This window comes from Ruegeria sp. HKCCD7628, from assembly GCF_057221005.1.
In genome coordinates this window covers 1-51,337 of record NZ_JBWVBA010000016.1, presented here as the reverse complement: position 1 = coordinate 51,337, position 51,337 = coordinate 1, and the positions used below count along the sequence as shown (strand labels likewise).

39 protein-coding genes and 1 pseudogene are annotated in these 51,337 nt (G+C 56.5%); 22 read left to right on the top strand and 18 right to left on the bottom strand.

The window, feature by feature from the left end; translation table 11 throughout:
• From AC2TAD_RS20880 to AC2TAD_RS20855, 6 genes are all read right to left on the bottom strand, one after another.
• The coding region (locus AC2TAD_RS20880) for a hypothetical protein (protein ID WP_480870219.1) at positions 1-249 on the bottom strand (249 nt) is incomplete at its 3' end.
• Between the two features lie 100 nt (positions 250-349).
• Positions 350-556, bottom strand: a complete 207-nt coding sequence (locus tag AC2TAD_RS20875) for a hypothetical protein (RefSeq protein ID WP_480870216.1) — start codon at positions 554-556, stop codon at positions 350-352.
• A 225-nt stretch (positions 557-781) separates the two neighbouring features.
• Positions 782-2,716, bottom strand: coding sequence for an acyl-CoA synthetase (locus tag AC2TAD_RS20870; protein WP_480870213.1), 1,935 nt, complete (start codon positions 2,714-2,716; stop codon positions 782-784).
• Positions 2,717-2,764: 48 nt separating this feature from the next.
• On the bottom strand, positions 2,765-4,225 hold the full coding sequence (locus AC2TAD_RS20865; protein WP_480870210.1) for a coniferyl aldehyde dehydrogenase: 1,461 nt from the start codon (positions 4,223-4,225) through the stop codon (positions 2,765-2,767).
• A 36-nt stretch (positions 4,226-4,261) separates the two neighbouring features.
• A complete protein-coding gene (locus AC2TAD_RS20860; RefSeq protein ID WP_480870207.1) occupies positions 4,262-4,681 on the bottom strand; it encodes a hypothetical protein in 420 nt (139 codons plus the stop codon).
• A gap of 11 nt (positions 4,682-4,692) precedes the next feature.
• A complete protein-coding gene (locus AC2TAD_RS20855) occupies positions 4,693-5,073 on the bottom strand; it encodes a hypothetical protein (protein WP_480870204.1) in 381 nt (126 codons plus the stop codon).
• 163 nt (positions 5,074-5,236) lie between these two features.
• On the opposite strand from AC2TAD_RS20855, the gene AC2TAD_RS20850 reads away from it, so the two are divergent.
• Positions 5,237-6,253 carry an AraC family transcriptional regulator gene (locus tag AC2TAD_RS20850; protein WP_480870202.1) on the top strand — a complete coding sequence of 339 codons (1,017 nt, stop codon included), beginning with the start codon at positions 5,237-5,239 and terminating at the stop codon, positions 6,251-6,253.
• Between the two features lie 7 nt (positions 6,254-6,260).
• On the opposite strand, the gene AC2TAD_RS20845 is transcribed toward AC2TAD_RS20850, so the two are convergent.
• Positions 6,261-7,133 carry a LysR family transcriptional regulator gene (locus AC2TAD_RS20845; protein ID WP_480870199.1) on the bottom strand — a complete coding sequence of 291 codons (873 nt, stop codon included), beginning with the start codon at positions 7,131-7,133 and terminating at the stop codon, positions 6,261-6,263.
• A gap of 329 nt (positions 7,134-7,462) precedes the next feature.
• Between AC2TAD_RS20845 and AC2TAD_RS20840 the strand changes: the two genes are divergently transcribed.
• The 13 genes and pseudogenes from AC2TAD_RS20840 to AC2TAD_RS20780 all read left to right on the top strand — a co-directional run.
• Positions 7,463-9,565, top strand: a complete 2,103-nt coding sequence (locus AC2TAD_RS20840) for an FAD-dependent oxidoreductase (protein WP_480870196.1) — start codon at positions 7,463-7,465, stop codon at positions 9,563-9,565.
• Between the two features lie 3 nt (positions 9,566-9,568).
• A complete protein-coding gene (locus AC2TAD_RS20835; RefSeq protein ID WP_480870193.1) occupies positions 9,569-10,747 on the top strand; it encodes an acetyl-CoA C-acyltransferase in 1,179 nt (392 codons plus the stop codon).
• Between the two features lie 13 nt (positions 10,748-10,760).
• On the top strand, positions 10,761-11,957 hold the full coding sequence (locus tag AC2TAD_RS20830) for an acyl-CoA dehydrogenase family protein (protein WP_480870190.1): 1,197 nt from the start codon (positions 10,761-10,763) through the stop codon (positions 11,955-11,957).
• A 13-nt stretch (positions 11,958-11,970) separates the two neighbouring features.
• Positions 11,971-13,113, top strand: a complete 1,143-nt coding sequence (locus AC2TAD_RS20825) for an acyl-CoA dehydrogenase family protein (protein ID WP_480870188.1) — start codon at positions 11,971-11,973, stop codon at positions 13,111-13,113.
• Entirely contained in the window at positions 13,095-13,520 is a 426-nt protein-coding gene (locus tag AC2TAD_RS20820; protein WP_480870185.1) for a PaaI family thioesterase, read from the top strand. Before AC2TAD_RS20825 ends, AC2TAD_RS20820 begins: the two co-directional genes overlap by 19 nt.
• Positions 13,517-14,305: an oxepin-CoA hydrolase, alternative type gene (locus AC2TAD_RS20815; RefSeq protein ID WP_480870182.1), complete on the top strand. Its 789-nt coding sequence runs from the start codon at positions 13,517-13,519 to the stop codon at positions 14,303-14,305. Before AC2TAD_RS20820 ends, AC2TAD_RS20815 begins: the two co-directional genes overlap by 4 nt.
• Before the next feature lie 2 nt (positions 14,306-14,307).
• Positions 14,308-15,312, top strand: coding sequence for an NAD(P)H-dependent flavin oxidoreductase (locus AC2TAD_RS20810; protein WP_480870179.1), 1,005 nt, complete (start codon positions 14,308-14,310; stop codon positions 15,310-15,312).
• Between the two features lie 117 nt (positions 15,313-15,429).
• Entirely contained in the window at positions 15,430-16,131 is a 702-nt protein-coding gene (locus AC2TAD_RS20805) for an SDR family NAD(P)-dependent oxidoreductase (protein ID WP_480870176.1), read from the top strand.
• A complete protein-coding gene (locus tag AC2TAD_RS20800) occupies positions 16,128-16,376 on the top strand; it encodes a CoA transferase (RefSeq protein WP_480870174.1) in 249 nt (82 codons plus the stop codon). The genes AC2TAD_RS20805 and AC2TAD_RS20800 overlap by 4 nt, the downstream gene beginning before the upstream one ends.
• Positions 16,345-16,590, top strand: coding sequence for a CoA transferase (locus AC2TAD_RS20795; RefSeq protein WP_480870171.1), 246 nt, complete (start codon positions 16,345-16,347; stop codon positions 16,588-16,590). The genes AC2TAD_RS20800 and AC2TAD_RS20795 overlap by 32 nt, the downstream gene beginning before the upstream one ends.
• Positions 16,565-17,119, top strand: a complete 555-nt coding sequence (locus tag AC2TAD_RS20790; RefSeq protein WP_480870168.1) for a CoA transferase — start codon at positions 16,565-16,567, stop codon at positions 17,117-17,119. The genes AC2TAD_RS20795 and AC2TAD_RS20790 overlap by 26 nt, the downstream gene beginning before the upstream one ends.
• A gap of 35 nt (positions 17,120-17,154) precedes the next feature.
• Positions 17,155-18,633 carry a class I adenylate-forming enzyme family protein gene (locus AC2TAD_RS20785; RefSeq protein ID WP_480870165.1) on the top strand — a complete coding sequence of 493 codons (1,479 nt, stop codon included), beginning with the start codon at positions 17,155-17,157 and terminating at the stop codon, positions 18,631-18,633.
• Positions 18,634-18,666: 33 nt separating this feature from the next.
• A pseudogene (locus AC2TAD_RS20780) lies at positions 18,667-18,962 on the top strand (DDE-type integrase/transposase/recombinase); the annotation flags it as partial.
• Positions 18,963-19,033: 71 nt separating this feature from the next.
• On the opposite strand, the gene AC2TAD_RS20775 reads toward AC2TAD_RS20780, so the two are convergent.
• Positions 19,034-20,869, bottom strand: coding sequence for a sigma 54-interacting transcriptional regulator (locus AC2TAD_RS20775; RefSeq protein WP_480870163.1), 1,836 nt, complete (start codon positions 20,867-20,869; stop codon positions 19,034-19,036).
• A 214-nt stretch (positions 20,870-21,083) separates the two neighbouring features.
• Here AC2TAD_RS20775 and AC2TAD_RS20770 point away from each other — a divergent pair, with 214 nt between their 5' ends.
• The 4 genes from AC2TAD_RS20770 to cynS are packed head-to-tail and all read left to right on the top strand — an operon-like array spanning position 21,084 to position 24,734.
• A complete protein-coding gene (locus AC2TAD_RS20770) occupies positions 21,084-22,475 on the top strand; it encodes a CmpA/NrtA family ABC transporter substrate-binding protein (protein WP_480870160.1) in 1,392 nt (463 codons plus the stop codon).
• Complete coding sequence (gene ntrB / locus AC2TAD_RS20765) at positions 22,476-23,312, top strand: nitrate ABC transporter permease (protein WP_480870157.1); 837 nt, start codon at positions 22,476-22,478, stop codon at positions 23,310-23,312. It abuts the gene before it with no gap.
• Between the two features lie 12 nt (positions 23,313-23,324).
• Positions 23,325-24,224 (top strand): ABC transporter ATP-binding protein, encoded by a 900-nt coding sequence (locus AC2TAD_RS20760; RefSeq protein ID WP_480870155.1) that lies wholly within the window; start codon positions 23,325-23,327, stop codon positions 24,222-24,224.
• A gap of 39 nt (positions 24,225-24,263) precedes the next feature.
• Positions 24,264-24,734, top strand: a complete 471-nt coding sequence (gene cynS, locus AC2TAD_RS20755; protein ID WP_234899485.1) for a cyanase — start codon at positions 24,264-24,266, stop codon at positions 24,732-24,734.
• A gap of 400 nt (positions 24,735-25,134) precedes the next feature.
• On the opposite strand, the gene AC2TAD_RS20750 is transcribed toward cynS, so the two are convergent.
• The 4 genes from AC2TAD_RS20750 to AC2TAD_RS20735 all read right to left on the bottom strand — a co-directional run bounded on the left by AC2TAD_RS20750 (position 25,135) and on the right by AC2TAD_RS20735 (position 33,585).
• Positions 25,135-26,034, bottom strand: coding sequence for a LysR family transcriptional regulator (locus tag AC2TAD_RS20750; RefSeq protein WP_480870151.1), 900 nt, complete (start codon positions 26,032-26,034; stop codon positions 25,135-25,137).
• Between the two features lie 49 nt (positions 26,035-26,083).
• Positions 26,084-27,382 carry an HlyD family type I secretion periplasmic adaptor subunit gene (locus tag AC2TAD_RS20745; RefSeq protein ID WP_480870148.1) on the bottom strand — a complete coding sequence of 433 codons (1,299 nt, stop codon included), beginning with the start codon at positions 27,380-27,382 and terminating at the stop codon, positions 26,084-26,086.
• Positions 27,375-29,126: a type I secretion system permease/ATPase gene (locus AC2TAD_RS20740; RefSeq protein ID WP_480870145.1), complete on the bottom strand. Its 1,752-nt coding sequence runs from the start codon at positions 29,124-29,126 to the stop codon at positions 27,375-27,377. The genes AC2TAD_RS20745 and AC2TAD_RS20740 overlap by 8 nt, the downstream gene beginning before the upstream one ends.
• 67 nt (positions 29,127-29,193) lie before the next feature.
• The gene (locus AC2TAD_RS20735; RefSeq protein ID WP_480870143.1) at positions 29,194-33,585 is read right to left on the bottom strand and encodes a CHRD domain-containing protein; all 4,392 of its coding nucleotides are present in this window, start codon (positions 33,583-33,585) and stop codon (positions 29,194-29,196) included.
• 248 nt (positions 33,586-33,833) lie between these two features.
• Between AC2TAD_RS20735 and AC2TAD_RS20730 the strand changes: the two genes are divergently transcribed.
• Positions 33,834-34,763 carry a LysR family transcriptional regulator gene (locus AC2TAD_RS20730; RefSeq protein WP_480870140.1) on the top strand — a complete coding sequence of 310 codons (930 nt, stop codon included), beginning with the start codon at positions 33,834-33,836 and terminating at the stop codon, positions 34,761-34,763.
• Between the two features lie 161 nt (positions 34,764-34,924).
• Positions 34,925-35,620, top strand: a complete 696-nt coding sequence (locus AC2TAD_RS20725; protein WP_480482311.1) for a superoxide dismutase — start codon at positions 34,925-34,927, stop codon at positions 35,618-35,620.
• Between the two features lie 84 nt (positions 35,621-35,704).
• Here AC2TAD_RS20725 and AC2TAD_RS20720 read toward each other — a convergent pair whose 3' ends face one another.
• The 3 genes from AC2TAD_RS20720 to AC2TAD_RS20710 all read right to left on the bottom strand — a co-directional run bounded on the left by AC2TAD_RS20720 (position 35,705) and on the right by AC2TAD_RS20710 (position 43,674).
• Entirely contained in the window at positions 35,705-39,484 is a 3,780-nt protein-coding gene (locus tag AC2TAD_RS20720; RefSeq protein WP_480870137.1) for a hypothetical protein, read from the bottom strand.
• Between the two features lie 14 nt (positions 39,485-39,498).
• Complete coding sequence (locus AC2TAD_RS20715) at positions 39,499-41,934, bottom strand: hypothetical protein (RefSeq protein WP_480870134.1); 2,436 nt, start codon at positions 41,932-41,934, stop codon at positions 39,499-39,501.
• A 255-nt stretch (positions 41,935-42,189) separates the two neighbouring features.
• The gene (locus tag AC2TAD_RS20710; protein ID WP_480870131.1) at positions 42,190-43,674 is read right to left on the bottom strand and encodes a hypothetical protein; all 1,485 of its coding nucleotides are present in this window, start codon (positions 43,672-43,674) and stop codon (positions 42,190-42,192) included.
• Between the two features lie 492 nt (positions 43,675-44,166).
• Between AC2TAD_RS20710 and AC2TAD_RS20705 the strand changes: the two genes are divergently transcribed.
• Positions 44,167-44,535, top strand: a complete 369-nt coding sequence (locus tag AC2TAD_RS20705; RefSeq protein WP_170355278.1) for a response regulator — start codon at positions 44,167-44,169, stop codon at positions 44,533-44,535.
• Positions 44,536-44,546: 11 nt separating this feature from the next.
• On the opposite strand, the gene AC2TAD_RS20700 is transcribed toward AC2TAD_RS20705, so the two are convergent.
• The 3 genes from AC2TAD_RS20700 to AC2TAD_RS20690 form a co-directional block, all read right to left on the bottom strand.
• Positions 44,547-46,160 carry an adenylate/guanylate cyclase domain-containing protein gene (locus AC2TAD_RS20700; RefSeq protein WP_480870128.1) on the bottom strand — a complete coding sequence of 538 codons (1,614 nt, stop codon included), beginning with the start codon at positions 46,158-46,160 and terminating at the stop codon, positions 44,547-44,549.
• A complete protein-coding gene (locus AC2TAD_RS20695) occupies positions 46,157-49,237 on the bottom strand; it encodes a response regulator (protein WP_480870125.1) in 3,081 nt (1,026 codons plus the stop codon). Before AC2TAD_RS20695 ends, AC2TAD_RS20700 begins: the two co-directional genes overlap by 4 nt.
• A 205-nt stretch (positions 49,238-49,442) precedes the next feature.
• Positions 49,443-50,213 (bottom strand): IclR family transcriptional regulator, encoded by a 771-nt coding sequence (locus AC2TAD_RS20690; protein ID WP_480870123.1) that lies wholly within the window; start codon positions 50,211-50,213, stop codon positions 49,443-49,445.
• Positions 50,214-50,489: 276 nt separating this feature from the next.
• Here AC2TAD_RS20690 and AC2TAD_RS20685 point away from each other — a divergent pair, with 276 nt between their 5' ends.
• Positions 50,490-51,239 carry an SDR family oxidoreductase gene (locus AC2TAD_RS20685; RefSeq protein ID WP_480870120.1) on the top strand — a complete coding sequence of 250 codons (750 nt, stop codon included), beginning with the start codon at positions 50,490-50,492 and terminating at the stop codon, positions 51,237-51,239.
• The last annotated feature ends 98 nt before the right edge of the window (positions 51,240-51,337 follow it).

Below are 51,337 nucleotides of genomic sequence, written 5' to 3'. Positions count from 1 at the left end.
TGTATCCAGTAAGTCGCTGACTTTGGCCTTTCCAAATGTTTGCGACACATCCGTCGTAAACTTCTTTGAGGACCAACGTCGGCGACATGATTTGCAACAAATCTCCAGAAACGCATAGCTTTGCAGAGCCCACACCACATTGCCTTCGGCATCATAGGTGATAGGAAGCTTAGTGGCGCCGATGAACCCGTCGGAAACGTCCTCGAAAGAATGACGATTGCTGATCCAGCAGTTCATAGGCGGCAGCATTGGCAGCTTTGGTATGAGTGCTGGCCAGACTCGCATCCGCCTTCCATGCGGTCACGACAATGTGGGCTAACGTTGAGTGCAATGTTTCATCAAGGCCGCTTTACTTGGCGGTCTGCGCGATTGGGCTCAGACCCAACGTGTCGATACGGCGGAACAGGATGACGGCCGGCCGGGCGATCGGATGCATGGTCAGCGACACCGCCAGCGCCAGTTCCTCGCGGGCCAGTTCCGAGATGACGCGCGAGCTGACCCGCCCGGGCGAATTGCCAGCAGCATGGTCCCTGCGGCCAGTATGGGTGCAGGTCAAAGGTCAGCGCGACATAAAAAGCCCTGATGTACTGCCCGGTGACTTAACAGAACACGCTGGTCATTAGCGTTCTGCCGCCCCGAAACACACGGGCAAAATCGACGATTGTAAGACTCAGGCCCAATCAAAACATGATAAAGGCCCGCGCTAGCGACAAGATCATCTCAATCGCTAGTTACGTTTTTCCCTCCCGATGGTGCCTGTTGTTCCGGGCCTCCCCGACCGTCAGGCTTTGAATTCGACCGCGAATGCGTAATTGTCCAGCCTACGGGCCAGGTTATCCTGACCGGTGCCCGCTTTCAGCCGCGCGACGATCCCGCGCTGGCTGTCGGGTGTGACTTCAAGGCTGTCGATCGTGGCCTCCACCGCCTCGGCCTCGGCGCGGATGGTGCGCTCGATCTCGAGCGTGTTGAGCGTGGGTTTGTGGATTTTTCCGATGGCCGTCAGCGGCAGTTCATCCAGTCGGATGAACGCCTTGGGCAACGCGGCGCGTTCCGGGATATGGTCCTGCGCGTATGCGGCCAGATCCTGTGGAGGCACATCGCGGCCCGTTGTGGATTGGTAATACAGCACGGGCAGCTCGCCGGCCTTTTCGTCGGGTCGGCCGATGGCAGTGGCCAGAACGATATCGGGATGGGCGTGCATCGCCTCTTCGATCATCTTGGGGTCGATGTTGTGGCCGCCGCGAATGATCAGCTCTTTCTTGCGGCCGGTCATCCAGAAATAGCCATCCGCATCCTGCCGCGCCAGATCACCCGAGTTGAACCAGCGTTCGCCGTCGATATCGAAAAAGATGCCCCGGTTCTGACTGTCGATCATGTAGCCTTCGAACACGTTGCGCCCCGAGATCATGATCACGCCGACCTCGTTCGTATCAGCCCAGCGATCAAATTCGTCATTGGCGTTCAGCACGGCGCAGCGCATCTTTTGATAGGGCAGGCGCAGGCCGATGGACCGGATCCGGGTGCCACCATCGGGGTCGCGGGGGTTCAGAGAAGAGGCCACCGCGCCTTCGGTCATGCCATACCCTTCGACAATGGGAATGCCGGTGGTGCTGACGAAGCGGTTGAACAGCTCAACGGGCATCGGCGCGGCACCGCAGGCGGCGAATTTGATCGAGGACAGATCGGCCCCGTCAATCGGCACATCCAGCAATGCGGAATAGACCGTGGGGACACCCGAGAAAGTCACGATTTTGTAGCGTTCGGCGATCTTCCAGAAATTTGGGATGACCCCATCCCCACGATAGCCCTGCGGGATGGCCAGAACGATATGGCCGCCTTTCAGCAGAACCAGCAGGCCGGTCACCAGAATGGCGTTGGAATGAAACAGCGGCAGCCCACACAGCGCGGCAGAACCCGGTTCGAACGTGTTTGGGTTGAACTGGCTGATGGACCAGACGTCAAACGCCTCGGAGGCGTGACTGCGCCGCGCGATCTTGGGCAGGCCGGTGGTGCCGCCGGTACACAGCATGGTCGAAATATCCGACGGTTTGGGCGGATCGAACTCCAGCGCATCGGCCCGCGCGCCCCGGATCATGGTGGCAAACCGCGTCACCGGAAGGGTGCGCCCGCCGACATTCAGCGACGATTTGCGGGTTTTGCTGACCAGCCGCAACGCCGTACCCACCGCGCCATCCATCCAGTCAAAGACGGAGCAGGTCACGATCCGGCGCAGGCTGGGCACCGATGCCGCCGCCGCCTGACATTTTTGCCAGATGTCCGTCTTTGGCGTTTTCTCAAGCGTCACCAGGATTTTGGCATTTGCCGCACGCAGCAGGTCGGCGATCTGGTCGGCCTCAAGCAGCGGGTTGATGGCCAGAACCTGCCCCGCTGCCGATCCCCCCCAGATGGTGAAATGGGTCTCGGGCAGGTTGGGCAGCACATAGGCCACCACATCCTCGCGCCCGATCCCCAGCCGTCGCAGCGCGTTGGCGGTCTGGGTCACCTTGGCAGACAGCTCACGATGGCTGAGCGTGCGGGGCCGGTCATAGGCATTCCCCGTCACGAAAAAGCTGAGCGCAGGGTAATCGGGGTTGAGCGACGTTCCCTGCAGCAGCGCCTCGTAGGTTGTGCCCGGGATATCCCGGTTGTCAAGCGGAATGGCCTCGAACGCTTGGATATCCGTGTGGGCGGTGAAACCGTCTTTGAGGTGGGTCATTACGTTCATCTGGTGTGGTGATCCTGGGAAAGGGCGAAGTGTGGCGGCTCAGTCGATCTTGCGCCTGCGGAACCGCCAGGACTGCATCTTCATCAGGACCCGGAAGTTCGGGTTGCCCCAGGGCGGCCCCACCAATGAGGTGGAGTTGAACTTGCCCTTGCGCACGATGCCCTTGGCTTTGGAAAAGGTTCTGAACCCTTCCTCTCCGTGATAGTGCCCCATGCCCGATGGCCCGATGCCGCCAAAGGAAATGTCATCGACCCCCACATGCGAGACCGTGTCATTGATACAGGCGCCGCCCGAATGGGTGCGGTCCAGAACCTGATCGGCGCGGGCCGTGTCCCAGTCAAAGTAATACAGCGCCAGCGGGCGTGGGCGGGCGTTGACATAGGCGATTGCGTTGTCAAGCCGGTCATAGGGGATGACGGGCAGGATCGGGCCAAAGATCTCCTCCTGCATCACCAGCATGTAATCCGAGGCGTTCAGAACCAGCGTCACCGGCATCTTGCGTGTGTCGTCAAAGCTCTCTCCTTTGGGGTTGATCTCGATGATCTCGGCCCCTTTGTCGGCGGCGTCCTTCAGATATCCCTCAAGCCGGGCCTTCTGCCGGTCCGAAATGATGGCGGTATAGTCCTTGTTGTCGCGCAGCTTTGGATAGGCTTTGGTCATCGCGTCGGAAAAGGCGCTGGCAAAGGCGTTGACCTTGTCACGCGGACACAGGGCATAGTCGGGCGAGACGCAGATTTGCCCCGCATTGAACCCTTTGCCGAACCCGATCCGCCGCGCGGCTTCATCGATTGGAAAATCCTGATGGATGATGGCCGGGGACTTGCCCCCCAGCTCCAGCGTGACCGGGGTCAGGTTTTCGGCTGCCGCGCGCATGACGATCTTGCCGACCTGGGTTGATCCGGTGAACACCAGATGATCGAACGGCAACTGAGTAAAGGCGGTGGCGACCTGGGCATCGCCGGTGATCACGGTGACTTCGGTTGCGTCAAATGTCTCGGCTATTATCTCGCGCAGCAGATCGCCCGAGGCCGGGGCAAATTCAGACGCTTTGATCATCGCCCGGTTGCCCGCCGCCAGCGCCCCGATCAACGGTGAGACCCCAAGGAAAAACGGAAAGTTCCAGGGCACCACGATGCCAACAACACCAACGGGCTGGTAGCGTACCTCGACCCGTCCGGGCCGGATGGTCATGGGCGCATGCCGCTTTTGCGGGCGCATCAGCTTGCGCAGTCGTTTGCGGTAATAGGCGATCCCGTCCAGCAAGGGCATGATCTCGGCCAGTTGCGTTTCCGCCGCCGCCCGGTTCGAGAAATCCTTGTTCGCCGCTGCGATGATCCGCGCGCGGTTGTCCAGCAAGGCGTTGTGCAGCTTGTCCAGCCACCGGATACGTGTGGCGCGGTCCGGCAACGGATCTGCCAGCGCGGCCTGTTTTTGCGCCAGCAGCAGGCTCTCAAGATCCGGGGCTTCGGCACGAAAGGGGGTCAGATGAGGTGCGGACATTTTGTGTATCCTTTCGGTCAAATGGGGGGCAGGGCGTCAGGCGGCGTCAGTTATGCCCATGGCGGCATGGATGGCTTTCTTGCGTTCCAGCCAGTCGCCTTCTTCGCCGGGGGCAGGCATGGTCATGGCACCTTCGACAACCCAATTGAATTCCACCCCGATCAGCTTGACCAGCACGGTTTCTGGGTCCAGCTTGGCAACCTGCGCGACCTGCGTGTGCAGATTTCGGTTCAATTGTTCATAGAGATCATCGCCGCGATTTCCGCCAATCCGTACATTGCCGTTCAGGCCCAGAAACGCCCCCCGGCGCATGCGGTAGCCTGTCATGAAGATGACGTTCACAAATTCCGGGGGTGCGCCGGTCAGCCCGCAATGCACATCGGTGATGGTCTGGGCGATGTCAAAGCGCATCTGTTCGGGCAAAGGCTTGCGGGTCGCGATGGTATACAGCGGCATGAGTGCGCTCCTTACTGGTTGAAACGGGTGATCAGCACCCCGTTGCGCCGTTTCGAGCGCATCAGCCGAAAGGTCATCCTGGTCAGAAACAGAAACCGTCCCAAGGGCGAGAGCCTTTCAAGATTGCCGCTCAGCACTTCTTGGAACCGCGTCTCGTCAAACGCCACGAACGAGGTCTGATCCGGGTGCTGCCCGGTGATCGCGCGCCAGTTCCGATCCAGTTCAAGCAAAAAGGGTTCGCGCTTATCATTCGAAAATCCGTCGGGCACCGCAACGGAACAGGATGATGATCGTGACCATTTCCGATCCGTGATCGTGTGCTGGGCATCGGCCACGTTCCAGATCACGGTCAGCTTGTGGGCGCCAACATGTTGCCGGTAGAGATCCCGCAACGACGCCTCAAGCTGTTTATCTGCTCAAGCGATATTTGACCGTCCTGAATGGCGATAAGTGATTTCATGATGTGCTCCCACCCTAAAACGACCAGTGGGCGGGGGATATGTCGATGTCACGTCCTGCCAGTTTTTTGACATTTTCCGCCAAACGCAGTAGCCAATGAGGATGATTAAACCTGACCAGACACGATTGCCGGGCAGTATCCGTATTTTGTGTGAGGCCGCGCCCGGGTTCGGCGTTTGTGCCGAAAATTGCCTGGAGGAAACGGGTCTGACCCTGTTCGAATTGTACGATTCCGCGACAAAGGTGACGATCGGGCAGGAATTGACGGCGATCCGGAATTTCCTGCGTCACAAACCCTACGAGCCCGGTCTTGGCATCGGAATTGGCCGCCGCATCCGACTCGAAACACTGGGGATCTGGGGTTATGCCCTGTTGTCCAGCCCGACCTTCCGTGCCAGCCTCGCCACTGCGATGGACTATGCGCGCCTGTCATTCATGATCGCACGGATGGACCTGGTCGAGCAGGGCGACGAGGCGCTGATCACCTTCGATACATCGCCGTTGCCGCAAAACCTGCGAAAATTCCTACTGGAGCGGCACCTGACCGTTCTGTTCAACTTTGCCTCTGTCTTATTGCCTGAAAGTCTTGCGGCGGCGACGACGTTTCGCACCATGGAATATGACGCAGGTTTTGCCACCGTATTGAACCGGGAACTTGGGCTGGTTGTCGAATGCAGCAACCGAATGAATGCGGTGGTGATCCCTCGGTCGCTGCTGGATTTGCCCCTGCCGCAACATGACCCCGAGAAGCTGGCCATGTGCCTCAAGCAATGCGAGGCGCTTCAGGGCAGCGGCACGCAGAACACCTGGACGGCGCAGGTTCAGGATGCGATTCTGTCGGATATCTCGAACGCGCCGACGATCAAATCGGTGGCTCAGACCCTAAAGACCAGCGACCGGACGCTCGCCAGGCGGCTGGCCGAGGAAGGGTCAAGTTTTCGTACCATTCTTGTCCGGGTCCGGCTGGCTATCGCGCATGAGTTGCTGACGACCACCAACCTGAGCGTATCCAAGGTCGCTTGGCGCGCGGGCTATGCCGAACCGTCAAGTTTCGTGCGCGCGTTCACAAAGGAGTACGGATACACGCCGGGCAAAGCAGGGCGGAATATTTGAGTGGGTGTCAGCTGAACTGTGCCTTCTGGTTGGCGAAGCACAGTGCCAGATAGTCATACACTGCGCGAATACTGGGGTTTTCGTGCAATTCGGGGTGCGCGGTCGGCCAGATCTCCATTTCGATCAGAGGTTCTTTCTCTAGAACGTGCACAAGGACATGATGGCGCGCGGCGTGAAGGCTGTAGATCGGGCCAATGCCCAAATGGGCGCGAACGGCCCGCATCACCCCCAGAACATTGCGCAGACGCAGCGCCGTATTGCCATGGCGGGTGACGGCATCGACTTCGGAAGCGAACCTGCGCGACCCTTCGATGGCGATGGTGCGATGATCGGACAGATCGGCAATGGTCTGTGGGGCACCGAACTTTTCGACATAGGTCACCGACGCGTAATAGCCGACTTTCTTGGCTATCAGTTCTTTCTGGGTCGGGCGTACAAGCCGGATCGCCACATCCGAATTCCGGTTGAGAAGGTCGGTCAAACGATTGTCAGTGACCATTTCAATGGAAATTTCGGGGTAGGCTGTAACAAACTCGGGCAGTTGATCGATAAGCCATGCATTTGTGACGGCCTCGGTTGCGGAAATCCGCACGGTGCCCCCCAGAGTGTCTTTGCCTTCCCAGGCGTTGCTTTCGATTTTCTTGGAGGTCAACTGCATCTGCTGAGCGATAGCCTGCAGGCGCTTGCCCGCCTCGGTCACTTTGAAATGCCGCGGGCCGCGCACCAGAAGCTGTGCGCCCAGCTGTTCTTCCAGCGTTGCGATGCGGCGACTGAGCGTAGGCTGACTGATCCGCAGACCGATTGCGGCCTGTGTCAGACTGCCGACCTCGACAGTTGCCAGAAAATCGCGGACGCCGTTCCAGTCCAGCGGTTCATTCATCGGTGCTCCCATCGCTATTGTGCCCGTTTGAAACTGCAAAAAAACACTGCAAGATGTCAGAGAGTGCAGGGGCGCAACAGCTCAATACACTATTCATTTTTGAATGAATGCTATACTTAAGCGGCAATTTCCCGTCAAAAAAGAATATGCATCATGGTGTAGATGATCCGTCAGCGGGTTGAGCAACCATAGGTGGAAAGAGGAGGACCACCAATGGTGTTGCGGATGCAGCGGACACCCGACGCTACACAGGCCGGGTTGTGGCAGGCGACCAATTCCTCCCAAATGATCGCGCAAGCGAAACGAGCATAGCAAGGAATCGTGACAGTATGACACGCCCCATCAGCCTGGAATACAACGGCGAGGTTGCCGTCATTCAATCCGACAATCCGCCCATGAATCCTTTGTCGCATGCGGTTCGGTCCGGGCTGCAGGACGCCTTTTTACAAGTGATGTCAGAGGGTAAGGCACGGGCGATTGTTCTGATCTGCGAGGGCCGCAGTTTCTTTGCCGGCGCCGACATCCGGGAATTCGGCGGCCCGATGCTAGAGCCGGTTTTGCCAGATCTGATCAATCAGATCGAATCCTGTCCGATCCCTGTTGTGTCGGCGATTCACGGCACAGCGCTGGGTGGCGGCCTCGAAGTGGCGATGGGCACGCATTACCGCGTGGCGGCTGACTCGGCCCGGTTGGGTTTGCCCGAAGTTAGTTTGGGGGTTTTACCCGGCGCAGGCGGCACGCAACGCCTGCCGCGTTTGGTGCCGATGGATGAGGCGGTTGGCATGATTACTGGTGGTCACCCGATCAAGGCGCAAAAGGCGATTGAGATCGGGCTAGTCGACAAGGTGGTGCCCCTGGCCGATTTGCGGGCTGAGGCGCTGGCTTTTGCGCAGGCTTTGATCCGCGACGGGAAATGTCCCCGACCCACCAGCGTAAATGACTGCGATCAGATGAATGAGAACCGGTTTGCGGCTCTGTGCGGCAAGGTGCGAAAATCGGCGCGCGGAGCGGTTGCGCCATTAAAATGCCTTGAGGCGCTTGAGGCCGCCATGCTGTTGCCCTTCGATGAAGGTCTGGCGAAAGAACGGGCGCTGTTTTTGGATCTTGTGCAAAGCGATCAGCGCGCGGCCTTGACCCATGCATTCTTTTCCGAACGGCAGGTGGGCAAGCTTCCGGAAATCAAAGGGGTCAGCCCCAGGGACATTGTCACTGTCGGGGTTGTTGGTGGCGGCACGATGGGGGCGGGCATCACTGTATGCTCTCTTTTGTCCGGCCTTGACGTGACACTGATCGAACGCGACGCCGAGTTCGTTGATCGGGCAACCTCGACCGTTTCAAAGCTGCTGATGGGAGCCGTGAAGCGTGGCAAGCTCAGCCAGCAGGCCTGTGACTCGATCCTGTCCGGCAGCTTCCGCACCTCGACCGACTATACGGATCTGGCGCAGGCTGATCTGGTGATCGAAGCCGTGTTTGAAAGCATGGAGGTCAAGAAAGAGATTTTTGGCACGCTGGATCAGGTCTGCCGTCCGGGCGCGATTTTGGCATCGAACACCTCATATCTGGATCTGAACGCGATTGCGCAGATGACAGGCCGGCCTGCTGATGTGATCGGGTTGCATTTCTTCTCACCCGCCCATGTGATGCGACTGCTCGAAGTTGTGGTGGGTGATGCCACGGCCCCGGATGTGACGGCGACGGGCTTTGCGCTGGCCAAAAAGCTGGGCAAGATCGCGGTGCGCGCGGGGGTCTGCGACGGGTTCATCGGCAACCGCATTCTGTCGCAGTATCAAAAGGCGAACAACGCGACGGTTCTGGCCGGGGCCAGCCCGTTTGACGTCGACGCGGCGCTGACCGGGTTTGGTCTGGCGATGGGGCCTTTTGCCGTGGGCGATTTGGCCGGGCTGGATATCGGCTGGGCCAACCGCAAACGTCTGGCCCCCACGCGCAACCCCGGAGAGGTCTATCCCGAATTCGCCGACCGCCTGTGCGAGATGGGCTGCTTTGGTCGCAAGACGAGCCGGGGGTTTTACATCTATGACGATGCAGCGCCCAATGGCCGCCCCGACCCCGAGGTTGAAGAGATCATCGCCGAAGAGCGCGCGGAAAAGGGCATTGCTCCACGTGCGATCGACGCGTCAGAGATCGTGGACCGCTATATGGCAGCGATGGTGAATGAGGCCGCGCGGATTGTCGAAGAAGGCATCGCGCTGCGGCCGCTGGACGTGGATGTGACCTTGCTAAACGGCTACGGCTTTCCACGCTGGCGCGGTGGGCCAATGCAGTATGCCGACACCGTTGGTATTTCCAAAATCCTGTCTGATATTAACCGCTTTGCCGATGACGACCCGCATTTCTGGCAGGCGGCCCCATTACTAGAACGTCTGGCGCAAGAGGATCGTTCCTTCGCTAGCCTGAACACCCAAGGAGAGTAGCCGATGAAACACGCTGTCATCGTATCCACCGCCCGCACTGGGCTTGCCAAGTCTTATCGCGGGGCGTTCAACGAAACGCACGGCGCGACCATGGGCGGCCATGTCATCGAACATGCGGTCAAACGCGCCGGTATCGACGGGGCCATGGTCGAAGACGTATTCATGGGCTGTGGCTATCCCGAAGGCTGGACCGGGGCCAATATCGGGCGCCAGTCCGTGCTGCGCGCAGGGTTGCCAGTGACGACCTCGGCCAGCACCGTGAACAGGTTCTGTTCCTCGGGCCTGCAAACGGTCGCCATGGCCGCTCATGCCATCGTGATGGAGGGGGCCCCGGCCGCGATTGGTGCCGGTGTTGAAAGCATCAGCCAGATGCCTCCGACCCGCCCGCCGCAATCGCGCGAGGCGTGGCTGGAGGCGCATAAGCCCGACGTCTACATGGCGATGATCGAAACGGCGGATGTGGTCGCCAAACGCTATGGTATCAGCCGCGAGGCGCAGGACGAACTGGCGCTGGAAAGTCAGCAACGCACGGCTGCGGCGCAGGCCGCCGGCAAGCTGGATGACGAGATCGTTCCGATCACCGTCACGCAGGCGTACAAGGACAAGGAAACCGGCAAGGTGACCCGCAAAGATGTGACTTTTGCGATGGATGACTGCAACCGCCCCAACACCACGCTTGAGGGCCTGTCCAGCTTGGCCCCGGTGCGCGGCGACGGGCAGTTTGTCACCGCAGGCAATGCAAGCCAGCTGTCGGATGGGGCGGCGGCACTGGTCCTGATGGACAGCGATGTTGCAGCCCGCGAAGGGGTGGAGCCTCTGGGCGCGTTCAAGGGGTTTGTGGTTGCGGGATGTGAGCCAGACGAGATGGGGATCGGCCCGGTCTTTGCGGTACCGCGCCTGCTGGAGCGTCATGGGCTCAAGGTCTCGGATATCGACCTTTGGGAGTTGAACGAAGCCTTCGCCAGCCAGGCACTGTATTGCCGGGACCGGTTGGAGATTGATCCGGCGATCTGCAACGTCAATGGTGGTTCGATCTCGATCGGGCACCCCTTTGGCATGACCGGGGCGCGCATGACGGGCCACCTGCTGATCGAGGGCAAGCGCCGTGGCGCAAAGCTGGGCATTGTGACCATGTGCATCGGCGGCGGCATGGGTGCCGCGGGCCTGTTCGAGATCTTCTAACAAAGGCGCTGCAATGGATCTGACTTACAGCACCAAAGACGAGGCTTTTCGCGCCGAAATCCGCGCCTGGCTGAAAGATACCCTGCCCAAAGACCTGTCCGAAAAGGTACGTCTGGGCAAACGCCTTAGCAAAGCTGACATTGAACTGTGGCACAGCTTGTTGAACGCGCGGGGGTGGCTGGCGCCAAACTGGCCACGTGCCTATGGCGGATGTGAATGGAACGCCGTGCAGCGGCATATCTTTGAAGAGGAATGTTGTCTGGCCCATGCGCCGCGCAACCTGCCTTTTGGTCTGAGTATGCTGGCCCCGGTGCTGCTGGCCTTTGGGTCCGAGGCGCAGCGTCAGCGTTTCTTGCCGCGTATTCTGGATGGTCAGGATTGGTGGTGCCAGGGCTATTCCGAACCGGGAGCGGGGTCGGATCTGGCGGCGGTCAAGACACGGGCTGTGCGGGAGGACGATCACTATGTGGTCAACGGACAAAAGACCTGGACCACGCTGGGCCAGCACGCCAACTGGATTTTCTGTCTGGTGCGCACCGACCCCGAGGCCATAAAGCAAGAAGGGATTTCCTTTCTGCTGATCGACATGAACACGCCGGGCGTCACTGTCCGTCCGATTGTTCTGATCGACGGCGAGGCCGAGGTGAATGAGGTGTTCTTCGACGATGTCCGCGTGCCCGTCGAGAACCTTGTGGGCGAGGAAAACAAGGGCTGGACCTATGCCAAATACCTGCTGACCCATGAACGCACCAATATCGCAGGCGTCGGGTTTTCGAATGCCGCGCTGGCGACGTTGAAAAAAGTGGCCGGTCAGGTGCAGTCAGGCGGGCGGCCGCTGGCCGAGACGCCGTTGTTCGCGGCGCGTATGGCGCAGGTTGAAATCGACCTGATGGCGATGGCCATGACCAATCTGCGGATGGTGTCAGAGGCGGCCAGCGGCAAGGCACCGGGGGCCGAAAGCTCGATGCTCAAGATCAAGGGGACGGTGATCCGGCAAGAGCTGACCTCGTTGCTGCGCCGCGCCATCGGACCTGACGCGCAGCCATTTCAGAGCGATTTCCTGAACGGCGGCCACAACGCCGAAGAACTTGGCCCGGAACACGCCGCCGGGGCGGGGCCGAACTATCTGAACATGCGCAAATTGTCGATCTTTGGTGGCTCGAACGAGGTGCAGCGCACGATCATCACCAAGTCGATTCTGGAACTGTAACGGAGCCCGTCAGATGGATTTCAATCATACCGAAGAACGGGTCATGCTGCGCGACACGCTGCAGCGGTTTCTGGGGGACAGCTATACGCACGACCATCGTCGCGCGGTGATCGCCTTGGAGCGGGCCTATGATGAAACGGTTTTCAGCGCACTGGCCGAACTGGGCGTTCTGGGGGCCTTGTTCACTGAAGAGCAGGGCGGTTTTGGGGGCCACGGGTTTGACCTGTCCGTGGTGTTCGAGGAACTGGGCCGCGCAGGTGTGATCGAGCCGATGCTGTCCGCCCTTCTGTCGGGCAGCATATTGGCGGGGATGGGCCGTGACGACCTGGTGGCAGAGATCATCACGGGCGAGCAGATCATCGCTCTGGCCCATGGTGAGACGGACGCGCGCTATGACCTGAACCATGTCGCGACCACCGCGCAGGCGCAGGGCGACGAACGGGTGCTGACCGGGACCAAGACCAATGTGCTGTTTGGCGCGCAGGCCGGACATCTGATCGTCAGCGCCCGCGAAAGCGGCGATGTCCGGGACGAGGCCGGGATATCCCTGTTTCTGGTCCCGATTGACGCTGAGCGTCTGACAGTGGTCGATCACCCTAATCTGGACGGCACCTTGGGCGCGACCGTGACGCTGCAGCAGGTGCGTCTGGACTCCGCCGCGCGCCTGGGGCAGGCAGGTGCAGGTATTGAGGTTATCGAGGCTGCGGTGGCCCGCGCCCTGACCGCGCTGAGCGCCGAGGCGCTTGGTGCAATGGAGGCTGCCCGCGATCTGACGGTTGCCTATCTGAAAGAGCGCAAGCAATTCGGTGTTCCGATTGGCAAGTTTCAGGCCCTCCAGCGCCGAATGGCCGATATGCTGATCGAGATCGAGCAGGTCCGCTCGGGCGTCATTCTGGCTGCCGGTCATCTGGACGGGCCCCGCCCCGAGCGGGAACGCCATGTCAGCGCCTCCAAGAACCTGGTGGGACGGGTGGCAGCCCTGGTCGCGGAAGAGTGCATTCAGATGCATGGCGGGATCGGGATGACGGACGAATATGCTCTGTCACACTATGCGCGTCGGCTGACCATGATCGACCATCAGTTCGGCGACGTGGACCATCACCTGATGCGGTTCACCGCGTTCGGAGCGGAACAATCATGGCGGATACCGAATTGAAACGCTGGCCGCTGAAACTGGCGCAAACGCTGGGGTATTCAGTAGGGTTTAGCCGCGAAACCCAACAGGCCTTTTGCGTGTTGGAGATGGGTGATCTGCACCGGAACCCACGCGGGTCCATTCATGGGGGCATAACGGCAACGATGCTGGACACGGTTGGAGGGTTAACGGCCAGCCTGTCGGAAAACCCAGACTCGGTGATGCCTGCTCTGACCATGACGCTGACGATCAACTACGTGTCCGCAGTGGCCTCGGGGCGGTTGCGCGCTGTGGGGCGGGTGACGGGTGGCGGCCGTAAGACCAAGTTCGTCGATTGCGAATTGCGCGACGAGGCGGACGCGCTGATTGCGACTTCGACCGGTGTGTTCAAACTATTGCCCGACCAGCGGGCCGGAGGAGGCAAATGACTGATAATGTCAAAACCGAGCGGCGGGGCCATGCGCTGATCATCTGGAACTGCAACGCCGCTATGCGCAACGCGCTGACGCCTGACTATTATGACGGGGTGATTTCCGGGGTGCAGGAGGCCGCCGCTGATGATGGCGTCGCGGCAATCGTTCTGGCCGGTGAGGGTGATTTCTTTTGCGCCGGGGGTGACCTGAACGCGCTGCAGGAACGTCGCGCCCTGACCTATGAACAACGGCAGGACAAGATCGACAAGCTAGGCGATGTTATTCGCAGCCTGCGCACCAGTCCAAAGCCCGTTGTCGCCGCGGTTGAAGGCGGCGCAGCGGGGGCGGGTGTTTCCATTGCAATGGCCTGCGACATGATCGTGGCGGCCGAGCAGGCGAAGTTCACACTGGCTTATGTTCGCGCCGGGCTGGTGCCCGACGGGGCCGTCACCTATGCGCTCAGCCGGGCTCTGCCCCGTGCCACGCTGGCGCGTATGGCGATGATGGCCGAGCCGCTCGGGGCCAGCCGACTGCTGGATCTGGGCGTGATCACCGAAACCACCCCCGCGGGCGAAGCGCTGGCGCGCGCCTGCGCGCTGGCCGATCGCTTGTATCAGTTTCCCCCGCAGGCACTGGCCGAGATCAAGCAGTTGCTGAATGCCGCCGAGTCCTCGGATTTCGAAAGCCACCTGACACGCGAGCGGGACGCCATGGCGCAGGCTCTTGGCGGGGATGAGGCCCTGACCGGCATCACCGCGTTTCTGAACAAAAAAGCCCCGATTTTCCGCGAAGGAGATTGAAATTGGCCCAGACTGCCACCCGACCAAAAATGTTTGATACCCCAGTGACCCGCACCTACGGCACCAGACTGCCCGTGGTCGCCGGTGGCCTGCAATGGCTGGCCAATGCCGACTATGTCTCTGCGGCGGGCAAGGCGGGGATCCTCTCGTTCATCACAGCCGCCTCGTTCCCCGAGACCGGCGATCTGCGCTCGGAGATCCGCCGATGCCGCGACATGTGCGAAGGCGTGCCGTTTGGGGTCAACGTTTCGATGATCCCGAAGCTGGTGCCAGGTGAAAAGACCGAAGACATCTTTCGCCTGATCGCCGACGAAGGCGTGCGGTTTGTCGAAACATCCGGGCGCAGCCCCGAGGCATTCATGCCGATCCTCAAGGATGCGGGGATTGTCACCCTGCACAAGGTGCCGTCGCTGCGCTATGCGGTTAAGGCGGAACAGGTGGGCGTCGACATGGTCTCGATCGTGGGGGCGGAATGCGGCGGGCATCCGGGCCTGGATATGGTCGGCAGCATGGTCAATGCCGGTCTGGCGGGCGAACGCCTGACGATCCCGTGGCTGGTGGGCGGTGGGTTCGGCCACGGCAAACAGGTAACTGCGGCGCTGGCGATGGGCGCCTCGGGTGTGGTCATGGGCACGCGTTTTCTGGTGGCCGAAGAGTTGCAGGCCCATCCCGGTTACAAGCAGGCGCTGATCGACGCGTCCGAACTGGATACGGCCCTGACCATGCAATCGGTGCGCAACACCGTGCGCAGTCTGCGTAACGAAACCACCGCCATCGTGTCGCAGCTGGAGCGTGACAATCCCGACATCGGTATCGGCGGCCTGATGGAACATGTCGCGGGCAAGATCGGTCGGAAGGCCTATGAAACGGGGGACGTGTCGCGTGGGATTTTGTCGGCGGGCCATGCGTTGGGATTTGTCGACCGGGTCGAGCCTTTTGCAGCCATCGTTGACCGGCTTGAGGCCGAAGCCCTTGGCGCGTTGTCGCATCTGGGTGCGGTTGCCTGAGCACGCGCATCCAGCATTCACATGTGAATAGTAAGAATATGAATTTGGGCGTTACTACCTGATTTTGAATTTAACTATAGTCAAGTTCAAGACAGGACTGACGGAGGGAGGAAGGCGATGCCTTCAGCGGAAAATCAAAAGCCGGTCGCCTTGGCAATCGGGGCGGGGGACGGGATCGGGGCGGCGTTTGCGCGCCGGTTTGCCCGGGCCGGGTATCGCGTGGTCATCGCGCGACGGGATGCAGAGAAATCCGCCGCGCTGGTGGCCGAGCTGGCCGCCGAAGGGCATGAGTTGCACGCCTTTTCGCTGGATGCGCGAGACGAAGATCAGGTTGTGGGCTTTTTCGACAAGGTCGAGGCCGAGATGGGCCCGATCGAGGTGGCACTTTACAATGCCGGATCGAACTCGCCCTTTCCGTTTCTGGAAACCAAATCCACCATGTTCCGCAAAATTTGGGAACTGGCCTGTTTCGGCGGTTTCCTGACCATGCGCGAGGCCGCCTCTCGCAGGGTGCCGCGCGGCAAGGGGACGATCCGCCGCCATCAGGATCGGCACGAGATCTACGGTCAGGCCCCGGTCGCAGTCGATGTGGCGCGCGCATATTTCCTGCGGATGGCGCAGAAAGCCGCGCGACAGGTCATGACCGGCGCGCCTTATCTGCTGGGTGAGACATTCACTCTGGCCGATATCTTGCTTGTCACCTGCCTGCGGTTTGCCGATCGCATGGGGGTCAAGCGTCCGGCCGAATTCGACGACTATTTCCAAAGACTGACAGGCAGACCCGCCTTTCAGGCAGCTATGAAAGCGAACCACACATGACCGATGAGATGCAGAAGACCGGCCCCTTTGCCGGTATCAAGATTGTCGACGTGACCGCTGTGATCTCGGGGCCGTGTTCAACCGGTATCCTTGGCGATCAGGGGGCGGATGTGATCAAGGGGGAACCCCCCACAGGCGACATCATGCGCGCCCGGGGCAAGGTGGCGGGGTTCACCCCGGCCTTTGTATCGTGCAATCGGGGTAAGCGGTCGGTTGCGCTGGGACTACAAAAAGCGGGTCTATGATCCGGTGGTGCAGGCCCTGTCGGGGCTGGCCGATATGCAATCTGATCCTTTGACCGGTCGGCCCAAGATGATCCGTTCAGTCGTGGTGGACAAGATCACCGCCGTCTATGCCGCTCAGGCTGTTTCGGCCGCGCTTTACAGCCGGTCGGTGACGGGGCAGGGGCAGCATGTGGAAGTCTCGATGCTGGATGCGACACGAATTTCAACTGGTTGACGGCATGGCGCCCGTGGCCGTTGTCGGCAAGGAAGAGGATGCTTCCAACACGCCCCATGACATGATCTTTCCCACCTCGGACGGCTTTGTCACGGTCGGGGCAATCTCGGGCAAGGAATGGGTGGGTCTGTGCAAGGCGATGGACCGCCCTGACCTGATCAAAGACCCACGATTTGCCACCCCCAGCCAGCGCGAAATCAACCGTCAGGAACGGCTGGAACTGATCGAAGAGGTCGTTTCGACCTGTGCGACGGCCGAACTGCTTGCCTCGCTCGAATGGCATGATGTGCCCTGCGCGCCCGTGTTGCGCCGACATCAGCTGTTCGACGATCCTCAGGTGTTGCACAATGAGGTGGTCGAAGTGGTCGATCAGCAAGGTCTTGGCCCCGTCCGTCAGGCGTGTGGTGCGGCAAAGTTCTCCAACCATGTGCCGCGTCCGATCACGCAGGCTCCGGCCCTGGGCGAACATACCGAAGCGGTCCTGCAAGAGTTGGGTTTTAGCATGGCGGAACGTGCAAAGGCTGAATAACCTGCACGGAACATTGCGGCAAAAAGGAAAGCCTCGTGAAGCGCATTCATGACATCCTGTTGAACGGCGCACCGGACGCGGTTGCGATTGTCGATCATGACGGCACTGTGTTTACCTATGGCGCGTTGCAGGCGATGATCAAGGACGCCGCTGCGGGTTTGACCCGGCATGGCGTGCGGGGCGGCGATCGGGTCCTCGTGCTGGCCGAAAACAGCGTGACCTTTCTGGTCGCCGTTATGGCGCTGAGCCGGCTGGACGCCTGGACAGTTCTGGTCAACGCGCGGCTGACCGCGGCCGAGGTTGATCGCCTGATCGACCTGTCCGAGGCACGGTGCACGGTGTTCGCACCCGAAGCCTCTCCGGCCTCGGCGGGCCATGCCCGGCGAATGGGGGCCACTCAGGTGGCCACGCTGGATTGCGGCGCGTTCATGTTGTCGCCTCTGCGCGACGTGCAGATCGAGACGGTTCAGGCGGGTTCGGATCAGACGGCGGTTCTGATTTATACCAGCGGCACGGTGGGTGAACCCAAGGGCGTGATGCTGACCCATGGCAACCTGTGTTTCATGTCTCAGGTCTCGGGCGATATGCGGCGGATCACGCCGCAGGACGTGACGCTGGCGGTGGTGCCCGGAACCCATATCTTTGGTCTGACCTCGGTCTTTCTGGCGGCACTGGCCAAGGGCTCTGGCCTGATTGCAATGCCGCGGTTTGAAGTCGCGCCGGTGTTGGATGCGATCCGGTCGGGTGTGACCATCCTGCCCGCTGTGCCACAGATTTTCGCCGCCCTGATGGCTGAGCTGGGGCATGATCCGGCCCGGATTACCCCCAACAGGCTGCGCTTTATCTATGCCGGAGGTGCGCCGCTGGACCTGAGCCTCAAGCATGAGGTCGAGGCCCTGTTCGGCCAGCCGCTGCACAATGGCTATGGGCTGACCGAAGCCTCGCCCGGCGTTGCCGCGACCCGACTGGATTATGTGCGCAACGACAGTTCCATCGGTCTGCCTGTTCCGGGGGTCGAGGTCCGCATTCATGCACCCGACGATCAGGGAGTTGGCGAATTGCAGCTGCGCGGCCCAAACGTGATGAAGGGTTATTTCCGCAATCCCAAAGCCACCGAACAGGCGATGACGGCGGATGGGTTCCTGCGGTCGGGCGATCTGGCGCGGCAGGATGCCGATGGGGCGTTGCATATCGCGGGACGGTCAAAAGAGCTGATCATCCGTTCGGGGTTCAACGTCTACCCACCCGAGGTCGAGGCGGTGCTGACCGCCCATCCCGCCGTCACGCTCAGCGCGGTGGTGGGGCGCAAAGTGGACCGCAACGAAGAGGTTCTGGCCTTTGTCGTCGCCCGCGCGCCTGTGACCGAACAGGAACTGCGCGCCTGGGTGCGCGACCGTATGGCGGCCTACAAGGTGCCCTCGCGGATTGGGATTGTCGCGGCTTTGCCGCAGGCCGCAACCGGCAAGATTCAGAAGAACAAACTGCTGACCGACCCGGCCTATGCGCTGGACTGATCCTGCTTCCCGGGCGTACCGGTAGCTCAGACTGGGGACAAGTTGCGAAGTTATTTCAAGCCGATCCGCGATCTTACACCGGGCGCGGCTCACCGAGCACACAAAGGGTTGGACAACCGGATCGAAGGATCACACAGACCCACTCGAAAGTGTGAAAAGCTCAGGGGGCGCTTCAAGTCGCCAAAACAGGCGCCAAGGTTTCTTGCCACCCACGACCAGTTCAACACCGTTTTTCGACCTCGCCGCTATCAACTCTCCATCGTCTCATTCCGTCACGCCAGAACCGAAGCTTTCGGCCTCTGGGAGGTTATATTGCCGAAATGAACGTCTGGCAGGAACCGGCCCCACCCCTCTCAATCACGCGCAAAAAAGCTGGCAACGCCGTCCTGACCCTAGTTAGTTACTCCCATTCGTTGTCTGTAATACTCATGGTTTTTAAGCGCGAAGTCAGAGTAGTTGGCTTCATTCCCAAAAGTGCGGCTGCTCCGTTTGCTCCGGAAACCTGACCACGAGTTTCGCGTAGTGCAGAAACTAAATTTTCGCGGATCAGGTCCTGCATCTGCGCTTCGGTACGTACAGTGGGGTTCGACGCGGTTTCGAAGGTCTGGCCGGCAAGTTCGATCACCATTTTTGCATCCTGCGATACGATGGCGGCACGCTCCATCACGTTGTGGAGCTCCCTTACATTTCCTGGCCAGTTATAGCCTAACAGTTTTTGCACACCGTGTTCGGTCAGTTTCGGGACCGGGCGGTTCAGTCTTCGGCAGGCAATTTTCAACAAGTGCAGCGATAGTGGAGCGATATCCTCGGGACGGTCGCGCAGTGGTGGGCAGGTGATTGGAAAAACACTGAGAAACAGAAATAGGTCTTCGCGGATGCGGTCCGCGCGACGCGCCTGTGCTTCAGTCAATGCCGTCGCGGCGATAACCCGGATATCGATGGGCTTTTCCCGGGTGTCGCCTAGACGCTGAACTTTTCCATTTTGCAGCGCTGCCAGGAATTTTCCCTGTATTTCGAGTGGTAGTTCCTCGACATCGTCTAAAAACAGGGTCCCGCCATGGGCCAGCTCCAGCTTGCCGGGCTTGTCCCGAGTGGCCCCGTTGGGGGCGCCGCGAACTTGGCCGAACAGTTCCGCTTCGACCTGCTCCGGCGCGACAGAGCTGCACTTGAAATGGATCAGCGGACGTCGGGCGCGTGCGCTGGCCTTGTGAATTTCGGTCGCGACTAAAGATTTGCCGGTTCCCGTTTCGCCCGAGATCAAAACGGTTGCGTCTGTTCCGGCTACCAGATCAATGCGAGTCACGATTTGCCGGATCGCTGGAGATATTCCGATGATGTCGTGATGGGCACGCTCTGACGTGATGGCTTCTTGCAGATACGCGTTCTCTTGTTCCAGCCGGTCGCGCAGGGCGGCAACCTCGTCTAACGCTTCGCGCAGCTTTCGTTCGTTTTCTTTTCGTTCAGTAATGTCACGAAAGATGACCACAGCCCCCGCCAAAACTTGTTGATCATAAATAGGGGTCGAAACATATTCGACCCGGATTGGCTTGCCGTCCTTGCGCCAGAACACCTCGTCCTCGATGCGGTGCACTTGTTCAAACCGGAACGAACGGTAAATCGGACACTGTCGTGCGGGATAGATTTCACCGTTCAGGTGGTGATGGTGAATCATGGAATGGATGTCTTTTCCCAGCAGGTCTTCGGTCGTCCATCCCAACATTTCCTGCGCGGCGCGATTGACGAATGTGGTTTTGCCCTCGGCATTGACACCATAGATCCCTTCACCGGCAGCGTTCAGGATAAGTTGGTTCTGACGTTCAAGTTCGGCAAAGAAGCCTTGGGTGCGCTGCCATTCGACAAGGCCGCCTCGAAAGGTCTCTGCCGTGGCCGCTTGTTCGGCCCTGCGATCCAGCATGTCCAAATTGGAAATCGTCATCATCACCCAACCCGGTTTTCCTGGCATCATTCGGGCGCGCAATTCGCAGCGCAATGGCTCCTTAAACGCTGTTGTCAGCGGCACATCGCGTGTCCAGCCCTCGGTCCGGTGGTCGACCTCTTCCATGAAGACGATAAACTGAGGCAGCGCATCGCCCAAGTAGTAGGAAAATGGCAGCGGAACTGTGCCGCCCAGCAAATCGGTGGCGTGACGATTCCAGTCGACAATTCGGTCAGCCGACGTGTCCAGAACCAAAGCTGCTTCGGGCAAGGCTTGCAGCAGGGAATCGGAGGAAAGCAAATCGAGCGTCATGCTACCAAAGTAATGCCGCAGTGCGGTCCGAGAATACGAGATTTCGTAATTTACGAAATCTCGTAATTTTCATCTTGGGGAAGCCATATTAACCAACTGACAAATATATATTTTTCAGGGCGCACAAATTTTGAGCGCCCTCTGTTTCGCGATCGGAACCCCTGCCACCATGGCCGCAAATCTAGCGAAACAGGGGAAAATCATGACGATCAAGAGCCTCGGAAACCCGTTCTCAGAAAAGACCGATTTGCGCCATGGCGCGGATTGTGGCTGCGATGGATGCCTATCCGGTCACGGACATGACAAAGATCACGCCGAACCCGAACTCATGTCTGCTGAGCAGATCACCGAGCGTGTGGTCGAAAGTGCAATTGTGCGGTCGATCTTTGGTCAAAGTGACATCAATCGCCGGTCATTTATGGGAATGTTGGGGGGCGGTACGGCGGCTGCGGCGCTGGCTTCGGTCTTTCCGCTGGATCAGGCCAAAGCAGCCATTCTGGACAATCTGGGAACACCCGAAAAGACCGACCTGAATATTGGGTTTGTCCCTATCACCTGCGCGACACCGATCATCATGGCGCAGCCGATGGGATTCTACGAACGCTACGGTCTGAACGCGCAGGTTATCAAGACGGCTGGCTGGGCCGTGGCGCGTGATAAGTCCCTGTCAGGCGAATATGACGCCAGTCACATGCTGACCCCGATGCCGCTGGCGATGACCATGGGCGCGGGATCGGTCGCGACGCCTTACATCATGCCCGCCGTTGAAAACATTAATGGGCAGGCCATCGTGCTGTCGAACGAGCATCTGGACAAGCGCGACCCGGCCCAGTGGAAGGGGTTCACCTTCGGTGTGCCGTTCGAATACTCGATGCACAACTTCCTGCTGCGCTATTACGTGGCCGAGTTCGGGCTGGACCCCGATGTCGATATCCAAATCCGCGTGGTGCCGCCGCCAGAGATGGTTGCCAACCTGCGCGCAGGGAACCTCGACGGCTATCTCTCGCCCGACCCGTTCAACCAGCGCGCTGTTTGGGAAGGGATTGGTTTCATCCACACTCTGACCAAGGACATCTGGGAAGGTCACCCGTGCTGCGCCTTTGCCGCGCCGCAAAGCTTTGCCACCGAATTGCCCAACACCTATGGCGCCTTGCTCAAGTCGATCATCGACGCCACTCAGTTCGCGTCGAACCCGGATAACCGCAAGGACATCTCGGAAGCCATCGCGCCGACCAACTATCTCAATCAGCCGGTCCCGGTGATCGAGCAGGTTCTGACCGGCACCTATGCGGACGGGTTGGGTGAAGTTCAGAAAGTCCCTGACCGGATCGACTTTGACCCGTTCCCCTGGCATTCGATGGGTGTGTGGATCCTGACCCAGATGAAACGCTGGGGGTACATTGAGGGCGAGGTCGACTATCAGGGCGTGGCCGAGCAAGTCTATCTGGCTGCCGATGCCAAGAAGATCATGACCGATCTGGGGTACGACGCGCCGGACGTGACCTACAAATCCCACACCATCATGGGCAAGACCTTCGATCCGAAAGACCCTGAAGGCTATGTCAAAAGCTTTGCAATCGGGAAAGCCTCGTAAATGTTGGACAATCTAACCCTGAACCAGCGCGCGGCGCTGCTGTCGATGGTGATGCTGGTGGTCGGCATTTTGATTTGGGAGGCCGCCATCCCTGCTCAAAAAGCCGCCGGAGAGCTCACGGAATACGAGCGGCTGACTGGCGGCGGTGCCCCCAAGGCGGGTGTACCGCCCCCGAGTCAAGTTATCGCCAAGGCGTGGGAACAGCTGTCGAACCCGTTCTATGACGCAGGTCCAAACGACAAGGGGATCGGCATTCAGATCGGCTATTCGATCTATCGCGTGTTGACCGGCTACCTGATGGCTGCACTCGTGGCGATCCCCCTAGGGTTCCTGATCGGGATGAGTCAGGTCGCCTACAAGGCATTCAACCCGTTCATTCAGGTGTTGCGGCCTATCTCGCCGCTGGCTTGGATGCCCTTGGCGCTGTTCATCATTCAGGACAGTGAGGCAAGCGCAATTTTCGTGATCTTCATCTGCTCGATCTGGCCGATGCTGATCAACACCGCCTTTGGTGTGGCCGGGGTCCGTCAGGACTGGGTCAATGTCGCACGCACGCACGAACTTGGGCCATTTCGCACTGCCTTTACCGTCATCCTGCCCGCAGCTGCGCCCACGATCATCACCGGGATGCGCATATCCATTGGCATTGCATGGCTGGTGATCGTCGCGGCCGAGATGCTCGTGGGGGGAACCGGCATTGGCTACTATGTGTGGAACGAGTGGAACAATCTCGACCTCACTTCGGTGATCTTTTCCATCCTCATGATCGGCGTCGTTGGCATGCTACTGGATTCGGCCTTTGCCTACCTGCAGCGCGCTGTGGCCTATGCCGAGTAAGGAGCGTTTCAAATGAGCCAACCGTTTCTCAGTATTGAATTGCTGACCCAGCAATTCCCCGACGGTCAGGGGGGCACCCTGACCGTGTTCGAAAACGCCAGCTTTGGCATCGAAAAAGGAGAGTTCGTCTGTATTCTGGGCCATTCCGGCTGCGGCAAGTCTACGATCATGAACATCCTTGCCGGGCTGGCCGAACCCAGCTCGGGCGTGGTCAAGATGGATGGGTTCGAGGTGTCGGGCCCCTCGCTGGATCGCGGCGTGGTGTTCCAGAACTACTCTCTGCTGCCATGGTTGTCGGCGTTGAAAAACGTGACTTTTGGCGTGAAGGCGCGCTATCCCGACTGGCCTGCTGCCAAGGTCGAGGAACACGCCCGTGTTTTTCTGGCCAAGGTCGGACTTGAAGGCGATGTGGTTCATCGTAAACCCAGTCAGCTTTCGGGTGGGATGCGTCAGCGCGTGTCGATCGCGCGGGCCTTTGCAAATCAGCCCAAGCTGCTGTTGTTGGATGAGCCATTCGGCGCGCTGGATGCGCTGACCCGCGGCACCATTCAGGACGAATTGCTGAAGGTCTGGAGCGAGACCGAGCAGACCGTGTTCATGATCACTCATGACATAGATGAGGCAATCCTGCTGGCTGACCGCATCCTGCTGATGACCAATGGCCCCTTCGCTCGGGTGGCGGAGTCAGTTGAGATCACCATTCCCCGGCCTCGTACTCGGACTGAGATTGTCGATCACCCCAACTATTATGCGATCCGCAACCATCTGGTTCAGTTCCTCGGACAACGTTCCAAGGAATTGGCCGGTCAGGCCAGTGACGGCTCCGCGCAGCGACCCGAAACGGTGACTATCGACCTGACCGAAAAGACCGAGGACCAGAGCAATCCGCAACTGCGCGCGGTCAATGATTGAAAGCGCCAGGAACAGACATTCCAAACAGGAGGAAACCCAATGAAAGACACAATCGAAATCCCCACTATGATGACCAAAGAAGATGTCACCATGATGATCCTGTCGGCCAAGAAGCAGGCTGGGCTGACCTGGGAAGGTATCGCTGAGAAAATCGACATGTCGCCGGTCTGGACCCATTCTGCCTGCATGGGCATGAACGCCTTCCCCGCCGACAAGGCCGATGCGTTGGTCGCGCTTATGGCCCTGCCGCAAGAGGCCGCCAGCGTTTTGACTGAGCCGCCAACCAAGGTCTGGGAACAAAGCGTGCCAACTGATCCGTGCATCTATCGCTTTTACGAAATAGTCGGCGTTTATGGCCCAACACTGAAAGCGTTGATCGAAGAAAAATTCGGAACTGGCATCATGTCGGCAATTGATTTCGACATGCAGGTGACGCGCGTGCCGAATGAAAAAGGCGATCGCGTCAAGGTCGAGATGTCCGGCAAATATCTATCCTATAATTCCTGGTAATAGGGATGAACTTTTTGGACAAGCTGGCTCGGGGTCTGCCTTAACGACTTAGGATACGGATGTGTTACTTCCGTTAGGCTGAACGTATCTCGAGTCAGAAATCGGCGCGATGAAAAGAGCGATCTGAGGAGCGCTCTTTTCCCAGTCCTGATATAAAGCACCTTGGTTCAAGTAAGAGAGCACCGTGTTCACGACAACCTATTTCGGGAACGCACATTTTAGGATTGGAACGCCGCAGTCTGCCGCACCTGACTTTTGCGAACACGCGGCACGAGAGTTACGCTCGATCTGTCAGATAGCAACAGAGCCAGCGATCAAGTCGAAATGAATTCTGCCTGCCGTCGGTTTCGCCGTTCGGTGAAACCAGGATTGTGTCGGGAACCCGTGATACTTGCGCCATTTAAGCCGTCGAATAGTACTCATCTCGTATGGATTTTTGGTTGCTTACAGCTTTGTCGAAAATGCCCACTGCTCTTAACGCGTCGGCGGACAGGCCGTCATCGTTGAATCTGCTCAAGTAAAATGTCCCGAGATTTCCGATCTGCGCGTCCAGAAAGCTCAGGTTTCGTGGCTTCATTTTATGAACCACAAATAAGTCACCAATACATCCGATCCCGACACCGGCCGAAATGGCATTCAAATATGTACTGATCCCTTCTGCCCGAAACACTGGCTTATACTCAACACCCAAAGATTCGAGTTTAGAATAAAACACCTTGGAAAATCTTGCGTTATCCGAAAGCTCGACTATCGGCAGTTGAAAGCCCTTCATATTTTCTTTCAGTGAAAAATCCTTGTTTGAAATCCACCGCATGGTAAACGGCCAGCTCTTCTTGAGAAGCGGTGCATTGTCCTCCTGAATCACCGTATACGCGATGTTTCCCTTCAAATTCCTGATTTTGCCTTCGATGTCTTCGGAATTCAGCAATTCGATAAACAAGGACGACAGGCTGCCATCTGTTCCTGAGTTGAATATCTTGTAAGGGTTCAAGAAAGATTCGACGGTCGACACGAAGGAAATTTGAACCGGCTGAATACGCGCTGGATCGCAGATACGGCGAATGCGATGGACATTTCGGAGGATCTCTTGGCTGCAATCCAACAATTCGCGACCGTTGTCTGTCAGGGTTAAGCTGGCGTCACCGTTTTCGAACAGGTCAAACCCGACCAACGCTTCCAGCGAGCGTATTCTATTGCTTATTGCTGGCTGGGACCGCCCTAATTCTTTTGCGGTTTTTGAATAGGATTTAACCCGACACAAGATCGCAAAGGACTCAAGAGCCTCTAGTGAAATACGCATTGTTTTGGCCTGTAAACATGCCCCGCCACAAACGGGCGGGGCAGGGCTTTTATTCGTCGCGGAATGTCTTGGTCATAGCGTCACGAATGGGCCGTGACAGGTATGAGATGACTAGGCGTTCTCCGGTTGAAACCAGTACTTCAACGGGCATGCCGGGAACCAGATCCTTGTTTTGAATCTTGGAAAACTCGTCTTCCTGAATTTCCACTTCAGCGCTGTAGTAGACCGCGCCCGTCGCGGGATCCGAAAGCGTATCAGCCGAGACCCACTTTACCGATCCATTTAATTCCGGAGTTTGGTTGAAGTTGAAGGCGGTCAGCCGAACGCGGGCTTCTTGACCTGGCACGACGCGGTCAATTTCTGTTACGGGAATGTTGGCCATCAGGATGGGCTGCTCGGCCACAGGTACAATATCCATAAGCGCCTGACCCGGAGCGACAACCCCACCTTTTGTGTGAAAACCAAGGTTGAGAACCCGGCCATCCAGCGGAGCAAGAATCTGGCTGCGGGCAATACGATCCTCAGCCGTTGTTTTACGCTCCAACGCTTCACGCAACCGCTGCGAGACATCGGACATTTCAGTCGACACTTCTTCTCGCGAGGTTGCTGCGTTACTGACCAAAGCACTTTCCACCTCGGCTATCTGTGCCATGACACTGTCGATCTGAGCCGTGTTCGTGGACAGGCTGGCCTCGATATCCAATGCCGCCCTGCGGACCTGAAGCAGACGAGTTACGTTCGCCAGGCCTTTTTCGTTCAAAACCGAAACAGTCTCGAGTTCTTCCTGGGTCAGCGATTTGTTGGCTTCTTGAGACTTAATCTGGCTGCGCAAACCCGCGACCTGCGCCAAAAGGGCCTCTTTTTGAGTTTCCAGCTGGGCTATGTTCGCGTGCTTAGCCATCGAGCGGCTTTCGAACAGCTGTGCTTCGCTTTCAAAAATCTCCTGGTAGTCTGCGGTTTGGGCGAATTCTGCAGCGGAAGACATGAAATCCTGCGCGTTCAACTCGGCCTGCAAACGCGCCTTGCGAACAGTCAGGGACGCGATCTGGCTGCTGAGCGCATTCAGTTCCGCCTGTTCTCGCGTAGTATCGAGGCTGACAAGAACCTGACCTTGCTGGACTGCATCGTCTTCTGACACGTGGATTTCGTAGATGATCCCACCTTCCAGATGCTGCACCGTTTGGCGATCTGTCTCCAGCGCGACCATGCCGGGGGCTACAATGGCGCCGTCGATCCGGGTTGCCATCGACCAGTAGCCCAATCCGCCCAACATCAGGCTCATGGTTGCCACACCCAAAAGAACCCAGTTGCCGATCTTGTCTGCCGGAGCTGTCTTTGCGTTACGCATTGGTCTTGCCCTCACGTTTTGGAGCCGCATTCTCGGCGCTTTCGGTTGATTTCTTGTTGCGGTTTTCGGAGTATGTCCGAAGGATTTCATCCCGCGGGCCGTAGGCCGAAACCATGCCGTTATCCATGACAAGTACCTTGTCAGCCTGATTCAGGGCGCCCAAACGATGAGCAATCATGACAACGGTACGGCCCTCACTTTTGAGGCGATCGATTGTCATGGCCAAGGCCGCAGAACCTGCCGCGTCCAAATTGGAATTCGGCTCATCCAGCACGATCAGCGATGGGTTCTTATACAGAACCCGGGCCAATCCGATCCGCTGACGCTCGCCTCCGGACAATGCGCTGCCGCTTTCACCCAGTGGTGTGTCATACGCATTGGGCAGTTTCAGGATCAGGTCGTGAGCGTTGGCCGCCTGCGCTGCTGCAACGACATCTTCGTCAGATGCGTCTGCCTGAAAACGGGCGATATTCTCGCGTACCGTTCCATCAAACAGTTCCACAGTTTGAGGCATGTAACCGACCGAGTCCCGCAGTTGAAGCGCGTTCCAATAGCTCATGTCCGCGCCGTCCAGCCGCACGCTGCCTCGGTTCGGTTCCAAAGTACCGACAATCACGCGAGCGAGGGTGGACTTACCTGATCCGCTGGGGCCGATGACGGCCAGAACTTCACCCGGGTCCAGCGCAAGCGATACGTTCCGCAACACGGTAGACGCACCGTCAGGGGTTGTAGCAAAGACGTTTTTCAGTTCCAGAACACCGCGGGGTTGAGGCAATTGAACCGAAGGCTGGGACGGCGGGTAATCCTCGAGAAGAGAATTCAGTCGCTTGCGCGCGGCAGTGGCCAGCACATATTGACGCCAGCTCCCGATCGCTTGTTCGGCCGGGGCCAATGCGCGACCGACCAGAACGGATGCGGCAATGATCGAACCGGCACTTAGATAGCCCGAAATCGCCAGATACGCACCCAGACCCAGAACTGCGGACTGAAGGACCAGACGAACAGTACGAGAGATCGAAGACAAGGTTGCCGCCATGTCGCTGATCTGGCTTTGTTTGACTTGAGCCTGGCCGTTCAGGCCGTTCCAGTGGTCATAAAGATCATCGCGCATCCGCATGGCATGTGCCACTTCATGGTTACGTGACACGTCATTCAGCACGCGGTTGCTGCGGGTAAGGAATTGATTTGCCCGTGCAACACCGCGCTGAGTCAGAACGTTGTTCACCATGGCGACAACCAGCAGGAACGCGACGCCAGCCAAACCGGCATAGCCCAGCCAGGGATGCAGAAGATAGGCAAATCCAAGGTAGATCGGTGTCCACGGCGCGTCGAATATAACGGCCGGGGTCGAACCGCCCATGAAATCACGCAACGTACCAAGGTCACCTACGGCATCGCGCCCTTTGGCACCACCTTCTTTGACTGACCGCTCGATCTGCGCCTGGAAAACGCGCTTCTCCAGAGTGTTGCCCAGCCGGTTGCCGATGCGGATCAGGATACGCGACCGGACCAGGGACAACACGCCGAACACAAGATACAGCCCCAACATCAGCACGCTCAGACCGAACAGGGTCTGGTAGCTTTGGCTGGGCAGTGCCCGGTCGTAGACCAAGATCATAAACAAAGGACCGGTCAGCATCGTCAGGTTGATCACCATACTGATGGCGCCGGTGGCAAAAAGGCCCGGGCGAGCAGCACGAAACGCTTGCTCAAGCTCGGTACGTTTGAGGGGACTATGGGACATGGTGGCCCTCTTTCTGACATAAAGGAATGGAACGGCGGCGACCGTCTAGGCCGCCGCCGAGTTTGGGTTAGACCAGAACGTTGTCTTCGTTCAGATCGGCCAGCTGGACGCCAAGCAGCGTGATGCTGCCTTCGGCACCCAGGTCGATGACAACGTCATCACCGTCCTGCGACGCAACCGCAGCCAGATCCGCGAATTCATCGAGATCGAACGCTGCCGAGGTCAGGTCCAGAGTGTCGCCGTTGGCAAAGGCTTCGAAGTCAGCAATGACATCGTCACCCAGTCCGGCTTCGAAGACGAAGGTATCCGCACCGCGGTTGCCTTCCAGACGGTCGTTGCCGGTGCCGCCGTTGATGATGTCATCACCGGTACCGCCGCAGATCTCGTCGTCGCCCGCACCGCCATCAATGATGTCGTTGCCGCGGCCGCCTTCGATCATGTCGTTGCCCAGACCACCGTCCAGGATGTCGTCACCGCGACCACCGTCCAGAATGTCGGCGCCATCGCCGCCTTCCAGAAGGTCATCACCGTTGCCGCCATCCAGGTTGTCGTCACCCAGACCACCGACCAGATCGTCGTCACCGTTGCTGCCGATAAGCTGATCGTTTCCGGCTTCGCCGTCCAGATCGTCATCGCCATTGCCACCGTCGACAACATCGTTGCCTGCACCGGCTTCGACAACATCGTCACCGTTACCGGCTTCGATTTCGTCGTCACCGACGCCGCCAACCAGATCGTCGTCTCCGTTGGTGGGTGCAACAACCACTTCTTCGGCGAAGACAAAGTTCTCAGCGACCAGCTCGTTCGGGGCAACCCCTTCGAGCGTGACCTGATCACCATTGCCAAGGTCGATAATGGTGTTTTCACCATCGGCCGTGATGTTGAGCTCTTCGAGCTGCGTGACACCGAAGTCCGACACGTCCAGGAAGTCACCGTCTTCAACACTGGTCGAGAAGTCAGCCACGACGTCGAAGCCCGTTCCGCGACGGAACGTGAACGTGTCGCGACCGGACCCACCGATCAGGGTGTCGTTGTCGGCACCGCCATCCAGGATGTCGTCGCCACGACCACCGTCTATGATGTCGTCACCTGCGCCACCGAACAGTTCGTCATCGCCACCTTCGGCAATGTCGATTACGATGCGCAGCAGCTGCTCTTGGCCGTTGTTGCGGGTGAAGTCACCTTCGATCGGGTCAACAATCGTATTGGCAGCAGTTGTGCCACCCAGAATGTTGACAGGCTCGCCATCGGGGTTGCCTTCCGAGCCGTTGAAGCCCGGGTGCTGACCCACGACATCGTTCTCGACGATACCCTGATCACGCGCGGTCTGGTTGAGGAAGGCGGCGCCTTCTTCATTGTTGACCTCGGTGCCAGCGTCCAGAACGTCGTTGCCGAAGCGTTCAATGACAAGCGGCCCCAGGAAGTTGCCCTCTTCGTCGAAGATCGGATCAGCCAAGGCGTCATCCGGCACGGCCAGGAAGGCGTCGTTTGACGGGATAACCATGGTTGCCCAGGTAAAGAAGCCCTGCCCAACCTGAGCCGTGTTGACGTTCAGCGTGAAGCTGGCCGTTTCACCCGGATCAATCGGTCCCGGCGCACCGAGGCCACCCAGAATGGTCGCATCCACACCGTTGTCACCAACCTGCTGGTTGAATTCAGCCGCAATGCCTTCGACGCTGCCATCTTCTGCCAGACGTTCCAGACCCTGGCTGGCCGCTTCACCTTCGGTAAACAGGTCAAAGCTCTCGCCATTGTGGAAACCGAACCACACGGGGGTCAGGAAGGTTCCGCCTTCGCCCAGAGTGTTGGTTACCGTAACGGTAATCGCTTCGCCGTCACCAACCGCGTCACCACGGATGACATCGTTGCCTGCACCACCATTGATGACGTCGTCACCAGCAGCGCCTGCCAACAGGTTGTCACCATCGTCACCAGTCAGGAAGTCGTCATTTTCAGAGCCTGTCAGGTTTTCGATGCTGATCAGCTGGTCCGCAACCGCATTGCCGTTGGGTGCTGCGTAGGTTGCAGTACCGTTCGCCAGGTTGGCTGTGACCGAAGATCCGATGTCCTGGAAATCTGCAGTGTCGATACCTTCACCACCATCGGTGATGTCGTTACCGCCGCCGCCTTGCAGGACGTCATTGCCTTCGCCGCCTTCCAGGATGTCGTTGCCACCACGGCCAACCAAAAGGTCGTTGCCGTCGTTGCCGGTCAGGGTGTTGGCGCCACTGTCACCAAACAGCTGGTCGTCATTGGCAGACCCATCCAGGTTTTCGAACCCGTCGAAGTTTTCGAAGATCGTGACGTTTTCATTCGGCGCGTAAGATGCGCTTCCTGTTGCCAGGTCTGCAATCACTTCGGCTCCGATACCCTGGAAGCTGTTGGTGTCGATACCTTCACCACCGCTCAGATCATCCAGACCGCCGCCGCCAGCGATGAAGTCATCACCCGCACCACCGTCGATCGTGTTCGGTGCAGCACCTGTCGCAACAATCTCGTCATCGTTGGACGAACCGGTGATGTTCTCGATGTTGGTGAAGGTTTCCTGGATCAGAGGGCCATTTCCACCACCGCCGTTGTATTCGGCCGTACCGCTGCCATCTGCTGCCAACGTGACACGAACACCTGCGATCGTCGGATCTTCGGCACCCAGGTTGATGTTGGAGAAGTCGTTGGTGTCGAAGCCTTCGCCGCCGTCGATGACGTCGGTTCCGCCGCCACCCAGCAGGGTGTCGTCACCTTCGCCGCCGTTCAGGATGTCGTTTCCTGCGCCGCCGTCCAGAAGGTCATCGCCAAGTCCACCGTTCAGAGTGTCGTTTCCGGCACCACCCCGCAGGATGTCGTCACCGTCCAGACCATCAAGAACGTTGTCATTGTCGTCGCCAATGATCTCGTCACCATCATTCGAACCGATGACGTTTTCTATGCTGGTCAGGGTATCCGTTTCAGAGACCGCTTCGGTCACTTCTTCGATGTTGGTCACACCCGAGGGGTTAAAGGAGACCTCGTCGGCGCTTGCCAGGAAGCCACCTGCGTCAACCAGCGAGTCACGCACAACCGGGCCATTCTGACCGGCAGGTGCGTTGTGCAGGTGGATCGCGGAAACCACGCCTGGGATCGGGGTCAGCAGGTCGGATACGGCCAGGCCAGTTACCGACAGTTCGGACGAGTAGGTTGCCACGCCGTCAACAACAGTGACGGTCACGGTCGCCAGTCCGGTTGCTTCGGAATCCGACAACGGGCCGGGTTCTTGTGCTGCGTCCAACCGCGCGGTCAGAACGACTGTACCGTTGCCGTCTTCATCCAGGTTGTTTTGAGCAACCAGCAACTGACCACGGATCTCACCACCGGGGAAGTCCTCGGTGTGGATGTTGTAGTACAGTTCTTCGGCAAGCGCTTCGTCAACCAGGCTGTCGTTCGGATCAGCAAAGTTCACGAAAGGTGCGTCTTCAATCGAGACCGAGAAGCCGGTTTCGCGTGTTGCTGTTCCTTCAAGCAGGTCAACACTGACAGGAACGTCGATGTCGTTAAACGCAGCAGTGTCTATGCCTTCGCCACCATCCAGAATGTCGTCGCCCAGACCACCGGTCAGAACGTTGTCATTCTCGTCACCGATCAGGTTGTCAGGATCGTCGGAACCGATGATGTTTTCGATGCTGGTCAGAGTGTCGGTTTCGGTCACGGCATCGGTTACGTCTTCAACAGACAGAACGCCCGACGGGTTTTCCGAAACTTCTTCTGCGCTTGCCAGCTCGGCGCCGGCATCAACCAGCGTGTCACGCACGACCGGACCGTTCTGGCCAGCGGGAGCATTGTGCAGGTGGATGGCAGATACGACGCCTGGGATCGGAGTCAGCAGGTCAGATACGGCCAGACCAGTTACCGACAGTTCCGACGAGTAGGTCGCAACGCCGTCAACGACGGTTACTGTGACAGTCGCCGTGCCGGTTGCCAGAGAGTCGGACAGCGGGCCAGGTTCTTGCGCCGCATCCAGTACCACGGTCAGAGTCAGCGTACCGTTGCCATCCTGATCCAGGTTGTTTTCGTCGACCAGCAACTGACCACGGATCTCACCAGCTGGGAAGTCGGCGGTGTGGATGTTATAGTACAGGTTTCCGGCCAGCGCTTCGTCAACCAGGCTGTCTTCGGGATCGGCAAAGTTTACGAAAGGTGCTTCATCGACCGTGACCGAGAAACCGGTCTCGCGTGTTGCTTCACCTGCGGGCAGATCAACTTCGACTGGGACGTCGATATCATTAAAGGCTGCAGTGTCGATACCTTCGCCGCCGTCCAGCATGTCATTGCCAAGACCGCCGATCAGCGTATCGTTGCCGCCGAGACCTTCAATCTGATCATCACCACCCAGACCGTTGATAATATCGTCTTCGGGTGTTCCCATCAGTTGATTGTCGTTATCGTCGCCTTCGATAATCGGGTTCATTATTTCTTCGGGGTTCATTTTGCACTCCAAGCTAATAAGTAAACGCTGTTGCGCTCACGCCGGGTAACCTGCGCTTGGAAGAAACCGTCTCAACTGTTCAAAAATGAAGGGGGGATCATCAATTGGGTTGTGATCCTGAACTATTTATTAACTCACTGCTTTCAAAAGAATAATTTTTTCCCCTCACGAAGTCACAAGTAAAGTTGAAGACGGTTTTTTTCCTGTGGAAATGTGAAAAAATAGGGAATGACCAAAGGTATGACCCCATGAGCGACAACGGCCAGCTATCAGATGCTTTCCAGAAAATTCCTGTCCAGGATTGGGATTTGTTGCGGTTTCTGGTGTGTGTTGCGCGCTCGGGCAGCATCGCTACGGCCTCGACGCAACTTTCGGAAAGCCCGGCCACAGTGGGGCGTAAGTTACGTGAGCTGGAAAAGTCGCTTTCTTTGCCATTGTTCGATCGCGGGTCCAGCGGTGTTACGCTAACTCCCATCGGTGATGATATCCTGCAAATCGCGCAACGGATCGAAACTGAGCTTTGCCATATGGGTGAGGCGGCCCGTGGTCATCTTGGCTTTAAGGGCAGCCGTGTTTCCGTCACCGCACCAGAGGGGTTCGGGGCCTCGGTGCTGGCGCCTAAACTCATTGAATTCCATTCGCTGAACCCGCACATCAAGATCGACCTTCTGTTGTCGAACAAAAAAACCAACTTGCATAACCGCGAGGCTGATATTGCCGTGCGGTTGGGTGAACCCGAAGCGTACCGTGTCAACAGCGAGAAGTTGGGTGTTGTAAAATTCGGCATATACGCATCGCGAGAATATTTGTGCGATTTGGAACCGATCAGGTCACTAGAGGAATTTCTGGGTCACAACGTCATCGTGGCCACGGGTGCGCTAAGTCAAACTGTACAGGAAACCGAGTTTCGTAAAATCACTGGTAAGTGCAATGTTGCTGCCAGAACAGACAATGTGAATGCCCAACTGATGGCCGTGAGAAGTGGGTTGGGATTTGCCGCGCTGCCTAAATTCATGGCGGCGGGTCATTCGGATCTGATCGAGGCCCTGCCAGGCTTTCTGACACAATCATTGGATTTATGGATACTAACCCATAGTGACATCGCGCCTTATCCGTATGTGCAAACCACAACCGAATTTCTGACTCAAGTCTGCAAAGATATTGTCGAGTTGGAATAATCAGACAGGTAGATCCGAACGAATGTCCTTTCTAAATGCGACCCTGTTTGACGTCGGGCACTGCGGCGATTTGTACATCCACTTTTCCGAATAAAACCCCCGCGTAGGTGTTTTAGGGTCATCTGTCGGGTCCATCGACAGACAATGGAAAGGAATGAAAAATGACTCTCTCTCGTCGTGGTTTTCTTGCGTCCGCTGGCTCGGGCTTGCTTGTTGCAGCAACGCCTGCCTTGGCAAAATCGGTAAGCGCTGGTGAAGCCTATTCGCTGCCGTCCCTTGACTACAGCTACTACGCTCTGGAGCCTGTTATTGGTGCAGAAACCATGGAGTTGCACCACAGCAAACACGCTGCTGGTTATGCGCGCAACCTGAACAAACTGATCCCGGGGACAAGCCTTGAAGGTCAATCTCTTGAAAGCATCATCAAGACTGCAGCAGCGGATCGTGGCAAGTACCAGACTGTTTTGAACAATGCCGGTCAGCATTGGAACCACTCGGAGTTCTGGAAAATGCTGGTTCCCGGCGGCACCGGAGTACCCGGAGCTCTGAAGAAGAAGATCGAAGGTGACTTCGGCAGTTTCGAAGCCTTCCGCGAGCAGTTCATCAACGTATCCAGTAAACAATTCGGGTCCGGCTGGGGTTGGCTGGCTGTCGACACGTCGGGAAAACTGGTTGTCCTTTCGACACCGAATGGTGAGAACCCGCTGGTGCACGACATGTTCCCTCTTTTGGGCGTCGATGTCTGGGAACACGCTTATTACGTTGACTATCGCAACCGCCGCAAAGAATACGTTGCCGCTGTGGTCGATGGCATTGTCAATTGGGAATATGTGGACGCGCGTTTGTCAAACGCCTGATTGTCATCATATTAAAAGCCCAGAAGTTCAAACGCTGAAACAGTCGAACGGTCTGTTTCAGCGTTCTGCATCTCCCGCTGTCTGTCAATCGTCAGGGATTTTGGCAACGCGCGCGATGATGCGATCGTTCGCTACATCCACGTTATGTTTCAGTTCCTGTGTGACTACGATCATCGGCGAGTGAAGGTTTTTTTGCGTATCCAGCGGCCGGAATTTGTCCAGTGCCTTGGACAGGTCACTTCCAATCCGTGCCGCGTCGCGCAGTTCCTGTTTCGATGCGCCTTTTTTTGGAATCTCGAAGTCCAACAAAAGCGCGTTGATCTCGGCAGTCTTGAAATATTTCGGGTCTAATCCTGGTTTCAATTTGACCGCGCTGGCTTTGATCATTGACCAGGACTCGATATTCATTTCGATATCGCATGGTAACCAGCTGACATCCGCGTTTGAGCCGATGGTCTCAAATTCCTTGTCCTGCAATGCCGCGCGAAGATATTCGACGACACCCTGACATACGTCATCGGAGTCTTCAAACACCTCGGGGGTCAGCCCGCAGCTTTGCAACGCCCGGCGCGCCTGTGCGTCACCGTCTATACAAGCACCATAAGCCAGCACACACTTGCCCAGCGTCGTGTTAACCTTGATCGCCTGGCGGGCCAGCCTCCGGTTTTTGGGTTCTGCCCTGGCCAGCAGGAACAACTCCCATCCCTCTTTGATCCGATCCCGCGAGTATTTCTCGAACCAGAATTTGTTCAGGAATTTTCCGATCTTTTCGATGCTGGTCATAGCTGCCGCGCCGACGTGAGTTTGATCGGCCAGACGCGCAGCTTCTGCACCGACACCAGCAATATCAGCAGCAACTTCGGCAGCGTCGTGTATGGTGCCTTTGATCAGCGCATCGCGTTCCCCAACCACAGCAGGTTCATATGGGCTGTAGCTTCCGGCGATCGCGTTCATTTCGCGGGACCACTTGGACAGGGATTTGCGTCGTCGGTGCAGCTTAACGCTATCCATGACCAGAGTTCGAATTTTACCAATCAATCCGGCCGCGGGTACCGCAGCCAGCATAATACCTGTCGCCCCCTTACTGGCCTGATCGGCAATCTTGATACGTTGTTCGGTCTTTTTCACCTCAAGTGTCAGCTGTTCGACCGCTGACATCGCCTTTTCATACTCTTCCTGATAGAGTTTGGGGTCCGCATTGAATTTATCCAAACGCTTCAAATCGGCCTGCTTTTTGAGGTCTTCAAGCCAGGCGTCTTCTTCCTCCATGTCGGCTTCGATAACAGCGCGGAACCCCGGGTCCTTGAGTAGAGTTTTCGAAATGTCGTCATAGAGACCGCGGATTTCGTCCTCGGTTTCTGGGTTGTCCCCGTCCGGATCATCCTGCAGCTTATCGACACGATCGCCCAAAAGCTCCATCTGACCCAATATTTTATTTTCATCTTCTTTCGACAAGTTCATATCTGCGACGGCGCGGACATCATTATGTGTAGCGCGTTCGCAAACAGTCAGCATTTTGTAAACCTCGACTGCGACCGTTTCGGGGTCAAGTTTGCCCGGATCCAGTGACATGAACAGCTTGAGGTCCTTTTGATCCTCGGGGATGTTCAGCCTTTTGGCCGTGTCCCTAATTTTTTGATACGCCTTCTGAACTTTGACCTTGTCCTTGCGAAAGCTCTCATCGGCCATCTGTTTCGAAAGTTCTCTTGTTTCCTCCATAATGTCGCGCTGGTCGTTGACTGTGGCCATGTATTTGCTCATCCCGAATTCGGATTGGCCATCAGCATGTTCTTCTTCAATTCTGGCGGTGACGGCAAAATCTGCATCGCTGCCGTGGCCACCCCAGCCGGCCTCGATGTCATCGGCATCCTTGTCGTCACGGACCGCGTCGCCGATCAACCCGGCTGTTCCGGTAAACGGGCCAGAGGTCGTGAATAGAAGCACTTGCTTGGCGAAATCGTCCCAGTCGCCTTTCTGCGCGGCGGCTACCATCTTGTCGATCATTGTAACCGAAAGACCCATTCCCTTGGCCAGCATGCCCCAGGAGGATGCCTCATCCCGGCTGTCATTTCCGGTGTCGCCCCAGCCACCGTCGTCGCCCTTGGTTCCCGATGCTGACATCGACTCGCCCGCAGCGTCGCAGATATCGGCGATGGCTCCGACCACAAGCTCGCGGGGGTCTTTCAGGGTTTTCCTGCCCTCGGCGACCTGAGTGAGTTTGGACACCGCTTTCAAACCCGCTTTGCCTGCCAATATCCCGAATTTGGTTTTGTGTTGACGGTTCTGGGTATCTGCGTTCGTGGTCAGGTCTTCTGCTTCGGTTGCGCTAGTGATGCCTGCCGCGACCGAGTCAGCAAAGGCACCTGCCAGTTGAATACCAATATCGCGCCGTTTTTCCTGTTTCGCCCTATAGGCCTGAGCGGCCTCAACCGCTCCAATGGCTGCTGCGGCTCCGCATTTGCGTGCGGCGTCCTGAGCGACGAACTTTCCGTATTGCTGTGTCAGCTTCGCGGCTTCGTATTTCTCTTTTTCCTCGCCTTCCGCACTTTTGATCTGCGCGTCCAGCCATTTGTCGTAGTCCTTAACACCATCTTTCTTTTGCGCTTCGAATTCGGCGCGCGTCAGTTGTAACTGGGTGACTTTCTTGTCGTCTGCAGCGAGTTCATCCAGAGTTTTCTCGTCGTTAATTGTTAAACCACCGAACTTGAGGCGGTTTTTCTCGTATCGAACCCCGTCCTTTTCATTGCGAAGCTGTTCGACTTTTTTGGGGTCTTTTTCTTCTTCGATTTGCTCGGACAGCGAAGCTTCCTCCTTATCCAACCAGTCCTTATAGGGAATTTCCTCGTTTGGATTGTCCTTGAGGTATTTAGCCTGGGTCAGGTCGGCTTCGGTGATCTCGGGTCTGTCCGCTTTCGGCAATGCTTTGATCTCGGCGACGGTTTTACCTTCTATCACTAGGTCATTGTACTCGTCGGGCATCTCGTCGACGTCGAGGTCTTCATCCAGCGCAATGTTTTCTTCCTTGAAGTTGATGAACTTCGCCAAATCCTCGCGACTGGCTTCGGTGATCGAGATATTGGCGTAGTGAAGCGCCTGACTGGCCCCAAGATTGGCGGCCGTCATCAGCAGCTTGCCACGGCGGAGCGCCTTGTCGACCCCCGCCACCTTCATCTCCTTACCTTCTTCGCGGGCCATCAATTCGGTGTAGACGGCGGCCGCATTCTTGAACACCTGCATACCTTCCGAGAAACTGTCAGGCACAAGGTTTGACGGAATAACCCCTTCACGAACCAACGGTGTCCACAATTCTTTTTCGATATCTCGGTCGCTGAACAGGCGTTCACCTTTTTTGTCGACCATCGCCGCCAATTCGTTCGACTTTTCAACCAGCGGCCGCAACATGTCAAAGATTTCGCGGATCGCGGTGGCCGCCGCTTCGGACTTGAATTCGAATGTCTCCTCACCTTTCTTGAGGCTTACAAACTCGCCCGCGCGATCCGCAAAACTGTCCCATTCACTGTCCTCGATTTCGACCGGGATTTTGTCTCCGTCCACTTGCGCCAGTACTTTAATGGTCTTCGGGAATTTTACGTCTGCCGCGTTCCAGGCAGCCCCCAACACTGGATTGGAAAGAGCCATCGCCTGGTTAAGTTTGTGGTTCTTTTTTTCGACGACAAGACCCAACTCACGCAGACCGTCGCGCAGCGCTTGTTTTGTTTCTCCGAAGTCCTCACTGGAATTGAGCGCCTCAATAGCCTTTTCACGCGCGATGAGATTGTCGATTTCGTCTTGAAGATTCTGAGTCAACTGGCCGCCGTCGCCAAAGACCTTCGTCATCCAGACACGTTCTGCTTCAAATGACATTTCGCTCTCCTGGCTTAGGTCTGTTTAACTTCGGCGAGTAAGTCGGCTTCGGTCTTTTCCAGAAAATGTAGCAGGCGGCGCACAGGGCGGCCGTTGTCGAACGGGTTTGTCTTGATCAGACCGCCGATCATTGTTTCTTCCAGGAACCGTCGATTTCTTCGGATCACGGTAAAGGCTTCTTCGCGCAGGGCGATCAGTTCAGGCATGCCCAGACCCTTGGACCGTTTTATCAGGTCTCCACATTTGTCATCGAGGTCCATCCGTTCTTCGATCTGTTCGGCCACGGTGCCAATATTCTTTTTATTCGCGTCGTAAAGACTGACAAAGGCTTTGGCGGTCGGGTCTTCATCTTTGACCTTCCGGGCTTTCTTCGCGACCGCCGGAACATGCTCTCTGTGAAAAGCCTCAAGCCCGTCGTAAAAAGGAGAAAGGCTGTCACGGAGACGTTGCAAAATCAAAGCGAACTTTTCATTCGAGCTCTGATCTTTTGACATCTTCAATGGCACATTTGCTTCTGCGAAATCACGTGCTTCTGATAACAGACGTTCAGCCTCAATCGTTAATTCATCGAAGTCTTCAGGGGTTGCGGCGGTTTTAGCGCGTGTTTTCAATGCCTTGAGTAGAACCTCATTGCTTTCGAAACTGTCGCGTGCAGCCCCTTTCAGCTTTTTCTTTTCCTTGCTGACGAAGTTTTTCAGGGTCTTTTGCGCTTCTTTAAAGTTTGCTTCTGACTTGTTGAGGTTGTCGTTAAGGTCGCCTGAATTGTTTACGTCCAAGATAGTTCTAGCCAGAGCGCTGGCGTCTTGGCGTTTTAATTTGTCAGTCAGCTCATCCACGCTCAGCTGCCCAGATGGCAGCCCGGAAAGTGCTTTTTCGGTTCGAACCAGACTGTTTATCTTCCAGTCCATACGTTCGGTCAGTTTATCCAACTTTCGGTCAGCTTTCTTAACAGAGCTGTTTTTACCGATGTCGACTTCTCCCCAAATTCCGTCGAACAACCTGTCGTACAAACCTGCATAGTCTTCGCGGTCGGCGGCCTGTTCCAGGGATTTTTGCGTCTCGGAGTCAATCTTTAAGCCGCGGATGGTGTTTTCGCCGTTCTTTTGCGAAAGCTTCTCGCAAAACACTTTGAGGGTCTTCTTGAACTGAGCGATGAACGCCTTGGTCTTATCCTTCTTGGCTTTGTCGAACTTATCTTTGAAGTCTTTGTAGTCTGTTCGATAGGATTCGAGGGATTTGATACGAGCCTTCAGCAAATCTTCGTGTTTTTGCAATCGTTTCAAGGCTTCAGCCAGCTTTTCCGGGTCCTTGATGTTACGGTTTTGCAGGTCCAGTTCATCCTGGAAATATTCTTTTGCAAAGTCTGAATACTTAATCACCCGATGTTCGAGAAGTGCTTCGTAGCGTTTTGCGCATTTCTCGTAAGCCTTGTAGTTATCGGAATGCTTCTTCAGAACATCAAGATCCTCGGAGATTTGGTTTTCAAAATCTCGAAGTAGAAGGAAGTCGGCCTGACCCAATTCCTCTGAAGCAGCCAGCATCTGTAACACCTCGAGCTTGGCGGCCAACGGTTTCATGATATCCTGAGGCAAGCCCGAGACCCCGCGCGCTGTTTTGATATTGCCGTGTCCGGTTGCGTCGGCCTCTTTTTGCTGAACCTCGTGATCTTTCACTCTGAGGTAATTTCCGACAGCGCTTTCATGCGATTCTGCGCTTTTTCGGAAAACGGCTTTCAGGATGATTTCTCCGGTGTGGATATGCTTGGCCGCGTTATCTTGCCAGGGTTTAAGTTTCGACGGATCGTTGCCGAAGTGGCTCAGGACATCATCAGAGTCTTTCCATTTCAGATTGTAGCTCTTCGTTGCGCTCTGAAAATCGACCAGGGCTTTATAAGCCTTGGTTTTGGTTTGCGCCTTGTCGTTTGCATACCTGCGGCTCAGCTGTCCTGCGGCAGCGCGGATGTCCTTGATATAGTTCAGTGTCGCCAGCGCGTCGCGCGCTGTGTGTTCAAGCTGATCTTCCTTCGCCTCTTCAGCCAATTCCTCGGTTGATTTTCGCTCGTCAACGGCTTGGGCGACATTGACTTTCACATCTGAATTGCCCTGAAGCTCTCCGTCTGGAGCGGCTGCGGGTTTTTCGTTGGACAATGCCAGCTTTTCCAAGGTCTCAAGATACAGAAGCCCATTCAACACGGCCTGTGCATCGCTATACCGACCCGCTTCTGACAATTTTTTTGCCAATTTCGCCGAACGTTTCAGTACCCGCTGGCCTCGTCTTGTGAACCGATCGTCTTCTTCCGCAAGATCCGCGCTGATGGTTTTCAGTTTAAGATCAATAGAAGTATTGAGCGCCTTGATTTTCTTCTTGAGCTGTTTTTCGTCTTGTTGACGTGCGCGAAAATCTATTGGGTGACGCCAGGCTTTCAGCAGTTTGACCTCATTCGTCGTCAAGTCGAATGCGTCAATCTCTTTGTCTGTGAAAGTGAAATTCCCACGTTTGAATTTTTCGAAATCGGTTCCGTCATCCGCAAGGGAATAAAGCGCCTCGGAGGCCTCGGCGATTTGCTCCTCAACATTGGCGGCGTTTGGAACTACAACGGCTTTCAGCCGCAATGCCGCCATCAGTTTGGCTGCGAAATCCTTTGCTCTGGCCTCATGCCAATCTTCGTCTTTTTCGCCGCGCATGCGCGCCCCCCGTTTTGAAAATCAACCTGCCCTCAGGACGTGTTTCATCTTAGTAACCGCATCACCCAGAACCGCGCCCAAAGACATGGAGACCCCAAGATCATTCGTGTCGATCAACTTGATTGCCGGATTGCTCGACAAAAAGCTGGCCATGTCGTCAAAGGCTTTTTCTGCTGTATCCAACGCATCTGGCAGGCGCGTTTCGTTTGCGCGGTCCAGTTCGATGAAGGCTGCGTTCAATTGCACGAACAGATTTTCAGAAAAACCGGTCAGACCGCTTTCCGACAGGGTCTGGCAATTTGGGTCGTCAAAGGCAGACAGTTCTTGCCTCAATTTATCGATCTGGCCAGATACATCCCGGTGCGCTTCGTCCCAGATGTTGCGAATGCGGGCCGCGACCTTTTTACCTTCTGTTTCAGGCGCCAGCTTTGCGGAAGGTTCATCCGGTCGTTTTGCCTGTGCGATGGCGTTTTCGACCTGTTCAAGCTGGATAAGAGCCGCCGCTGTATCGCCACCCGCGACCATGGCCTTGGAGGCCGCGAATGTGTGCAGTGCTTTCTCAAGCCCTTGAGTGCCTTCGTCCAGTGCCGACTTCAATAATTTGGCAACCCGCTGCAATTCGGATGTTGGATCGGGCCCATTCGTTGTTTCCGGCTTGGCAGTGTTTATGCCTGCCTTTTTGGCGGCAGTGATCTTATCGGAAAGGATTTTTAGGATCTTGAGTGCATCGGAATATTTGCCTGCCTTCGCCGCTGCTTCGGCCTTGTCCCAGATTGGGTTGGCCTTGTCGGGATCAAGAAGGCCCGCATTTAAAGCGGACTTGAAAACAGGTGCGAATTTTTCGGATCCGATTTGCCAGCGCTTCTTGTTGAGATCGACAGGTTTTGCGTCTTGTCCATCATCCGAGGTAACCGGGGCCTGCAGCGCGGTCCTGAGCCTTTTTGCGACCTTGATTGCCCCTGGATAGTCATTTTCCTCATCGCCTATCCTCAGGGCATAACCCCAGGCCGTGCGAATTTTGGACACGTCTCCTTCACCGGCTTTCAGAAACGCGGCTACGTCAGGGGCCAGATTGTCCTTTAACGTCTTCCATTCAATTGCGTCAGGGTCCGGCGCAGTATCATCGTCGGCGTCATCTGCAGCAGGCTCGGTATTGAACACTGGTTTTTCAGGTTTGTCTTCTGGACCGAAGACTTCAACCCGCATCGGAGCCTCGGCCAGTTTAAGGAACTCTTTCGTTTTCTTGGCCAGTTGCGCGACCACGTCACTTTGGCAATGGAGGTTAAGCGTGTTTCCGTCGCACCACATTGTGCCAGAGGAAAGTTTTTGTGTTTCACCTTCGCTTTTTGCGCGTTTGGTCAATGCGTCGGGCGCCAAAATGCGATCGACCAGGAAGACTAGGTTTTCAGTCGTCTTGCCCAGACAGATCGCAAAGTTCAGTTCCCGCTTTCGAGCAGCCGCAAAATGCCCCTTGAGTTCTTTTGTTTTCTTCTTGTCAATCGCCATGGCTTCCCCCACGTAACGATTTGACAAAAGATCACTTCAAAATTCAACTTAATTGCTGATTTCATCAGCGCCCTTCAGTTCACGAAAATCCCAAAGCATCCAGACTGAATCTGTCGTCGCACCCCTACGTCGACGAGATTTACGTTGTTTCCAAACAGCAGGACAAAAAACCTATCTGGCTTGTATGCTTATAACTTTTCGGTGTGGCGACTAGGTGATCAATTTGGGTTGCCCGTGTCGTACGGGGTCGCGGGCTACCGCAATACTTGTTCCAAGCTGTTGCTATTTGATTTTTCGAATAACCATCGCACCGGACCCAATGACGGCTATTCGGGCCAGATTGTCGTTGCATGCATCTATATTGTCGAGATTATAAGCTGATCGTTTCGGGGAACGCTGTGCCGGAGGTAGGGTGGGCTGCGACCATCGTTTTGTCCCGATTTAAGCCGATTGAAATGTAAAACGCGCGGATGCGCATTGGGGGGGTGGATTTTGGTTAAAGTTCTGCTGGTGGAAGACAATGAAATGAACCGCGATATGCTATCGCGCAGATTGACCCGTAAAGGGTTTGCGGTCGTGGTTGCAAAAGACGGGTTAGAGGGCGTTGCCATGGCGGGCAGCCAGTCTCCGGACATCATATTGATGGATATGAGCTTACCTGAGATTGATGGCTGGGAGGCAACACGGCGCATCAAGGCCAACTCAGACACAGCTTCGATCCCGGTTGTTGCGTTGACTGCTCACGCAATGGCCAGCGACAGGGAAAAAGCGTTGGACGCGGGTTGTGATGATTTCGATACCAAGCCCGTTGAACTTAGCCGCTTACTGGAAAAGATGGAAAACCTGTTGCCCGCGTCCTAGTGGCTGCACAATTATCCCGCTGCAGGTTTGCGCCGCATAACGAAAAACGTACGAACCTGACCTTTGCCTTTGACACGAATATCGGCAGGTTCGGAAAGGTCAAATCGGTGTTCGATTTGTTTGGCTGTTGTTTCGGAAACTTGAACCCGGTTTGGCGCACCGGTTGATTCCATACGGCTAGCCATATTCACTGTGTCGCCCCAAACGTCGTAGAGAAATCGGTGTGATCCAATTATGCCAGCGACCACGGGTCCGCTGTGGATGCCAATTCTGACATCCATGGGGTGATCCAATTCATGGTTCAGAAATTCGACCGCTGCCAACATGCGAAGTGCCATTTCTACGACCACTTCGGCATGGTCACCCCGATGATCCGGAACGCCAGCGGCAGCCATATACGCATCCCCGATTGTTTTGATCTTCTCTACGCCGAGTTCTGACGCGATTTCGTCAAAGTCTGAGAAAACGCGGTTGAGGTTGTGAACCACATGGGCAGGCGGCAGTTTGGACGACAACTCGGTGAATCCAACAAAGTCCGAAAACAGAACAGTTGCTTCACTGTGGCGATCGGCGATCATTGTTTCACCGTCATTCATGCGTGCCACGATTTTCTGCGGCAGGATGCTGTGGAGAAGTTCCATATATTTTTGTTTTTCCGATTCCACTTGCCGAAGGTACTCGCGTTCGCGGTCCCGCCAACGCCGTTTTTCGAGGGCGGCGCTGATCCGGGCTTTCAGTAGGACGGGGTTGAACGGTTTGGGCAAATAGTCCTCGGCTCCGGCCTCGATGCAGCGCGCGACGCTTTCGAGTTGGTCCAGGGCCGAGATCATTATGACCGGAATATCGCGGTAAGCGTCATCATCCTTTAACCGGGCCAAGACATTGAAGCCGTCAATATCGGGCATCATTAGATCAAGCAAAACCAGATCGAACGCGTGTTGCGCCATCATCTTCAGGGCTATTCGCCCTCCGTCCGCGGTTTTGACTTCATGGCCGTCCCGTTCCAACCGACGAGCCAAAAGATTTCTGTTTGCCTCAAGATCATCCACAACGAGGATGCGCCCGATCAGCCCGGCGGTATCCGCAATTTGTTGGGTAGACTGCATGCTCTGGGTGAGTTTTGTGAACATTTCGGCGGCGTCGTCGGACGCTTCGGGAAGGCCAAACCCCCCGTTCGGTTGATGGTCGGACAAAGCCGACAGCCTGTCGATATGTTGCAGCAAAGCGTCGGTGTGCTGAAGCAGGCCCAGAATGTCGGGTTTCAATTGACCTGCGTTCAGTGCTTCCAAATCCTCCAGAAGCATTTCGCTATAGCCCTTGATTGCGTTCATGGGTGTTCGCAAGTCGTGACGCAGTCGTTTTATTCCTTCATCACTGCTGATTGTCAGCTTTATCGCCATTTCGGGACGAAGCAGCTGATCGACAAATGCGTTCAATTCGGTTGCCGCTCTGGAAATACGGCTCAGGTCGGATACGGCATCCTCGGGGGCCATCCGTCTAGCTTCGTTCTCAAGTATATCGCAAAGCCCGACAATCACGCTGACCGGAGATATCAGCGTCTGACGTAAATTCGCTAACCACAATGCTTGCGCTTGTTGGGCTTTGGTGTCCGGTCGGTCGGTCACGACCGAAATGTCCGTGAAGCTGAGCGTGGCAGAATTTCATTCAACTGATTCAAGATGGTTTCGATTTCATCTCCATCCTTGCGGATCAGCGTCTGAACGGAACCATTCAAACGTTTCCGATCTTCGTTCGACAGAGTCTTAGCAGTCACGATAACAACGGGTATCTCTTTCCACTGATCATTCTTCCTCATCCTCGCAAGGAATTCGAAACCGTCCATTTCGGGCATCATGAGGTCAAGTAATATTACATCGGGCACTGCTTCCGAAAGCTGATGCAACGCATCCAGCCCGTTGACAGCCTGATCTATCTTCCAGCCTTCCTTCTCAAGAACGCGGGAGATGAATTCGCGGGTCGCTGCTTCGTCTTCGACAACCAGAACGCTCGGCGTCGGCTGACTGGGGCAATGGTCCTTTAGGGCGCTCAGAAGTTCGATGGTATCAATCGGCTTGGCGAGGTATTCACTAGCACCCAAAGACAAGCCCCGTTGACGGTCTTCTGCAAAGGTAAGCATGATAACCGGGATATTAGCCAGTTCGGGATCATCCTTCAGTTTGGAAAGAACCGCCCAGCCGTCGACCTCAGGCATGAACACATCCAGGGTTATCGCATCTGGCCGCACTGTCCGAGCGAGCTCCAGAGCCTCCTCACCCCTAGTCGAAGCCAAAACCCGGTATCCTTCCCGATGCAGTCGCCGACCTAATAGGTCATGTACAGTAGGGTCATCATCCACCAGCAAGATAAGCGGAGCGTTCGGATCAATGTTCGGATCGTTTTGGGAGAAGTCCGAGACCTTTAGCCGATCAACTGACGGATCTTGGCAGATGCGCGGCAGTCTAATTGTAAAAGTGGAGCCTTCGCCCAAAGCGCTAGTGCAATGAACGTCGCCCCCCAACTGTTCACAGAACACCTTGGTAATCGACAAGCCCAAACCAGTCCCGCCATAGTTTCGTGTCGTAGAAGAGTCCGCTTGGGTGAATGCCTCAAAAACCCGGTCGACTTGCTCTGGCGTTATTCCGATCCCGTGGTCAATAACTGAAAACTCGATTAAATCAGCCTCGCTCGACGGTGTAACCGACAGCACGACGTCTCCGTTCTCGGTGAATTTGCAAGCATTGGACAACAGATTGAGAAGCGCCTGACGTATCTTGGTCAGGTCGCAGACCATGTCACCTATGCCTTCGGAGCATTGAATTTTCAGCGTATTTCGGTTTTTTTCGGCCAGCGGTTGCATAGTTGTGCCGACATCATTGACCATCTGGGCGACGTCGAAGGATTCGAGATTGAATTCCATCTTCCCAGCTTCGATTTTGGACAAATCAAGGATGTCGTTGATTAATGCGAGCAAGTGTTTGCCAGCCGACTGAATCTTACGAAGATCGCTCACGTTTGCTTCGTCATTCTGGTCTATGGCTTCTTCCAGCATCAATTCGCTATAGCCTATAATCGCGTTCAGCGGCGTGCGAAGCTCGTGGCTCATATTTGCAAGAAAGGTGCTTTTGGTCTTGTTGGCAGTTTCCGCGATGTCTCGGGCCACACGCAACTCACGTTCCGCTTGCTTTTGGGTGGTTATGTCACGGCCATAAATGTTTGCGTACCCGCCTTCCGCAATGGGCCACAGCAGAAGGGAATAGATGAGGCCGCCCGCTTCATACTCGAAATCTTGTCGTTCATCATATTGCAAACCCTTGCTAACGCGTTTGCGCCAGCCGGTCCCTACGCGATCCCCGACTTTTAGTTGCAATGCGTTGATCAAGGGGGCGCTTGCTTTGTTTGCATAGATTAACTGACCCTGACTGCTGATGCGCAGTACAGGATTTGGATTTTCTTCCGGGATACGAGCCAATTCTCGCATCCGGTTTTCGGCTTGCTTCAGTTGCGTGACATCCCGGCCATACAGATTGACGTGTTCAGCGTCGGGAACCGGCCAGAGCAGCAAGGTATAGACCATGCCGCCTGCTTGGTATTCAAAGTCTTGCCGTTCATTTTCTCGCAGGCCCAATTCAACACGCTGCATCCAATCCGAGCCAACCTTCGTTCCCACATTCAGGCTCAGCGCGTCCAACATCGGCTTGCTGGCTCTGTTGGCGTATATCAAAGTACCATCGCTACTGATGCACATCACCGGGTTGGGGTTTTCCTCGGGTATCTGTGCCAGCTCGGCATTGCGTGCTTCGACTTTTTTCAACTCGGACACGTCGCTGTAAATCGCGACTGTGGCGTTGTCGCGGGTTTTGCGTTCGCTTATTTTTATCCACCCCCCGGATGTTCGGCTTTGCATCTGGGTGCCTTCGGGATTGGCATGGCGTTTCAAGCGCTGCACCAGCCATTCTTCTTCGCGCCCGACCGCATCAGCAATCACATTGAGCGAAAGAGCTTTTCGAACAACCTGTTCAAAGCTCATACCTGGTTTGACCAGATCTTCATGCCCTGGATACAGCATTTTTCGATAGGTCTTGTTCGCAAGCACCAACCGGTCTTCGGAATCGTACAGAGCGAAACCTTCTGGAATTGTGTTTATGGCATCGACGAGTCCGTCCAGTTGTTGATCTGGTCGCGAAACACGTAATTGTCGGTCAAGAAACGCCGTTGCACAAAGGATCGCAGCGCTGTGTGCGACGTTCGTGTCGGTCTCACTGAATTCGGTCGCCCGCTCGCCTTGAAGTAGGATGGCGCCAATAACTCGTCCAAGAGATTTGACAGGCAACACCATCGTGGCGACGGAGGTCTTGCTGTCATGTGCGCTATCTCGCTCTGGTGAAGCAAAGTGTACTTGTCGGTTACCGGAAGTCAGCGCGTTGCCGATAAAGTCTTCGGCGATTGGGATTTGCTCAGAGCTCCAGACAACCCAATCCTTGTTGGCTTGTGCGGTAGTGCCTTCCAAATAGAAATCACCACCCGGACTGAGCAAAGCGAACGCGCATTCGTCCATGACCAACAAGGTCTTCAGCTTGAGTGCGACTTGAAAAAGAAGGTGATCGGGATCAGGTGTTCTTTCAACTATGGACGCAATCTCTTCCAACATGGCTTGTCTGGCAGCGTCTGATTGATGTTCATGACGGCTTTTGGACTGATTCATGTCGCGCTCTCCATTTGGCGAGATCAGCGCATCACCGAAACACTGTTCTTCAGGTTTCCAAACTCGAAAACAGTTGAACGGAAGTCGGAAAGCAAAACAAGGTTGATTTCGCTTTGTTCTGATGCGGGCGGAACGTCCGAGGCTGTCGCTGTGGCTTGGCGGCGTAGGACCGGCGGCAGGGGAATTTGGCGGTATGCGTTACTATTCAACGGCCCGAGTAATAGGTCGAAAGCTCTTTAGACAAGTCGAGGAATTGCTGATGCACCTCGTCTATCGAAGGTACGTCCAACTGATCGATGCGTTCGACATACGGGCAGTTAATGGCGCAAATAGCGGTGCCTTCATGATCGAAAACAGGATAGGCTAGATTGGTAACACCGACTGCAGTTGCGGATGGCATCCTTTCGTAGCCAACTTCTCTGATGCGGGCGACATGTTCCATGAACTCGCCCCGGTCAATTTGTGGTTCGCCTCGCGCCAGCCGGTGGATGTCCAGAAGAGCCTCAATCTGTTGATCGGTGCGAAAGGCGGCCATGACCCGACCTGTCCCAGTGTTGCCCAACCCCATGACAGTACCCACGCGCAACGAGAACACCCAGTCACCTGGTGCCGCAACCGAGGCCACCACAACGATGTCACCATTGCTTTCCATACTCAGGTGGCAGGACTGCCAGGCGCGTCGGGTCGTAACGCGCATTTTGGGTGTGGCAACTTCCAACAACCGCTCGACCGGTGGGTGGCGTTGCGACAGCGCAAACATCTTTAGGCTCAACGAATACAGGTCGTCGTCTTTGGAACGAATGACGTAACCGCGCCGGACCAGGGTGGACAGCATTCGGTAGATTTCGCTTTGCGACCGATCTAGAGCGCGGGCGATATCACCTTGTGTCAGTCCATCCCCGTGGAGCGACAAAAGCTCAATAATATCAATGCCTTTTTCGAGTGCTGGCGCACGATACTTTTCGGTTTGTTCCACCACGTCTTCCTCCTAGGGCGAATGCATAAAGCATCGTTTTGCCGACTGCAAAATTTCAATGTTGATTTATTAGTAAATACAAGATTTAAATATGAACAGAGGTGGAGGAATCAAGCGCGTCGGAGTTTTAGGAGGCCCGGCGCCTGCCAAGCCTGAGATTGCGAAATATTGCTGACCCAATGAGGTTAGAAGCCATATGGCTAAGAGTTGGCTAAGCAATTGCGCGTTTTGGGGAATGTGCCTTGTTGCATGACTAAAATTTTGGGACCGAGGAAAATGAAGCCAAGAAAAGGCCGCCTGGCCGGAAAAAAAGCGCTTGTTACTGCGGCGGGGCAGGGGATCGGCCGCGCAAGTGTTGAACAATACGTGGCCGAAGACGCTGAAGTTATTGCTTGCGACATAAACGAGGATACGCTGGCCGAACTTGCGGCTGTCGAACGCGTCTCGGTGGTCAAACTGGATGTAACGGATGCTGTCGCGGTGGCCGAAGCAATCGCATCTGCGGGTGAAGTGGATATTCTGTTCAACTGTGCTGGATTTGTGGGCTCCGGAAACATTCTGGAATGCGACGACGCGCAATGGGATTTCAGTTTTGATCTGAACGTCAAGGCAATGTTCCGGCTGGCCAAGCTGGTTATCCCCGGAATGGTTGCCAGGGGCGGTGGTTCAATCGTTAACATGTCGTCGGTGGCGTCTTCGATCAAAGGGGTGCCAAACAGGTTTTCCTACTGTGCGTCCAAAGCCGCAGTGATCGGGCTGACCAAATCAATCGCGGCGGACTTCATTACAGACGGCATTCGTTGCAACGCGATTTGCCCCGGCACCGTAGACAGCCCCAGCTTGCACGATCGCCTGCGCGCGATGGGTGATTACGATCAGGCGTTGAAGGATTTCGTCGCGCGGCAACCTATGGGCCGGATTGGCCATGCAGACGAGATTGCAGCACTGGCGACCTATCTGGCCAGCGATGAAAGCGGATTTACTACAGGGCAGACTTTCGCCATCGACGGCGGCTGGACTGTGTGAGCAAGGAGAGACTTAGATGAAACTGCTGCGCTACGGACCCACGGGTCAAGAAAAGCCGGGACTGATGGACGGAAACGGGGCGATCCGTGATTTGTCGG

Excerpts from the sequence above, each read along its gene's own strand:
- AC2TAD_RS20870 (WP_480870213.1), bottom strand. The coding sequence starts at position 2,716 with ATGACCCACCTCAAAGACGGTTTCACCGCCCACACGGATATCCAAGCG.
- AC2TAD_RS20865 (WP_480870210.1), bottom strand. The coding sequence starts at position 4,225 with ATGTCCGCACCTCATCTGACCCCCTTTCGTGCCGAAGCCCCGGATCTT.
- AC2TAD_RS20860 (WP_480870207.1), bottom strand. The coding sequence starts at position 4,681 with ATGCCGCTGTATACCATCGCGACCCGCAAGCCTTTGCCCGAACAGATG.
- AC2TAD_RS20850 (WP_480870202.1), top strand. The coding sequence starts at position 5,237 with ATGAGGATGATTAAACCTGACCAGACACGATTGCCGGGCAGTATCCGT.
- AC2TAD_RS20845 (WP_480870199.1), bottom strand. The coding sequence starts at position 7,133 with ATGAATGAACCGCTGGACTGGAACGGCGTCCGCGATTTTCTGGCAACT.
- AC2TAD_RS20840 (WP_480870196.1), top strand. The coding sequence starts at position 7,463 with ATGACACGCCCCATCAGCCTGGAATACAACGGCGAGGTTGCCGTCATT.
- AC2TAD_RS20835 (WP_480870193.1), top strand. The coding sequence starts at position 9,569 with ATGAAACACGCTGTCATCGTATCCACCGCCCGCACTGGGCTTGCCAAG.
- AC2TAD_RS20830 (WP_480870190.1), top strand. The coding sequence starts at position 10,761 with ATGGATCTGACTTACAGCACCAAAGACGAGGCTTTTCGCGCCGAAATC.
- AC2TAD_RS20825 (WP_480870188.1), top strand. The coding sequence starts at position 11,971 with ATGGATTTCAATCATACCGAAGAACGGGTCATGCTGCGCGACACGCTG.
- AC2TAD_RS20820 (WP_480870185.1), top strand. The coding sequence starts at position 13,095 with ATGGCGGATACCGAATTGAAACGCTGGCCGCTGAAACTGGCGCAAACG.
- AC2TAD_RS20815 (WP_480870182.1), top strand. The coding sequence starts at position 13,517 with ATGACTGATAATGTCAAAACCGAGCGGCGGGGCCATGCGCTGATCATC.
- AC2TAD_RS20805 (WP_480870176.1), top strand. The coding sequence starts at position 15,430 with ATGCCTTCAGCGGAAAATCAAAAGCCGGTCGCCTTGGCAATCGGGGCG.
- AC2TAD_RS20800 (WP_480870174.1), top strand. The coding sequence starts at position 16,128 with ATGACCGATGAGATGCAGAAGACCGGCCCCTTTGCCGGTATCAAGATT.
- AC2TAD_RS20790 (WP_480870168.1), top strand. The coding sequence starts at position 16,565 with ATGCGACACGAATTTCAACTGGTTGACGGCATGGCGCCCGTGGCCGTT.
- AC2TAD_RS20770 (WP_480870160.1), top strand. The coding sequence starts at position 21,084 with ATGACGATCAAGAGCCTCGGAAACCCGTTCTCAGAAAAGACCGATTTG.
- ntrB (WP_480870157.1), top strand. The coding sequence starts at position 22,476 with ATGTTGGACAATCTAACCCTGAACCAGCGCGCGGCGCTGCTGTCGATG.
- AC2TAD_RS20760 (WP_480870155.1), top strand. The coding sequence starts at position 23,325 with ATGAGCCAACCGTTTCTCAGTATTGAATTGCTGACCCAGCAATTCCCC.
- cynS (WP_234899485.1), top strand. The coding sequence starts at position 24,264 with ATGAAAGACACAATCGAAATCCCCACTATGATGACCAAAGAAGATGTC.
- AC2TAD_RS20750 (WP_480870151.1), bottom strand. The coding sequence starts at position 26,034 with ATGCGTATTTCACTAGAGGCTCTTGAGTCCTTTGCGATCTTGTGTCGG.
- AC2TAD_RS20745 (WP_480870148.1), bottom strand. The coding sequence starts at position 27,382 with ATGCGTAACGCAAAGACAGCTCCGGCAGACAAGATCGGCAACTGGGTT.
- AC2TAD_RS20740 (WP_480870145.1), bottom strand. The coding sequence starts at position 29,126 with ATGTCCCATAGTCCCCTCAAACGTACCGAGCTTGAGCAAGCGTTTCGT.
- AC2TAD_RS20735 (WP_480870143.1), bottom strand. The coding sequence starts at position 33,585 with ATGAACCCCGAAGAAATAATGAACCCGATTATCGAAGGCGACGATAAC.
- AC2TAD_RS20730 (WP_480870140.1), top strand. The coding sequence starts at position 33,834 with ATGAGCGACAACGGCCAGCTATCAGATGCTTTCCAGAAAATTCCTGTC.
- AC2TAD_RS20725 (WP_480482311.1), top strand. The coding sequence starts at position 34,925 with ATGACTCTCTCTCGTCGTGGTTTTCTTGCGTCCGCTGGCTCGGGCTTG.
- AC2TAD_RS20720 (WP_480870137.1), bottom strand. The coding sequence starts at position 39,484 with ATGTCATTTGAAGCAGAACGTGTCTGGATGACGAAGGTCTTTGGCGAC.
- AC2TAD_RS20710 (WP_480870131.1), bottom strand. The coding sequence starts at position 43,674 with ATGGCGATTGACAAGAAGAAAACAAAAGAACTCAAGGGGCATTTTGCG.
- AC2TAD_RS20695 (WP_480870125.1), bottom strand. The coding sequence starts at position 49,237 with ATGAATCAGTCCAAAAGCCGTCATGAACATCAATCAGACGCTGCCAGA.
- AC2TAD_RS20685 (WP_480870120.1), top strand. The coding sequence starts at position 50,490 with ATGAAGCCAAGAAAAGGCCGCCTGGCCGGAAAAAAAGCGCTTGTTACT.